This window comes from Kocuria sp. ZOR0020 (assembly GCF_000800955.1).
Taxonomy (GTDB): domain Bacteria; phylum Actinomycetota; class Actinomycetes; order Actinomycetales; family Micrococcaceae; genus Kocuria; species Kocuria subflava.
In genome coordinates this window covers 1-48,177 of record NZ_JROX01000132.1, presented here as the reverse complement: position 1 = coordinate 48,177, position 48,177 = coordinate 1, and the positions used below count along the sequence as shown (strand labels likewise).

General features: G+C 65.1%; 37 protein-coding genes, 1 tRNA gene and 1 other RNA gene. 30 read left to right on the top strand and 9 right to left on the bottom strand.

All coding sequences use genetic code 11. The features are described 5' to 3' along the window. The 3 genes from L979_RS08460 to L979_RS08450 form a co-directional block, all read left to right on the top strand. Positions 1-2,636 (top strand): FAD-binding and (Fe-S)-binding domain-containing protein (locus L979_RS08460; protein WP_047691539.1); only part of this gene is annotated, 2,636 nt, incomplete at its 5' end. Positions 2,637-2,759: 123 nt separating this feature from the next. Beyond that, positions 2,760-3,554 carry a DUF4232 domain-containing protein gene (locus L979_RS14635; RefSeq protein ID WP_081994101.1) on the top strand — a complete coding sequence of 265 codons (795 nt, stop codon included), beginning with the start codon at positions 2,760-2,762 and terminating at the stop codon, positions 3,552-3,554. Then, positions 3,547-8,319, top strand: a complete 4,773-nt coding sequence (locus L979_RS08450; RefSeq protein ID WP_081994098.1) for an ATP-dependent helicase — start codon at positions 3,547-3,549, stop codon at positions 8,317-8,319. Before L979_RS14635 ends, L979_RS08450 begins: the two co-directional genes overlap by 8 nt. 45 nt (positions 8,320-8,364) lie before the next feature. On the opposite strand, the gene L979_RS08445 is transcribed toward L979_RS08450, so the two are convergent. Continuing rightward, the gene (locus L979_RS08445) at positions 8,365-8,841 is read right to left on the bottom strand and encodes a hypothetical protein (protein WP_047691537.1); all 477 of its coding nucleotides are present in this window, start codon (positions 8,839-8,841) and stop codon (positions 8,365-8,367) included. A 96-nt stretch (positions 8,842-8,937) separates the two neighbouring features. Further along, on the bottom strand, positions 8,938-9,504 hold the full coding sequence (gene idi / locus L979_RS08440) for an isopentenyl-diphosphate Delta-isomerase (protein ID WP_047691534.1): 567 nt from the start codon (positions 9,502-9,504) through the stop codon (positions 8,938-8,940). A 93-nt stretch (positions 9,505-9,597) separates the two neighbouring features. On the opposite strand from idi, the gene L979_RS08435 reads away from it, so the two are divergent. The 7 genes from L979_RS08435 (at position 9,598) to L979_RS08405 (ending at position 16,007) form a co-directional block, all read left to right on the top strand. Beyond that, positions 9,598-10,554 (top strand): pseudouridine synthase, encoded by a 957-nt coding sequence (locus L979_RS08435; RefSeq protein ID WP_047691532.1) that lies wholly within the window; start codon positions 9,598-9,600, stop codon positions 10,552-10,554. 27 nt (positions 10,555-10,581) lie between these two features. Next, complete coding sequence (locus L979_RS08430) at positions 10,582-11,790, top strand: glycoside hydrolase family 76 protein (protein ID WP_052209688.1); 1,209 nt, start codon at positions 10,582-10,584, stop codon at positions 11,788-11,790. A gap of 128 nt (positions 11,791-11,918) precedes the next feature. Then, positions 11,919-12,461 (top strand): NUDIX hydrolase family protein, encoded by a 543-nt coding sequence (locus tag L979_RS08425; protein ID WP_047691529.1) that lies wholly within the window; start codon positions 11,919-11,921, stop codon positions 12,459-12,461. Beyond that, positions 12,458-13,732 carry a tRNA guanosine(34) transglycosylase Tgt gene (gene tgt, locus L979_RS08420; RefSeq protein ID WP_047691527.1) on the top strand — a complete coding sequence of 425 codons (1,275 nt, stop codon included), beginning with the start codon at positions 12,458-12,460 and terminating at the stop codon, positions 13,730-13,732. The genes L979_RS08425 and tgt overlap by 4 nt, the downstream gene beginning before the upstream one ends. 24 nt (positions 13,733-13,756) lie before the next feature. Beyond that, positions 13,757-14,257: an SRPBCC domain-containing protein gene (locus tag L979_RS08415; protein ID WP_047691524.1), complete on the top strand. Its 501-nt coding sequence runs from the start codon at positions 13,757-13,759 to the stop codon at positions 14,255-14,257. Next, on the top strand, positions 14,254-15,060 hold the full coding sequence (locus L979_RS08410; RefSeq protein ID WP_047691521.1) for an MBL fold metallo-hydrolase: 807 nt from the start codon (positions 14,254-14,256) through the stop codon (positions 15,058-15,060). Before L979_RS08415 ends, L979_RS08410 begins: the two co-directional genes overlap by 4 nt. A 23-nt stretch (positions 15,061-15,083) precedes the next feature. Further along, a complete protein-coding gene (locus L979_RS08405; RefSeq protein ID WP_197052112.1) occupies positions 15,084-16,007 on the top strand; it encodes an alpha/beta fold hydrolase in 924 nt (307 codons plus the stop codon). Positions 16,008-16,010: 3 nt separating this feature from the next. Here L979_RS08405 and L979_RS08400 read toward each other — a convergent pair whose 3' ends face one another. Both L979_RS08400 and L979_RS08395 read right to left on the bottom strand, forming a co-directional pair. Further along, positions 16,011-16,625 carry a DUF4126 domain-containing protein gene (locus L979_RS08400; protein ID WP_047691518.1) on the bottom strand — a complete coding sequence of 205 codons (615 nt, stop codon included), beginning with the start codon at positions 16,623-16,625 and terminating at the stop codon, positions 16,011-16,013. Positions 16,626-16,684: 59 nt separating this feature from the next. After that, complete coding sequence (locus tag L979_RS08395; protein ID WP_081994092.1) at positions 16,685-17,452, bottom strand: queuosine precursor transporter; 768 nt, start codon at positions 17,450-17,452, stop codon at positions 16,685-16,687. Between the two features lie 134 nt (positions 17,453-17,586). On the opposite strand from L979_RS08395, the gene L979_RS08390 reads away from it, so the two are divergent. Then, positions 17,587-18,417, top strand: coding sequence for a hydroxymethylpyrimidine/phosphomethylpyrimidine kinase (locus tag L979_RS08390; protein WP_052209687.1), 831 nt, complete (start codon positions 17,587-17,589; stop codon positions 18,415-18,417). Between the two features lie 52 nt (positions 18,418-18,469). Continuing rightward, positions 18,470-19,138, top strand: coding sequence for a TetR/AcrR family transcriptional regulator (locus L979_RS08385; protein WP_047691516.1), 669 nt, complete (start codon positions 18,470-18,472; stop codon positions 19,136-19,138). A gap of 88 nt (positions 19,139-19,226) precedes the next feature. Here the strand turns inward: L979_RS08385 and L979_RS08380 are convergent, their stop codons facing one another. Then, a complete protein-coding gene (locus tag L979_RS08380; protein ID WP_156125504.1) occupies positions 19,227-21,146 on the bottom strand; it encodes an LTA synthase family protein in 1,920 nt (639 codons plus the stop codon). A gap of 249 nt (positions 21,147-21,395) precedes the next feature. Next, positions 21,396-24,212 (bottom strand): hypothetical protein, encoded by a 2,817-nt coding sequence (locus tag L979_RS08375; protein WP_047691510.1) that lies wholly within the window; start codon positions 24,210-24,212, stop codon positions 21,396-21,398. Between the two features lie 328 nt (positions 24,213-24,540). Here L979_RS08375 and L979_RS08370 point away from each other — a divergent pair, with 328 nt between their 5' ends. Next, on the top strand, positions 24,541-25,038 hold the full coding sequence (locus L979_RS08370; RefSeq protein WP_052209686.1) for a flavodoxin domain-containing protein: 498 nt from the start codon (positions 24,541-24,543) through the stop codon (positions 25,036-25,038). Between the two features lie 302 nt (positions 25,039-25,340). Here the strand turns inward: L979_RS08370 and L979_RS08365 are convergent. Then, positions 25,341-25,425: transfer RNA gene (locus L979_RS08365), tRNA-Ser, on the bottom strand. 192 nt (positions 25,426-25,617) lie between these two features. On the opposite strand from L979_RS08365, the gene ffs reads away from it, so the two are divergent. The 5 genes from ffs (at position 25,618) to L979_RS08345 (ending at position 32,057) form a co-directional block, all read left to right on the top strand. Beyond that, positions 25,618-25,714: signal recognition particle sRNA small type (gene ffs, locus L979_RS15075), an RNA gene on the top strand. A 96-nt stretch (positions 25,715-25,810) separates the two neighbouring features. Further along, complete coding sequence (locus L979_RS08360) at positions 25,811-28,996, top strand: DNA polymerase III subunit gamma and tau (RefSeq protein WP_081994089.1); 3,186 nt, start codon at positions 25,811-25,813, stop codon at positions 28,994-28,996. A gap of 62 nt (positions 28,997-29,058) precedes the next feature. Further along, positions 29,059-29,655, top strand: a complete 597-nt coding sequence (gene recR / locus L979_RS08355) for a recombination mediator RecR (protein WP_047691507.1) — start codon at positions 29,059-29,061, stop codon at positions 29,653-29,655. Between the two features lie 135 nt (positions 29,656-29,790). Further along, positions 29,791-31,083, top strand: coding sequence for an aspartate kinase (locus L979_RS08350; protein WP_047691505.1), 1,293 nt, complete (start codon positions 29,791-29,793; stop codon positions 31,081-31,083). 8 nt (positions 31,084-31,091) lie between these two features. After that, complete coding sequence (locus L979_RS08345; RefSeq protein WP_231559467.1) at positions 31,092-32,057, top strand: 3-methyladenine DNA glycosylase; 966 nt, start codon at positions 31,092-31,094, stop codon at positions 32,055-32,057. On the opposite strand, the gene L979_RS14630 is transcribed toward L979_RS08345, so the two are convergent. Next, positions 32,047-33,132: an aminoglycoside phosphotransferase family protein gene (locus L979_RS14630; RefSeq protein WP_052209685.1), complete on the bottom strand. Its 1,086-nt coding sequence runs from the start codon at positions 33,130-33,132 to the stop codon at positions 32,047-32,049. The two genes, L979_RS08345 and L979_RS14630, sit on opposite strands and share 11 nt — an antisense overlap. A gap of 127 nt (positions 33,133-33,259) precedes the next feature. On the opposite strand from L979_RS14630, the gene L979_RS08330 reads away from it, so the two are divergent. The 7 genes from L979_RS08330 to L979_RS08300 all read left to right on the top strand — a co-directional run bounded on the left by L979_RS08330 (position 33,260) and on the right by L979_RS08300 (position 41,136). Beyond that, entirely contained in the window at positions 33,260-33,529 is a 270-nt protein-coding gene (locus L979_RS08330; RefSeq protein WP_047691496.1) for a phosphoribosylformylglycinamidine synthase subunit PurS, read from the top strand. 31 nt (positions 33,530-33,560) lie between these two features. Then, on the top strand, positions 33,561-34,334 hold the full coding sequence (gene purQ / locus L979_RS08325) for a phosphoribosylformylglycinamidine synthase subunit PurQ (protein ID WP_231559468.1): 774 nt from the start codon (positions 33,561-33,563) through the stop codon (positions 34,332-34,334). Then, positions 34,331-36,703, top strand: coding sequence for a phosphoribosylformylglycinamidine synthase subunit PurL (gene purL / locus L979_RS08320; RefSeq protein WP_081994083.1), 2,373 nt, complete (start codon positions 34,331-34,333; stop codon positions 36,701-36,703). Before purQ ends, purL begins: the two co-directional genes overlap by 4 nt. A gap of 47 nt (positions 36,704-36,750) precedes the next feature. Then, positions 36,751-37,266 carry a GNAT family N-acetyltransferase gene (locus L979_RS14625; RefSeq protein ID WP_052209684.1) on the top strand — a complete coding sequence of 172 codons (516 nt, stop codon included), beginning with the start codon at positions 36,751-36,753 and terminating at the stop codon, positions 37,264-37,266. A 176-nt stretch (positions 37,267-37,442) separates the two neighbouring features. Beyond that, complete coding sequence (locus L979_RS08310) at positions 37,443-38,186, top strand: succinate dehydrogenase cytochrome b subunit (protein WP_047691490.1); 744 nt, start codon at positions 37,443-37,445, stop codon at positions 38,184-38,186. Positions 38,187-38,440: 254 nt separating this feature from the next. After that, the gene (locus L979_RS08305; RefSeq protein WP_369792985.1) at positions 38,441-40,351 is read left to right on the top strand and encodes a fumarate reductase/succinate dehydrogenase flavoprotein subunit; all 1,911 of its coding nucleotides are present in this window, start codon (positions 38,441-38,443) and stop codon (positions 40,349-40,351) included. A gap of 32 nt (positions 40,352-40,383) precedes the next feature. After that, entirely contained in the window at positions 40,384-41,136 is a 753-nt protein-coding gene (locus L979_RS08300; protein WP_047691487.1) for a succinate dehydrogenase/fumarate reductase iron-sulfur subunit, read from the top strand. A 49-nt stretch (positions 41,137-41,185) separates the two neighbouring features. Here L979_RS08300 and L979_RS08295 read toward each other — a convergent pair whose 3' ends face one another. After that, entirely contained in the window at positions 41,186-42,661 is a 1,476-nt protein-coding gene (locus tag L979_RS08295; protein ID WP_047691544.1) for an anion permease, read from the bottom strand. 257 nt (positions 42,662-42,918) lie between these two features. Between L979_RS08295 and L979_RS08290 the strand changes: the two genes are divergently transcribed. The 5 genes from L979_RS08290 (at position 42,919) to L979_RS08270 (ending at position 48,069) form a co-directional block, all read left to right on the top strand. After that, positions 42,919-43,317 carry a hypothetical protein gene (locus tag L979_RS08290; RefSeq protein WP_047691485.1) on the top strand — a complete coding sequence of 133 codons (399 nt, stop codon included), beginning with the start codon at positions 42,919-42,921 and terminating at the stop codon, positions 43,315-43,317. Positions 43,318-43,396: 79 nt separating this feature from the next. Further along, a complete protein-coding gene (locus L979_RS08285) occupies positions 43,397-45,037 on the top strand; it encodes a hypothetical protein (protein WP_156125503.1) in 1,641 nt (546 codons plus the stop codon). A 31-nt stretch (positions 45,038-45,068) separates the two neighbouring features. Beyond that, a complete protein-coding gene (locus L979_RS08280; protein WP_081994080.1) occupies positions 45,069-45,827 on the top strand; it encodes a succinate dehydrogenase cytochrome b subunit in 759 nt (252 codons plus the stop codon). 41 nt (positions 45,828-45,868) lie between these two features. Further along, positions 45,869-46,576: a 2Fe-2S iron-sulfur cluster-binding protein gene (locus L979_RS08275; RefSeq protein WP_047691480.1), complete on the top strand. Its 708-nt coding sequence runs from the start codon at positions 45,869-45,871 to the stop codon at positions 46,574-46,576. Positions 46,577-46,605: 29 nt separating this feature from the next. Next, a complete protein-coding gene (locus tag L979_RS08270; protein WP_047691477.1) occupies positions 46,606-48,069 on the top strand; it encodes a deoxyribodipyrimidine photo-lyase in 1,464 nt (487 codons plus the stop codon). Positions 48,070-48,177 lie beyond the last annotated feature (108 nt).

Below are 48,177 nucleotides of genomic sequence, written 5' to 3'. Positions count from 1 at the left end.
CCATTGACCCGAAGGCCCAGACCGCCGTGATTGAACCTGGCGTGATCTGCGATCAGCTGCGTGATGCTGCATCCACGCATGGGTTGACCTACGGCCCGGACCCGTCCACCCACAGCCGCTGCACGATCGGCGGGATGGTGGCCAACAACGCCTGTGGTTCGCACTCGGTGGCCTGGGGAACCTCCGCTGAGAACCTGGTGGCCGTGACCGTGATGCTGGCCGACGGCCGGGAGGTGGAACTGTCCGCCGGGGACACCAGCGAACCCGCGCTGACACAGACCCTGACCGGAATCAGGGACAACCACCGTGCCATGTTGCGCACCGAGTTGGGTCAGTTCCCCCGCCAGGTCTCCGGCTACGGACTCCACTACCTGCTGGAGGAGAACGGCTTTGATGCCGCCAAGGCATTCGCCGGCACGGAGGGCACCTGCGGGATCATCACGCGCATGACCGTCAAGTTGGTGCGCAAGCCCGCCCACACGGCCCTGGCAGTGCTCAGCTTTGACGACTCCTTTGACGCCGCAACGGCCGCACCGGCTCTGCGCGTCAAGGACGTGGCCACCATTGAAGGCATGGGTGGGGACCTGCTGGATGCGTTGCGCACGCGCCCCGGCCAGGAGAACGCTGGAGAGCAGCTGCCGGAAGGCAACGGCTGGCTCTACTGCGAGGTCGGCGGCGCCACGCTTGAGGCTGCCCAGGCACGCGCGCATGAGCTGCGGGGACTGGTGGATGCAGCAGGATCGGTGAGCGTGCGCAACGCCGTCGTGGTCACCGATCCCCAAGAGGTACGCAATCTGTGGCGGATCCGGGAGGCCAGCGCCGGGATTGTCACGCGGCTTCCCGACGGCGGTGAGGCGTGGCCCGGTTGGGAGGACTCCGCCGTCCCCCCGCAGCACCTGGGCGACTATCTGCGGGACCTGTACGCGCTGTTGGCCGAGTTCGACCTGCGCGGCATCCCGTTCGGGCACTTCGGTGAGGGGTGTGTGCACGTCCGCATCTCCTTTGATTTCAACACCGAGGACGGGGTCCAGGTCTACCGGACGTTCATTGACCGCGCCGCCAAACTGGTGCACCGCTACGGCGGCTCGGTCTCCGGTGAGCACGGTGACGGCCGTGCCCGTTCCGCGCTGCTGTCCACCATCTACTCGCCTGAGGCACTGCAGGCCTTCCGCGAGTTCAAGCGTGCGTTCGACCCGGACGGGCTGTTCAATCCGGGTGTGCTGGCGGATCCGGAGCCGATTGATCAAGGCATCCGCCCTGGCCCCGGTGCCCGGAAATTCGACCTCACCCCGGTGCACGCATTCAGTCACGACGGCGGGTCGGTTGCCGGTGCGCTGAACCGCTGTGTGGGGGTGGGTGCGTGCAGGTCCGACGTCGGCGCCATGTGTCCGTCATTCGTGGCCACCAAGGACGAGGTCCACTCCACCCGTGGGCGTATGCGTTCCCTGGCGGAGATGCTGCGCGGGGAGAACTTGAAGGACGGGTGGAAGTCCAAGGAGACCCTGGAGGCCTTGGACCTGTGTCTGTCCTGCAAGGCTTGTGCCACCGAGTGCCCGGTCAACGTGGACATGGCCACCTACAAGTCCGAATTCCTGCACCACCACTACGGTGAGGGCCTGCGCAGCTTTGTGGGCCGCAACCGCCGCCCCATGGCTCACGCTGTGATGGGTTGGCTGCCGGTCCTTGCCCGGTTGATGAACGTGGTTCCCGGCATCCCGGCCGTGGCCAATGCCGCCATGGACGTGAAGCCGTTGCAGAAAACCGTGATGAAGCTCGGCGGGGTGGAAACCCAGCGGGAGATGATCACTTTTGCCAATAGGCCACTGGCCTCCTGGTTCAAGAACCGTGCCAAGGCAGCCGGTCAGGACCTGCAACCCGGTGAGGACCCTGAGGGCCGCCCCTCCGTGGTGTTGTGGCCGGATTCCTGGACCAACTTCATGAGCGATGGCCCCGGCAAGGCCGCCGTTGAGGTCCTGGAGGCCATGGGTTACAGGGTGCTCATGCCCATGGGGGACGTGTGCTGCGGCATGACCTGGCATTCCACCGGTCAGCTGGACGCCCTCAAACGCGAGGTTGCCCGCACCCTGGGTGTCATGGAGCCACTGTTGGAGGCCGGTTACCCGGTGATTGGCCTGGAGCCCTCCTGCACGGTGATGCTGCAGGATGAAATCACCGAGCTGCTGCCTGGGGATCCGCGGGCCAAGACGCTGTCTGAACGCACCGTGACGTTGGGCAAGTTCGTGGCTGATCACGTGGATGCCGGCGGGGACTGGCCGTTCCAGAAGCTCACGGTCAAGGGAAAATCCGCCCAGGCCGTGTGCCAGGTGCACTGCCATCAGAAATCCATGTTGGGTTATGACCCCGAACTCGCCGTCTTGGATCGGCTGGGAGTGGACGTGGACATGGTGGGCGGTGGCTGCTGTGGGCTGGCGGGCAACTTCGGCTTTGAGCCCGGCCACCTGGAGGTCTCCCAGACCCTGGGCGAGCGGGAGCTCTTCCCCAAGATCCGTGCCGCAGCTGACGGCACCATGGTGTTGGCCGATGGGTTCTCCTGCCGTACCCAGATCTCCCAGGGCACGGATGCCGAGGGGTTGACGCTGGCGGAGGTGCTGCGGGCGGCCCTGCCGCCCCGGTGAGTTCGGTGCTGGCGCGGCCACTGTGTTGTCCGAGCCCAACCCTAGGATGAGAGCAAGCACACACACCGTGCGCTGCCAACCGTTCCGGGTAGCTCCGGACCTGTCCCCCCACAGGAGCCCGCCATGTCTGTTCGTCAGCACCGCCTAATGTTCTCTGCCGTTGCGCTGACTGCATTCTTGGCCTTAACCGGCTGCGGCACGGGTTCGGAGGATGCCAGCGCTCCTGCCACCACCGCGCAAACCCCTACGGGGACCACTGAAGGTTCCTCACCAACTCAGTCCGGTTCCACGGCTTCCCCGGAAGCCTCAGCCACTGGGAGCACCCCCGCCCAGGAACCTGCTGAAGCGACCTCCACGCCGGATGCCCCGGCTTCCGCCGCACCGGAATCGACTCCGGCCCCGTCCGCCACTGCTGAACAGCATTCGGAGTCCGATTCCGGTGGTGCAACTTCACGGCCCACCACCACTGCACCGCCTGGTGCCGCTGAGGGAGGTGCTGTGGCCTCGGTGGAGAACTGCACCACCCAGCACCTCAGCGCCACGGTGTCCCCGCAGGAAGGTGCAACCGGCTCCACCATCCTGGCGCTGAGCCTGACAAATGAGTCCGATCAGGCCTGCAAGCTCTCCGGTTTCCCCGGCGTCTCCTTTGCCGATGGAAACGGCGCCATGATCGGTGTACCGGCAGAACGGGCCGGTGGCAGCGGGGCAACCGTGACGGTCCTGCCCGGTGGATCTGCCTCCGCCGCTCTCAAGCAAGGCAACGCCAACAACTACGGTCAGGTGTGCAACGCGCACACCTCTGATCACTTGGTGATATACCCGCCGGAGAACACGGAAGCTCTGACCGTCCCGTACCAGACCCAGGCGTGCGGCAATCCCAAGATCATGCAACTGGAGATCAAGGCTTTTGGTGCCTGAGCAGCCCAAGCAACCTGAGCAACCCACCCACGCCACCGCCCTGGATCGGTTCTCCGAACCCACCAGACGGTGGTTCACCGGAGCGTTCAATGCCCCCACATCAGCCCAGGACGGCGCCTGGAACGCCATTGCTGATGGCCGGCACACTCTGGTGGTGGCCCCCACCGGGTCGGGCAAAACCCTCTCCGCTTTTCTGTGGGGGATTGATCGCCTGATGAGCAGTGGTGAACCCGGGCAAGGCACACCGGCCGGGCAGGGCACCAAAGTTCTCTACATCTCCCCGCTGAAGGCCCTGGGCGTGGACGTGGAGCGTAACCTGCGCTCCCCGTTGATCGGCATCACCCAGACCGCGCGTGGCATGGGCCTGGAACCGCCGGAGGTCTCCACCGGGGTGCGCTCCGGTGACACCCCGCAGGCCATTCGTCGCGCCCTGGTGGCGTCCCCGCCGGACATCCTGATCACCACCCCGGAATCCCTCTACCTGATGCTGACTTCCAAGGCCCGCTCCGCCCTGGAGCAGGTGGAGACCGTGGTGATTGACGAGATCCACGCGGTGGCCGGGACCAAACGTGGCGCGCACCTGGCGGTGTCCCTGGAGCGCCTGGATCACCTGCTTGAAAAGCCGGCCCAACGCATCGGGTTGTCCGCAACCGTGGAACCGGTGGAGACCGTCACCCGGTTCCTGGGTGGGCGTGAACCCGTGGCTGTGGTGCGCCCACAGTCCCAGAAGCAGTGGGATCTCACGGTCAGCGTCCCGGTTCCGGACATGACGGTGTTGGGCGGACCGAGTGCGTCGTCGTCGTTGGGGGGAACACCGTTCGGGGACGCCGCGGTGGAGGATGAACCCGCCAACGTGGCCTCCATCTGGCCGCACGTGGAGGAGCGGGTGGTGGATCTGGTGGAGGCCCACCGATCCACCATCGTGTTTGCCAACTCCCGGGGTCTGGCGGAGAAACTCACGGCCCGGCTCAATGAAATCCACGCCTTCCGGGTGGAACACTCGCAGGATCCAGGGGCTGCCGAACCGTCCCGCCAGCACGGGCGCTACGACGGCGCCGCACCGGTGCTTGCCCGGGCCCACCACGGCTCCGTGTCCAAGGACCAACGCACACTGATCGAGGAGGACCTCAAGAGCGGGCAGCTGCGGTGTGTGGTGGCCACCAGCTCGTTGGAGTTGGGGATCGACATGGGCCTGGTGGATCTGGTGGTTCAGATCGAGTCCCCGCCCTCAGCGGCCTCTGGGCTGCAGCGAGTGGGGCGAGCCGGTCACCAGGTGGGTGAGGTGTCGATCGGGCGGCTGTTCCCCAAGCATCGCGGGGACCTGCTGGATGCCACGGTGACCGTGGAGCAAATGTTGGCCGGGCGGGTGGAGTCCCTGCACATTCCCGCCAACCCCCTGGACGTACTGGCGCAGCAGACCGTGGCGGCGTGCGCGCTGGAGAGCATTGGCGTGGAGGACTGGTGGGACACGGTGCGCCGCAGTGCACCGTTCCTGGGCTTGCCGCGCAGCGCGTTCGAGGCCGTGCTGGACCTGGTGTCCGGGCGCTACCCCTCGGATGAATTCGCCCAACTCAAACCGCGCGTGGTGTGGGACCGGGATGAGGGCACGCTCACGGCCCGGCCCGGGGCCCAACGTCTTGCAGTGACCTCCGGTGGCACCATCCCGGACCGGGGCCTGTTCCCGGTCCACATTGCCGGAAGCCCGGAGGACAAAGCCCCCAAACGGGTGGGTGAGCTGGACGAGGAAATGGTCTACGAATCCCGCACCGGGGATGTGATCGCGCTGGGCGCCTCCTCCTGGCGGATCGAGGAGATCACCCATGACCGGGTGACCGTGACCCCTGCTCCGGGGCAGGCGGGAAAACTCCCCTTCTGGCACGGTGACGGATTGGGCCGGCCTGTGGAGCTGGGACGCGCCCAGGGTGCGTTCCTGCGGGAGATCTCCGGTGCCGCCGAGTCCACCTCCACGGACCGGCTCACGGCAGCAGGTCTGGATCAGTGGGCCCGGGAGAACCTTCAGGCTTACGTGGCAGAGATGAAGGAGAACGTGGGCCACGTGCCCTCGGACCGTACGCTGCTGATCGAACGCTTCCCGGATGAGCTCGGGGACTGGCGGGTGATCCTCCATTCCCCGTACGGACTGCAGGTTCATGCCCCGTGGGCACTGGCCGTGGGTGCCCGGATCGAGGAACGCTGGGGTCTGGACGGTGCCGCTCAGGCCTCCGACGACGGCATTGTGCTGCGGATTCCCTTGACGGACGAGGATCCCCCGGGGGCAGAGATCTTTCTGTTCGACCCAGATGAACTGGATCAGATCGTCACCGAGCAGGTGGGTTCCTCCGCGTTGTTCGCCTCTCGGTTCAGGGAGTGCGCCGCCCGCGCCCTGTTGTTGCCCCGCCGCGATCCCGGCAGACGTACCCCCCTGTGGCAGCAGCGTCAGCGTTCCGCGCAGCTCTTGGACGTGGCCCGCCGCTACCCGCAGTTTCCCATCGTGTTGGAAACCGTGCGTGAATGTCTGCAGGACGTCTACGACCTCCCCGCGCTGCAGGAGATCCACAGGGAGATCAACCGGCGCACCATCCGGGTGGTGGAGACCACCACGGAGTCACCGTCGGCATTCGCCAAGACCCTGCTGTTCGGCTATCTGGGGCAGTTCATCTATGAGGGCGACTCCCCACTGGCTGAGCGCAAGGCAGCCATCCTGTCCCTGGACACGGACCTCTTGGCTGAATTGCTGGGGCGTGCCCAGTTGCGGGAGCTGTTGGATGCCGCCGTCATCACCCGCACGGAGGCCGAACTCCAGTACACGGCCCCCAACCGCCGGTTGAAGGGTGCTGAGGGTCTGGCTGATCTGCTGCGCCTGCTGGGCCCGTTGACCGTGGAACAGGCAACGGAGCGGTTGAACCACCCCCAACACCACGACGACGACCCCCACCCGGCCTCCCGTGAGGACGTTCAGCAGTGGGCCCAGGAACTATCCCGGGAGAACCGCGCGTTCACGGTCAGGCTGGCCGGGGTGGAGAAACTGGCGGCGGTGGAGGATGCCGCCCGGTTACGTGATGCCCTGGGCGCCCCCATCCCGCACGGCGTCCCGGTGACGTTCTTGGAACCGGTGGCAGACCCTGTGGGAGATCTTGTGGGCCGCCATGCCCGAACCCACGGACCGTTCACGGCCCAGGAGGCAGCAGCGGCCACGGGCCTGGGGGTGGCAGTGGTCAATTCCACCTTGGAGAAGCTGGCCGCCCAGCGCCGTGTGGTGGAGGGCGAGTTCCGTCCGCTGGAGATGCTCCCGGCCGGAACACACACCCGGGACACGGAGTGGTGTGACAAAGAGGTGTTGCACCGAATCCGGCGTCGTTCCCTGGCTGCACTGCGGGAGCAGGTGGAGCCCGTGGCGCCGGAGGTCTACGCCCGGTTCCTGCCGCCCTGGCAGTACGTGGGTTCCGATGCCCGGTTGCGTGGGGCGGACGGTCTGCTGACCGTGGTGGACCAGCTGGGTGGGCTGGCCCTGCCTGCCTCCGCGCTGGAGCCTCTGGTGTTGCGCGCCAGGATCAGCGATTACTCCCCCGATCTTCTGGATGAGCAACTGGCGGCCGGGGAGATCCTGTGGTCCGGTGCCGGTTCCCTGAGCGGGGATGACGGTTGGCTGGCGTTGCATCTGGCCGAGTCCCAGGAGCTGACGCTGCCGCCACGGGCCGAGCTGAAAGCCACCGCTGCGGGGATCACGGACGTGCTCCAGGCCACTGTGTTGGAGGTTCTGGCCGATGGTGCCGCGCGTTTCAGTCACCAGTTGGTTCCGGCCCTTGCTGACCGGGGGCATCAGGTCACCATGCCGCACCTGACCACGGCCTTGTGGGAGTTGGTGTGGGCAGGGCTGATCACCAATGACACCTTTGCCCCTGTGCGTTCCCTGGTGGCCGGTGGCGGCGGGGCACACAAACAGAAGGCACGCACACCCGTGGCGCGCTCGGCCGGACGCCGGGGTGCCGCACGGTTGCGGCCTCGCCAGCAAGGTGCTCGGGCCAGTGGGCCGCGTTCGGCGGCGGAGCTGCAGTCATCGGGCCGGTGGTCTCTGGTGGCGCCGGAGCCGCTGGAGGCCACGGTGCGGGCCAGTGCCGGGGCTGAGTTGTTGTTGGACCGCTACGGAGTGCTGACCCGCGGTGCCGTGGAAGCGGAGGACCTGCCCGGTGGGTTCTCCGGGATCTACCGTGTTCTCACGGCACTGGAGGACGCCGGGCAGACGCGGCGTGGGTACTTCATCGAGGGTCTGGGGGCCGCCCAGTTCGCCCAGTCCTCCACGGTGGATCGGTTGCGCACCTCTGCCGATGACGAGCAAGCACGCACCACACCCCGCGAGCCCTCCGTGTTGGCTCTGGCCGCCACCGACCCCGCCAACCCGTGGGGCGCAACGCTTCCCTGGCCGCAGGTCTTGGCTTCCCCGGACGACGACGCTGCCACACGCCACCGACCGGGCCGTAAAGCTGGTGCCGTGGTGGTCTCCGTGGACGGCACCCCCGTGCTCTATTTCGAGCGCGGCGGCAGGACCGTCCTGGTGTTCCAGGACGATCCCGCCTTGATCCGGCTGTGTGCACCCGCCGTGGTTGATCTGGTGCACGCCGGAGCTGCGGAGAAGTTGTCCGTGGAGAAGATCAACGGCCGTCATGTGCTGGGTGCAGGAGACCTGGAGACCGCCGTGCGGGACGCGCTGGTGCACGCAGGGTTCTCCACCACACCCAAGGGTCTGCGATTGCGCCGAGGGGTGTGAGGTCCTCCCTCTCCCCCGGTGCGCAGCCCCGGGGGTGGGCAGTTCTCAGGCCTGGGCCAGCTTGTGGGCCTGCTTCAGCCGCAGACGTTCAAGCTCCTCCTGTTGGTTCTCGGCCCGGTTGTGGAGATCTTCCAGCTGGGTTTGGTCCAGACGGGAGTCCGGGACCTCCATGAGCAGGCGCCAGCCCAGGGACTTGGTGTGAACAGCGGCGCTGAGCACCTCGAGTTCCAGGACATCGGAGAGCGGAGAACGCTTAGTGATGCGCTCATTGAGCTTCAGGCGCGCCACCTTCTCCCCCACCTTGGCCGGGAGGTTCTTGAGGTGGTCGGCCTTGACACCAAAGGCGGCCATGATGGCCTCCAGGGCTTCCTGGTCCTGCTCGATCTCACCTGCCATGCGTTCCACGGCGGAGCGCACCTCCGGGTCTCCGTGCCCGTCGGCCACGCGGCGGAAGGCATCTGTTCCCGCGGTGGAGCCGGCGTAGTGGTCCTGCAAGTAGGTTTCGATGGTCTTGGCCGTCATTGGTAAGCACCCTTTCCGTTGGTGCTTCAACGCTACTGAATGCCCGCCTCTGATGCCACGAATCATCTAGGAGCGAAGACTCTTACTTCCCCGCTTTCAGGCCTCGGAGCTACCCACCGCCAAAGCATCTTGCAATGGTGGCTCGGCGATCTCCTCCACCAGCCACGGACTGAACACCCGCGCCAAACCGCGGGAGGCCACCAGCAGGTCAGCGGGATCCACCCATGTGAACTCGGCGATCTCAGAGGCTTGAGGACGCGGCTGACTGGCGGCTTGGGCCACCCAGACCGGGCAGAACTCGTTCTCCACCACACCGGAGGCATCCACGGCTCGGTAGGCGAAGTCTGGGAGCACTTCCTGCAGGTTGGTGATCTCCATTCCCAACTCCTGAGCAGCCCTCCGCGTGATGGCATCTTGGAAGTCCTCACCGGGACCGGGGTGGCCACAGAACGAATTGGTCCAGACCCCCGGCCAGGTCTTTTTGCTCAGGGCACGGCGAGTGAGCAGCACTTGACCGTCGTCGTTGACCACCCAGCAGGAGAAGGCCAGGTGCAACGGGGTGTCAGTGGTGTGGACGTTTGCTTTGGGCGCGGTACCGATGGGCTGGTGGTGGGGATCCAGCAGCACCACCTGCTCGGCTGCGGGTTCGGCTGGTGTAGGCACGGTTCCTCCATTGCCCGGTGACGTCTGCCGTTGGGCCTGCCCCCTCACCCTAGAGGGTGCGGAGTTCATGCGCAGCCATGACAGGATCGTCACGTGTCCCGCCTTCGTCGTCCCACCTCCCCGCTGCCGCAGCGTGCGGGAGTGGATGCCGTGCGGGTCTTGCTGCCGGGCACCACCGAGTCCGTGGAGGCGCACCTGCTGTCCCGATTCCCGCGCTCCGCACAGGACTTGGCACGGTTGTTCGCCACGAACGCCATGGTGGATGACTCAGGAGTTCCCGTCCGCGCAGCAGACCCCTGTGCCGGTCGGGCCGTCTGGTATCACCGCCCAGCCCTTCCGGAACCTGATGTGCCACGGGAGTTGCCCGTCATCTTTGAGGACGCCCATCTTCTGGTGGTGGACAAACCCCACGGGCTGCCCACCACGCCGCGAGGCTCCTACGTGCGCAACACCGCCCTGAGCCTGCTGCGGCACATCCGGCAGGAACCCGATCTGGCACCAGCCCACCGCTTGGACCGGCTCACCGCGGGCGTCCTGCTGTTCACCCGGGACCGGGCCGTCCGCGGTCGCATGCAACGACAGTTCCAGGACCGCCACACCCGCAAGAGCTACGAGGCCGTGGTCCATCTACCCCCGGACCGCAGCCTCGCGGACCTGCCCGCCATCCGGGAGAGCAGGATCGAAAAACCCGCCGGTAGCCTGCAAGCAATAGAGGTGGACGGCCCGGCCAATGCGGTCACGCGGATGCAGCCGCTTCTCCCCCAGCCCTGGACGGATCACGACGGCGCCTGGGCCGCCCTGAGTCTTCACCCCAGCACCGGGCAGACCCACCAACTGCGGGTGCATCTCAACGCAGCGGGTACCCCCATCCGCTGGGATCCCCTCTATCCGGAGATCATCGCCCCCGAGGAGCAGGACACTGCCCAGCCCCTGCAACTGCTGGCGCGCAGCCTGAGCATCCGCCACCCCGTCACCGGGGATGAGATGACCTTCATCAGCAACCGCACGCTGACTACGCTTGATCCACACCCACTGCCGTCCAACGCTTGACCGGCGTTGATCCGCCCGAGGAGCCCCATGAGTCACGACCCCGCCCATTCTCTGATCACCGGCGCCAACGCAGACCGCCGCGAACGTGCAGGCCTGGCCGCACGGTCCGTGCAGTCCCTGTTTGGCGAACGACTGTTCGGGATTCCGGGGACGTGGATCGGTGCGGTGGGGTTCCCGCACCCCACGCAGTTCTCCACCAAGTGGCACTACTGGTGGCAGGCACACCTGTTGGACGCCCTGGTGGATGCCGCCCAGCGGGAGGCCACATCAGGCCAGGACGCTGGACCCACACGTGAACGTGCCCACCGTCTGCTGCGCTCCATCGCCCTGCGCAGCGGCGGCCAGGTGGTGTTCAACAACTACTACGACGACATGTCCTGGCTCATGCTGGCCCTGGGCCGTTTCCGCCACCTGGAGGAGGACGCCGGCGGCAAGACCCGCCACCTGACCAAGGCCGGATCCGACCTGCTCAAGGCCATCCGCGATGCCCACACGGGTGACTTGGACGGCGGCGTGTTCTGGACCCGCGAGCGCACCTACAAGAACACCGCCACCACGGGTCCCGCCGCGCTGATTGCGGTGCGCACCCACGCCGCCCAGGAGTGCGCCAGCCTGCTGAGCTGGCTGGAAAGCCACCTGTGGGATGCCTCCAAGGGAGTGTTCAAGGACGGCATCAACATCGTCACCGACGACGACGGCTCCACCGGGACCAAGCTGGAAGAAGCCGTCTACACCTACAACTCCGGTCCGGCCCTGGCGGCAGCCGTTGAGTTGGCGCAGACCTCCACGGGAGCTGAGGCCAAGCGGTGGGCCACATTTGCGGCACAGATCATTGCCGGCGCTGACAAGGAGTTCGGTCGGGACATGGGCAACCGCCGGGTGCTCAAGACCCACGGCTCCGGGGACGCCGGGTTGTTCACCGGCATCCTGGTGCGCTACCTGGCAGAAGCCGCTGAGTCCAAGGCCTTGGACCCGGAGGATCGCGCCACGGCTTGCCGCCTGGTTCTGGACACCGCGGATGCCTTTTGGGCCGGACGCCGGGAGTTTGATCCGGACCTGGACTTCAACGATCCCCAGGCTCAACCGGATCCCGCCCGGGTGGTGGCCATCTTCTCCCCCAACCCGTTGGATCACGCGGACACCGCCCAGCCGGTGGGTCGCACCGTGGAACTGGGCACCCAGGTCCAAGCATGGACCGCCCTGGAAGCAGCAGCGCGCCTGGAGGCCACGGTGTGAAACGGCCAGCGCGGTTGTCCACGGGAAGATTCCTTGGGAAGCCGAGGTGGGCGGCGTCGTCGTGCGCTGATCGCTGAACGGCCCGGGAGTGCTGTTGACGCCCCGGATGGATGAGGTAGAAAACAACCATGAGTTCCGTACGCACACCGGACCCCAACCCAGGCTGGCTCAACCAGGATGACCTCCGTGAGGCGCGGCGTCGTCTGCCCATGGTCTACGTCCAGGCCGTGCCCGTGCAGCTGGACCCGCTGGGGTGTGTGACGGACGTGGGGTTGTTGCTGCAGCCAAACGCCACCGGTGAGTTGGAGCGGGCGTTGGTCTCCGGGCGGGTGTTGTACCGGGAGACCATCCGGGCAGCGCTGCTGCGTCACCTGGAAAAGGACCTGGGGCCGTTGGCCATGCCGCAGCTTCCGCCTTCCACCGTGCCGTTCTCCGTCACGGAGTACTTTCCGCATCCTTCGGAGACTGGTTTCACGGATGAGCGGCAGCACGCCGTGGCCCTGAACTACGTGGTGGCCCTGCGCGGTGAGTGCTCCCCGCGCGCGGACGCCCTGCAGCTGTCCTGGCTGACCCCGGAGGAGGCGCTCAGCACGGATGTTCAGGCTGAGTTTGCAGGGGGTCGTGGCCGGTTGATCGAGCAGGCTCTGGCCCACGTGGGATGGGGCCGATGAGCTGGGAGATCGCACGCTCCACGTTCGGGTTCGCCATCCAGAACCGCCTGGAGGAGACCACACCGCGCCCGGACGGTCGTAACGGCCCCTGGTTGGGCCGCACCGGCACCATCGCCACGCCACACGGTGAGATCCGGACCCCGGCATTCATCCCCGTGGCCACGGCCGCCACGGTCAAGGCCGTGCTCCCGGAGTCCATGAAGGAGCTGGGCGCGCAAGCCCTGTTGGCCAACGCCTACCACCTGTACCTGCGTCCCGGTCATGACCTCCTGGATGAGGCCGGTGGCCTGGGGCAGTTCATGAATTGGGACGGCCCCACCTTCACGGATTCCGGGGGCTTTCAAGTCATGAGCCTGGGTTCCGGGTTCAAGAAGGTCATCAACATGTCCACCGCTGCGGCAGCGGGGACGGTGGGGGACGACGACGTCGCCGCCGGCAAAGAACGCCTGGCCGCCGTGGACAACGACGGCGTCACGTTCATCTCCCATCTCAACGGGGACAAGCACCGGTTCACCCCAGAGATCTCCATGAAGGTGCAGCACGGGATCGGTGCGGACGTCATGTTCGCTTTTGACGAGCTGACCACCTTGCACAACTCGCGCGGCTACCAGGAAGAAGCCCTGGAACGCACGCGCCTGTGGGCCATGCGCTGCATCGCCGAGCACAAGGTGCTCACGGAAGCTCGCTCCCACCGCCCCTACCAAGCGTTGTTCGGCGTGATTCAGGGGGCCCAGTACCAAGACCTGCGGCGTAAGGCCTGCCAGGATCTGGGTGCCATGGACTTCGACGGCTTCGGCATCGGCGGGGCCCTGGAAAAGGAGAACCTGGGCACCATTGTGGGGTGGTGTGCGGAGGAACTGCCGGAGAACAAGCCCCGTCACCTGCTGGGGATCTCCGAGCCCAATGACATTTTTGTGGCCCTTGAAGCCGGTGCTGACACCTTTGACTGCGTCTCCCCCACCCGGGTTGCCCGCACCGGGGCCGTGTATCACCCTGAAGGTCGGTTCAACATCACGGGCGCCCGGTTCAAACGGGACTTCACCCCCGTGGACGCGGACTGCGACTGCTACACGTGCGCCCATTACACCCGCGCCTACATCCACCACTTGTTCAAGGCCAAGGAACGCCTGGCCGCCACGCTGGCCTCCATCCACAATGAACGCTTCACCGTTCGCCTGGTGGACCGCGCCCGGGAGGCCATGAACAACGGAACCTATGTGGACTACCGGGACCAGACCCTGGGCCGGTACTACGGCGGCAACCACCCCTGAGGCACCACCCCGTAAGCTCGATCCATGTCCGCACTTGATCCCGTACCTGCCAACCAGACCTGGACCCTGACCCGGGAGCTGCCGCACTCAGCACAGCAGGTCTTCGCTGCCCTAACGGATCCGGATGCCCTGCCGCGCTGGTACGGGCCGGAGGGTTGGACGGTGGATCCCGCCTCCGTTGACCTGGACCCCACCGAAGGTGGCACCCGATCCTTCCACATGGTCCTGGACCAGGACCCCGCTCAGCGCGCGCCCATTCACGGACGGCATGGCGCTGTGGTTGCAGATCGCCTGCTGGAGATTCACGAGTTCATTCCGGATCACTTGGGCCAGCCCAGTCAGCACGTGGTGGTGCTGCGCTGCCAGTTGGACCCAGTGGCTTCCACCTCCGACGACGACGCCCCCCACACCACCCGTTTGACCCTCACCCAGGGGCCGTTACCCGCCGAGGTGCACGAACACGCTCGTCAGGCATGGGCCAGCACCTTGGACCGTCTGGCCGCACACCTGGCGGAGCAACCGTGAGCAGGCGTTTTGTCACGGACACCGTTTCCGTGATTCTGGCGGAGAACCCCAGTCCCATGACGCTGGAGGGCACCAACACGTGGATTCTGCAGGCCCCCGGTGATTCCGGGGCCGGTGGCGCCGTCGTGGTGGATCCGGGACCCGATCTGGCCGAGCACGTGGACCGTCTGGTGTCCGTGGGCGGCATTGAGCTGGTGCTGGTGACGCACCGGCACCGGGACCACACTGGCGCCATCGACTCCTTGCATCAGCGCACCGGCGCCCCTGTGCGGGCCGCCCTGGCCGAACACTGCCGGGATGCCGAGCCACTGACCGGCGGGGAGATCTTGCACGCCGGGGGTCTGCAGGTTCAGGTGATGCGCACCCCGGGGCACACCTCGGACTCGTTGAGTTTTGTAGTTACACAAATTTCCGAGGACGGCACCCCGCTAACCCATGTGTTCACCGGTGACACTGTCCTTGGCCGCGGCACCACCATGATTGATCACCCGGACGGCACACTGGCCGACTACCTGGCCACGCTGGGCCGGTTGGAGGCACTGGCCTCCGGCCCCGCAGAGGTGTTGGGATTGCCGGGTCACGGCGAGGTCCTGCGAGATCTGGCAGGTAGCTGCGCTGCCCTGCGGGAACATCGCGTTGCGCGTCTTGAAGAAGTCCGGGCAGCAGCAGACCAGCTGGGACGGGATGCGGAACTGCTCACGGACCGCATCTACCCGGATGTCCCAGAGGGTGCGCGCCGCGCGGCAGTGCGCTCCATCGAGGCCCAGCTGGAGTATCTGGCCCAGCAGGCACCGTCTGCTTGACTGCCCACAGGTGAGGAGAGGCCGTGTTCAGGAAAACTCCGGTACACCTGGCGGATTACACAGCGTTCCTGCCCGCCCACCGCCGTGCAGACATGGTTGAACCTGACCACGGCTGGTGGCCCTGGCGCAGTTCAGCGATTCATCTGCTCCGCAGTGGCGCACCGCAGGCACCGGTCCGGCTGGTGGTGGTCCACGGCGCCGGAGCACATGCCGAGGCGTTGTGGCCCCTGGCGTCCCTGGTGGCACATGAGGAGGTGGAGATCACCGCACTTGACCTTCCGCTCTACGGGCAGACCCGGGTCAGCCGGCCAAGGGCTGTCCGTTACGACCATTGGGTGGAGTTGCTGTGTGACTACCTGCTGGCCACCGACGACGGCCGTCCCGTGGTTGTGCTCGGCGGGAGCATCGGCGGCTTGCTTGCCGTGGAAGCTTCCGCCCGGGCCGGCAACGTCACCGTGGTGGTGGCGACGTGTCTGCTGGATCCGCTGACCAGCCCAGCACGCGCTTGCATGACTCGGTTCGGTAGAGCCGCCCTGCCGTTCATGAAGCTGCTGCCACTGGTTCGAGGACCCGTAGCACGCGTGCCGGTGAAGATCTCTTGGACTGCCAACCTGGCAGCCATGGGGCGCGATCCTGCCCTGGGCCGGCTGTGCGCGCGGGACACTCGCGGTGGTGGCGCATGGGTGCCCTTGGGATTTCTGGCCTCGTACCTGCAGTTCAACCACTGGGCGGCCAAGACCCAGGGCGTCCCCGTCCACCTGGCACATCCACAAAATGATGACTGGACCCCCATGGAGCTGAGTCAGCGCACGCTCAAGGATCTGCCCGGCAAGGCCACGTTGACCGTGCTCCAGAACTGCGGGCACTTCCCGCTGGAGGAACCGGGTCTCAGCGACCTTGTTGAGCTTCTCAGAGACACTGTCACCCAAGCACGCATGGCCCGCTGAGGGTCACACCGAATAAACCGGCGGGCCCGTGCGGCGTCGTAAGAGCCACCAGGCGCCGATGGTCAAGCCCACCAACCCCAGCAGCACCAGGACCGGCAGGAAAACAGCAACCACTGACAGGAGCACGGCCGCACCGTCCTCCGCCGTGGAGAGGACCGGAGCGGCGGTGCCGGCGGAGACCGTGTTGGCCACAGGCCGGGTCAGGGCTTTGACGCCGTGGACCAGCAGGGCAAGCAGAACACCGATCACAATCGGCACCCAGGTTCCGGAGCTCACGAACTGTTCCGGGTCCGTGACCGTTGCGGTCTGTCCACCCAGCGTGAGCCCGGCGATGTCCGAGGTCATGGAGGACCCGAACACAATGCCACCGGAGGTGGGGCGGACAACGGTCTGGATGACGTCGTTGACGGAATCGATGGCCGGGACCTTGTCCGCAACCACTTCCAGGGCCAACAGCACGGCAAAAATGATGAGCACCCACCCGTTGGAGAGCCACGCAAAATTGGGGCCAAGGTCAACAAACTGGGTGTAGCGGTCCAGAAGTCCCAGGACCAGAAGGGGGATCCAGGCGTTGAGGCCGGCAGAAGATGCCAGGCCAAGGCCGGTCAGGGCGTCCATGGTGCTGATACTAGCCGCACCCGGATCCCCCGCTGTCAGCAAGTGGTCGAATCCACTGATCAGGCAGTGACTTCAGGCCGCTCGCCGTCCCAGTAGGGCTCGGTTTTCTTCAACCGGGCCACGACGGCGTAGGTCACCGGGATCACCAGAACCTCCACCAAGCATTTCCACACGTAGCCAACAATCACGTAGTTCAGGAACTGGCCAAAGGTCTGAATGCCGATGATGGGTGCGGCCACGGCACAGAAGATCAGGGTGTCCACGAACTGGCCAACCAGGGTGGAGGAGATCAAGCGTGCCCACAGGTGCTTTTCACGGGTCTTCTCCTTGACCTTGACCAGGACCCAGGCGTTGAGCAGCTGGCCCACCAAGAAGCCCAGGAGGGAGCCGGCCACAATCAGCGGGACGGGGCCCAGCACCTGGACAAACGCCTCCTGGCCTTCGTAGAAGGAGGCGGAGGGCAAGGCAATGATGATCCAGAAACAGATGCTGGCAAACAGTGCTGCGGCAAAGGAGGTGATGATCGCGCGGCGTGCCGCGCGGAAGCCCCAGACCTCGGAAACAACATCGCCCAGGACGTAGGCGATGGGGAAAAGGAAAAAGCCGCCGTCGGTCACGATCGGACCGATCTCAATGCCCTTGGTGGCGCCGATGTTGGACAGAATCAGCACCACGGCATAGGCAGCCACAAACTGATCAAAGGCGGTTCGGGTGCGCGGGGCGAACCGGGCAGCTGCGGTGTTGCTGGAGGTGTGCGCGGGTGCCGCAACGGCGCCCGCGTGCCCAGAGGCAGGCTCGGACACGGATTCGGAAGGAACTTGGGACATCGTGGTTCCGCTTTCTTCAGTGAGGGGTCGGTGACGGTGCCTGCAAGAGCGCCGGGGACGGGTTCGTACAGCTGGTGACGAAACTGGTCGACTGGTCTTGGTCAGAAAAACACCCGCAGAGCACAATAAGGCCCATGACTACTTCTACGAACCCGCCGTTTGCTCTGACCGTTGCCGGAAACGAGGCGACCGGTGGAGCCGGCGCCCAGGCTGATCTCAAGACCTTCCAGGAACTGGGAGTGTTCGGGTCCCTGGCTCTGACCTGCATCGTGTCCTTTGACCCCAACAACGACTGGGGTCACCGCTTTGTCCCCGTTGACCCCCAGGTCATTGCTGACCAGCTGGAAGCCACCACGTCTGCCTACAACCTGGACGCCGTGAAGTTGGGCATGTTGGGCACCCCGGCCACCATCGACGTCGTGGCCAAGGCCATGGAGGAGCTCAAGCCCAAGCACCTGGTGCTGGACCCCGTGCTGATCTGCAAGGGTCAGGAACCCGGCGCGGCCCTGGACACGGATGAAGCCCTGAAGTCCAAGATCCTGCCGTTGGCCACGTTTGTGACCCCCAACCACTTCGAGTCCCTCTCCCTGTCCGGGATGGATTCGATCACCACTGTGGAGGACCTGGAGGAGGCCGCCAAGCGCATCCACGAACGCTCCGGTGCCGTGGTGCTGGCCAAGGGCGGCGTCCGCTTGGACGGCCCGGAGGCCGTGGACGTTTACCACGACGGCGAAACCACGGAAATCCTCTCCGCACCCAAGGTGGAAGATGTGGCCGTGGCCGGTGCCGGATGCACCATGGCTGCTGCCGTCACGGCAGAACTGGCCAAGGGCTTGAGCCCCCTTGAAGCTGCACGGGCGGCCAAGGAGTTCGTCTCCGCCGGGATCCGTCAGCGCATCACCTCCAACGCCCCGTTCGATGCTCTGTGGCAGGGCGGGCTGGCGGCTGAACGCGCTATCGGGTGACGTTCACCCCACTCCCAGGGTTTTTGGTGACAACTCTGTCTAAGATGTCGTCATGCCAAAAATCCAGGCGGCAAGCAATGCCGAACAGCGCGAGCACACCAAGCGAGCGATCCTCGAAGCCTTTGGGCAGCTTCTGTACTCGCAGGGCCTGACCGGGCTGACCATGACCCACGTGGCCAAAACGGCCGGGGTGGGTCGCACCGCGGTCTACAACTACTTTGCGGACATGGGTGAGCTGCTGGTGGCTTACACCCTGGATGAAACCGAACGGTTCATGACTGACCTCCAAGGTGATCTGGAAGGCGTGGAGAACCCGGTGGACAAGCTGGGAATCTACGTCCGGGCGCAGATCGATGACCTCTCCCGGCGTCATCTACCCCCGGGGCCGGCCATGCGCACGGTCCTTTCCCCGGATGATTTCCAGAAGCTGGGCGAACACGTGGGTGCGCTGCGCGGCATGCTGACCGCCATCCTCCAGGAGGCCGTCGAGGACGGATGGTTGCCCAACGGTGACCTGCAGGAGATGGGTCGTCTGGTGCACAGCTCCCTCACCGCCACCGCAGACCGTGAGGCGCAGTCAGAGGAAGCTCGGGCAGCCCATGAGCGGCATGTCCAGGCCACCGTGCTGTTCGCGCTACGCGGCCTGGGCGCCCAGTTCGACGCCCAGGGTTCGCCCGTTCGCCTGGAGGTTCCCCACCCCGCACTGAGCGTGGCGGTCTGAGGAATCGCGCTACCCTGGACGTGAAGTGCAACAAGGCCCGCACCGGAATCCGGTGCGGGCCTTGTTGCACATGGCGCAGCCATCAGACTCAGTCGTCAGCACCTGGCCACATGGTGTCCACCGAATACCGCTGCCCCGTGGAGAAGTCGTACTGCACCATGGTCAAGTCATCCAAGGCCCGCATGGATGCCTCATCCAGGTTTTCCCTGTCAATGGCCTCACCCCGGAAGTTCAGGGTCCGCACGTGCTGCGGCACCGGAACGGTGTGCCGGACATCGTCCAGCAGGGCGATGTAGGGCGGCACCTTGGCATCCGCCACCTCATAGATCATGGGCAGGAACATGGCGGGGGTGACGGCAGGGGCCCTCTGTGCCTCATTGGTCTTGTTGTTCCACACGAAGAACGGGGTGCGGACCTGCGCCTCAGGCACGTTCTGGCCCAGAATGTCATCGTTGTAGACACCCGGGTGGTGATCGCCGTAGAAGACCACCACGGTTTCTTCCTCGCGGTTGCGCAGCTCCTGCAGGAACTCCTGGGTGGCAGTGTCAGTGTGGGACAACCCCCGGGCGTACTGCCCGTACTGAGCGGCGGTGTCCGGATCCTGGATGTCTGAAGCAATGGGGTTTGTGTAGAAGTCGCCGTATGGACCGTGGTTCTGCATGGTCACCACATTCATGAACAACGGTTCTTCCGTGTTGTCCATCTGGTACAGAACCTCGTTGTAGGCCGACTGGTCACTCACGTACGGGTTGCCCTGAATGCGCATGTTCTCCTGCATCGCGGCGTCGTCAATCACCTCGTCAAAGCCCAAGGTTTCGTAGACGTCAGAACGCTTGTACATGTGCAGGTTGTAGGCGTGCGCGGCCACCGTGTGGTGCCCCGTTGCGTTGAAGGCGCCCACCGCGGAGGGGTAGGTGTCGTGCTCGCTGACAAACATCTGGAACGGGGAGGTCACCTGCGGTTGGAACAAGCCCACAGGCTGCCCCGTCAGGGACTCGAACTCCATGGTGGAAGTTCCCCCACCAAAGGAATTGGCGTACACCGTGCCCGCCAGGGTTTCAGACATGGTCTGCTGGGTGTTGGGAACCGGGTTGGTATCCAGCTCAAAGCCCTCCATCCAGGACGGGTCAGTGAAGGACTCGGAGAGCACCACCACCACGTTGACGTCATCCATGGTGTTGGGACGCTGCGCATTGATCTCATCTGCCCGCTGCTCATACCGCTGGGTGATGTCATCCATGGTCTGCGCACTGTAGCCATCGGGCTGCAGCATGGGATCAATCGGCATGTTGTAGAGGAAACCGCCCATGAACCCGTTGGCTCGGTAGTTCCACAGCTGGCTGGAGGTGGTCCAGCCCGGGCCCTTGGCCTCATACATGGAACGCCACATGTTGGGCGGATTGTTGAAGTTGACGGCATGGACCAGCAGCGCGCCGGTCACCACCAGGATGCCGATGCGGGTGGCCAGGAACCCCTTGTTGATCCCACCGCCTTCGCGACGTAACCGGGGACGCGGGAACCAGCGGTCAGCCAGTGACCCCAGTCCCACGATCACTGCAACCCCCGCCACCACGGCCACAATCAGCAGGACCACGGCACTGGTTTCCACCATGGAGAGCACAAAACCTGCCTCCGTGACAAAGTCCAGGTCACTGGGGAAAAACGGTTCGCGGCGCAGCTCAACCTTGTTGCGGTTGATCTCCCCCACAATCAGCACCAGGGTGATCACGATCCCCACGGTCCACCAGAGGCGCCCGAGCACAGCCCACACGAATGCCAGCACCACAAAGAGCACCAACATGTCCAGGTACCTGGCAGCTTCCATGGCCTGGCTGAAAGTGTCCTCCGGTGCGCTCACCGTGTACTGCAGCCACACGGCGCTGAACATGGCGGCAGCAATCAGAACCAACGTGCCCAGCACTGCGCCGCGCCAGGTGGCGCGGCGACGACGTTTGGTGATCCTCGGCTCGGCCTGCGTGGGCTGCTCAGGCGAGGAGGTGGTGTTCACGGTCAATACAGATACCCGTCAGAGAGAATTCACATGGTTTTGCGGCAGGTCAGGTTACCAGCCGCGGTGCCCCACGCCACGGGTTTGTGCTCAACGGCACCTGGCACTCAGCCCGACCACGATGACGACGTCCCATCCGGACGCCTGACCCTCAGATGCGAAACAGACGCCCGGCGCATGGCGCCAGCTCCCACTGTTGGGTTGATGCTGGCACCGCGCGCCGGGCGCCGTCGTGTTTTCCGGTCACGCTCAGCCGGTGATGATGCCCGTCTGAGCCGGGATGGTCACGCCGTCGATCACCACAGCCTCCTGCCGGTAGTTCACCCAGACCTGACGACCGTCAGAGAGGTCCCGGCGCCACACCGAGTACTCGTACCAGGTGTCCTTCTCCCCCACGGCCACCACGTCAGGGTTGCTCAGGGCATCACGCAGAACGGCCACGGACGGATCCGATTCATCCAAGGACACATCCGTGACTGACTCGTAGGCGGAAGATCCGTTGGCAGCAGTTTCCTGGCAGTCAGGCTGTGCCTGCATGATGGCCATGTCCAGGTTGGTGCCGGTCTCCTTGCCCGTCAGCACGGTGGCCAGGCTCAAGGTCATGTCCTGGACGCGGCGCTGGTCCACCTGCCACATGAGGCTGGCGGTATTCGGCGTGGAATCCACCAGGCACTGCCCACCGATCGAGCCGGTCAGGCTGGGGGAGGTGGTGGCATCCACCGCGAACTGGTGCATGACCACGGGGGTGGAACGGGACAGCTGTGCCAGCACGTCCGCGTTCTGCTCCACCGCGTAGAAGGCACCGAACTGGCTTCCCGTGGGGCTGCCGATCACGAATTCCCGCATCATCCAGTCCAGGTTGCCGCTGTCAGCAAGCTCCTGGGCCAGTGCCACCTGGTTCTGCTTGTCCGAATAGATGCCCAGGTTCCCTGCCAACACCTTGTCCGGACCGGCTGCCTCCATGGCATCCGCAATTATGTCCACGGTGCGCAGGATGGCGCGGCCGTAGGCGTCGTCGGAGCCCCACGGGCCCCATGTGCCGATCTCTGCCATGTCCTGCCCGTGGGCCGGGGACATGGCCATGTCATCCATGAAGATCCCGTCGAACCGCACCGGAGCGGCCCCGGTGGTCCCCACCACGGAGTCCGTGGTGACCATGGCGACGGCGTGCTCACCGCAAGCCCTTGCGTAGGACTCCGACTGGTCCGCGATGGTGATGAAGTCAAAGGCCGGGTACACGGCATAGCCCTTGGAGTTGGTGGCCACGTTGCCGTTGTTGGGGGTCACGGCGTACTGATCGCCGTAGGCGGGATCCACGCAACTGGGGTAGAACGGTGCCTTGTCCCATCCGGAGATGGCCGGCATGCCACCAATGTTCAAGTACGCCAGGAACTCGGTGCCCGGGTTGGCGGCCTTCATGTCCGCCAACGTGCAGTCACCGTCAGCCAGCACACCTGATGCCACCAGTGGAGCCACAATCGCCGTGTCCACCAGGCCCACCATGGAACCGCCCGGGCACATGGCCTGGGCCTGCTGGTAACCGTGCAGATAGGCCACGCGTCCGGCAGGGGTGTTGCTGCCCGTGTTCGTGGTGTTCGTAGTGGTCGACTCCGTGGGAGCGGGTGCCCCCGTGGGTACGGGCGACTCAGTGGGTGCCGGGGCCTCTGTCGCCTCGGGGACTGCCGGTTCCGGTGCCACCGTTTCAGGTCCCTGCACCGGACTGGCGGTTTCCGGGGTCTGTGCAGGTGCCGGGGTCTCCGGGGTCGACACCGGGGTGGTGTCCGTGTTGCTCACCGGCACAACGGGGGTCTGCATTTGGGGCACGGTGGTCCCGGATCCGGCATTGGTGTTCGTTCCGGAAGTGCTCCCAGTCGGCTGTGCGGGCTGCGACGTCGGTGTGGGCTGAGGTGCTGGCGTGGGATCAACTTCCGGCGCCGGGGAGACCACCGGCTGTGATACCGGAGCCGGTGTGGGCTGAACTTCAGGCTCGGGCTGCACCGTGGGTTCAGGCTGTGCCACAGGAGCGGGCTGGGCCTCAGGCGCGGTGACCGGTTCCTGAATCGGGTCAGTCTCTGGCTGTGCCACGGGCACCTGGGGTTCCGGTGTTGGCGCCGGCGGTGCTGTTTCCCCCGCCGGTTCGTCGACCGTCGGGACCTCTGAGACGGGTACCCCATCCGCCGGTACAGCATCAGTGGGCTGCTCCCCAACACTCGGCTCCACAACACTGGGCTCCGACTCAGTGGGTGCTGCGTCAATCGGCGCCGTATCAAGTGGATCCGCGACGGTAGGGGTTTCAGTCACAGGGGACTCGGTGACGGGAGCCTCAGGTGCCTGCCCGTCAGTGTTCGGTGCTTCAGGAGTCGGAACCTCAGCCGGGGCTTCAGCCGCAGGACTCTCCTGCACGGGGCTTTCCGGTTGTTCAGCGGGCACGGGATCCACGGCAGTTTCCGGTTGAATCTCCGGCTGTTGGGCCGCCGGAACGTCCACCACAGGTGTCGGGGCCTCTGGTGCCGGCTCGGCGGGCACCTCCACCACTGGCGTTTCCACGGGTGGGGTCGAAACTGATGGCGAGTCCACGATCGGTGTCTCAACCGCCGGGGGCTCCTCTGCCGGAACCGGAGTGTCAACAACCTCCGGCGCAGTCTCGGTGGCAGGTGCCTCACCGGTCGTCGTCGGTGTCACCGGGGCTGGAGAAGGTGCCGGAGCCGGGGGTGGAGTTGGATCAACCGTCCCTCGGTTGATCTGCCACCGGTCACGGGCCACGTGGTGGGCTGACGTGCTGGTCCAGTCCACGCGAGGGCGCTCCAAAGCGGCACGCAGATTGCGCGCCAGGGCGCGTCGATCCACGCGCTCACCAGAGGTGTCCACCTCCGCAGCTGCTGCGGGCGCCGTGGTTGCTTCCGGCGGGGTGGTGGGCTGAGGGCTGGCGGTGGAGTCGTTGGAGGAAGGCTGAGCTTCCCCGGACACCACGCCGAGTGGCCCCATGGGAACCGTGCATGCAACCAGGGCAGAACTGGTGAGCACAGCGGTTCCGGTCAGACGGGCCATCCGTGTGGAGGGCTTCATAGGAGGGTCCCCGTTCTCTTGGAAATGAAGGCGGAACGATCGTTGTCGGATCGTTACCTCGGAGGACCCTACTCAAGTTGACCTGCACCGTCACCGAAAAACTGTCGATAAACGGAACCGTCCACACTTGTGTGCGCAGGCATACGACTCCACATGTATTTGCGCCTGTCACGCGGCACGGGCCATGCGACCCGCTGTCACGCGCGGCCACCCATCTACAACCTCGCACCCTGCCCGCGGCAACTTGCTGCGCGCAGGGAAGGTGCCCGGATCGGCGTCGATAGGCTTGGTGTAGCAGCAGGTCATCTCCCCCGGAAAGACGCATCCCATGAGCACCTTGATCCTCTCCGCGAGCAAGCACGGCTCCACCACGGACATCGCCGCACGAATTGCGGAGACGTTGTCCACACAAGGCGTTCAGGTGACTGTTGGAGCCCTGGATGATGCCAACCTGGCTTGTGCCGATTGTGTGGTGATCGGCCTGCCTGTTTACACGCAGAAACTGCTGGCCTCAGGGGTGGATTTTCTGGCCGAGCATCAAGATGAACTGGATTCCAGAGAGGTGTTCATCTTTGTCTCCGGTGGATCGCCGCATCTGGACGCCAAACTGCGAGCGCAGCTGCAGCAGTACACCGCTCACCAGGTCCAGTACTTCCGCGGAGCCGTGGACTCCAGCAAGCTCAACCTGGCGGAGAAGGCTGTCCTCAAGGTGGTCAAGTCTCCCCTGGATGCCGACTGGAGGGACTGGGATGCCATTGATCAGTGGGTTGTGAGCATCGCAGCATCTGAACCCGGTGAAGCTGGCACCGGGAACATTGACTCCTGACGGTGACGAGCGTCCCCACCCGTACCGAGTCCCCACCGCACGGTTGGTCCCCCACAAAACCTGCGGATGCCCACGCTGTGGGCGGTGATCTGGAAACGCGATCGGGAGTCGACAACCGAGTGGGGTTTGCACAGCTGGCTGGACAGTCAACAACCGAGTGGGGGAGCCGACCGTCGTCGTGAACCCGGCCAGCCCATGCCACTCACCCTGATTCGGGGGTTGGCCCCGGACAAGAAAGCGAACAGAAAGCAAAGAACGGCGCCCCCGCTCAAAGAGCGAGGGCGCCGTTCTTGATCAATCTGCGGAGGATGGGGGATTTGAACCCCCGAGGGCGTGAACCCAACACGCGTTCCAGGCGTGCGCCATAGGCCGCTAGGCGAATCCTCCAGGCCACATGAACACTGCGGGGCGAACCGCCGCGTGGACATGCACAGGACAGCCTAGACCAAGAACGCAGGTGAGGTAAAACCGGCGCCGTACACCGTGGGTCCATCGCCAACCAAGGCCCCGAAAGCAGCGCTGCGAGCAGGACCCGCTCGGTCAGTTTTCCACCCGGCCACGGGGTCGGCTAAGGTATTGGCCAGCCCCTCGTGTGGCGTCATCCTGCGGAACTCCCCCAGGGCCGGAAGGCAGCAAGGGTACGTGGGCTCTGGCGGGTGCACGAGGGGTCTTCACTTTCTGTGCATCACACCAGACGTGACCGCATCCTCCCCCGGTCCACAGGTTCCAAGAACCCCACTGTGATGTCGTCCTCCCTGATTAAGGTGTCTGTGTGACCACCGCCTTGTATCGCCGCTACCGGCCGGAAACCTTCCAGGACGTGATCGGACAGTCTCACGTGACTGATCCGCTGATGACCGCGCTGCGCAAGAACAAGGTCAACCACGCCTACCTCTTCTCCGGGCCGCGTGGCTGCGGCAAGACCACGTCCGCCCGCATCTTGGCGCGCTGCCTCAACTGTGTGGAGGGCCCCACCCCCACCCCGTGCGGTCGCTGCGGATCCTGCGTGGATCTCTCCCGTGACGGCGCGGGATCCCTGGATGTCATTGAGATGGATGCGGCCTCCCACGGTGGCGTGGATGATGCCCGCCAGCTGCGCGAACGCGCCACGTTCGCCCCGGTGCGGGACCGCTACAAGATCTTCATCATCGATGAGGCCCACATGGTCACCCGGGACGGTTTCAACGCCCTGTTGAAGATCGTGGAGGAGCCTCCGGAGCACATCAAGTTCATCTTTGCCACCACGGAGCCGAACAAGGTGCTGCCCACCATTCGCTCCCGCACCCACCATTACCCGTTCCGCCTGGTCCCGCCCGAACCGTTGATGGGCTACCTGCAGCAGCTCAGTGACCAGGAGTCCGTGGGCGTTGAACCCGGTGTGATGGCCATGGTGGTGCGCGCCGGCGGTGGATCGGTTCGCGATTCGCTTTCCGTCCTGGATCAACTGATGGCCGGCACGGACACGGATTCCGTGACCTACAACCTGGCCGTTTCCCTGCTGGGGTACACGCACGGAGCGCTGCTTGACGACGTCGTTGACGCATTTGCCTCTGGGGATTCGGCCACCGTGTTCCGCGCCGTGGACCGCGTGATCCAAACCGGTCAGGACCCACGGCGGTTTGTGGAGGATCTGCTGGAGCGATTCCGTGATCTTGTGATTGTGGACGCCGTTCCGGAGTCAGCCGCCAACATCCTGCACGGCATGCCGGAGGACCAGGTGGCCCGGTTGCGCAATCAGGCTCAGCTGATGGGGGCTGCGGAACTTTCCCGCGCCGCGGACATCACCAATGAGGCCCTCACGGAAATGACCGGGGCAACCTCTCCGCAGCTGCATCTGGAACTGCTGTGCGCCCGCCTCTTGCTGCCTTCCGCAGAGAATTCCACCCGGGGCGCGGGCGCCCGCATCGACCGCTTGGAACGCCGGTTGAACATGGGCCGAACCGGCGCGCCCACGGGGCCATTGGTGGGCGTTGACACAGCCTCGCCCTCCCCCAACGACGACGCCCCCGCGGCCACTGAGCGCGCACACTCACCACAGACCAGCGCGCCGTCCCCGAGCGCAACGGCTGATGCGGCCTCCCGGTCGGCGCAGGAACAGAGCGCCAACGATTTGAGGGCGACGGAGCGCGCGCTGCCGGCAGAACGCAAATCAGGAACCTCCCCAGGCGCGCAGTCTGGTGCCGAGGAACCTGAGCTCCAAGAGTCGGCAGCCAGCAGCACGCCCACACCTGATGCAGTATCTGAATCGGTGCCTCCCCGGGGCGAAGCGGCCCAGCAGGAAGCGCCAGCACCCCATGCGGATCCAGCCACCGCTCAGGGGCCATCCAGCGGTGGCGGGATCGACATGATTCGCGGTTCCTGGACGGAGATTGTGAACACCCTGGCGGACATCCACCGGGTCTCATGGATGACCGTCATGCGGGCCACACCCGTGGCCTTTGACGGCTCCGTGCTGCAGGTGGTTTTTGACGCTGCGGGAGATCGGAAGAACTTCCCCCGCTTTGAGCCCAACCTGGTGGCAGCCATCCAACAGGTCCTGGGAGTCTCCTGCCGTGTGGAGGCAGTGGGCCCCGGAGAGGGTGGCAGTCACCGGCCCGCTGGGGGTGCCCCCGGACCCGCCGGCGGAGGATCCGGACCTGCGACTGGAGGCTCGGGGCCTGGCGGAGGATCCAGGCCTGCTGGCGGCGTACCCGGGCCTACCGCTGGAGGCTCTGGACCCGCCAGCTCTGGATCTGGGCCTGCTGCTGGACACCCTGGCACTGCTGGCACGCCCCAGGGCAGCGCGGAGCCCACCAGCTCAAACGACCGCACCAGGCGCACCGGAACAAGCAGCCACGCGGGTGACCAAACGCCCTCGGCGGACACGGATTCTGCCCCTGTGAACACTTGGGCCGTCGCCCAGATCCCAACCGGTGACGAGCATCAGGAAGATGCCCCGAGCTCACCGGACCAGGGGGATGCACCGGAGGAGTCGCCCGCCAACGCAGGGCCCTCGGTTGGGGCTGACGGCTCCGCATCATCCCCGCAGACCGTGGAGAAGCAGCCCACTCCCCCGTCGGAGCACACGGACGCTGCCCCCCGTACACGCACCCACGCCAACACATCAGGCAACTACACCGACTCAGCAAACAGTGGCCCTGTCTCTTCGGGAGTCGGCACAGGCTCATCGCGCCCTGACCCCACAGCATCAGGATCTGAGCCCACCGCATCAACGTCTGCGCCGACCGCATCGGGCCCGGACTCCACGGCCGCCAACGAAGTCACAGATCGTGGCCAACCCCGGCAGTCCTCACCACGACATCCGTCCGCAACCTCCACCTGGGAGCGGACGGATTCTTCCACCCCTCCGGACTCTCCGGAACCGCCGGCCAGCCCGTATGACGACATCCCCTGGCCTGATGAACCTCCGCCAGAGGATGAACCGCCCTTCGCGGACACCTACGGTCAGGGGCGCCCGTCGCGGGCAGCCGCACATTCAGCACCAACCACCCGGCACGAATTGCCCACGGCCCCGCCACCTCTCGGCACGCCGCGGTCAACCGGCACCCCTTCCTCAGTCAATGCAACGGCCACCATCACGAGTGAGGCGGATGCCCCCGCCCAGCCCACTGCCACTGCCACTGCCACTGAGGATGAGCTGCCACCGGAGCAGTGGCGGCCGTCGTCGTCAAGCAACGGCAACGGGTCAGCACCTGCCACGGCTGCGAAACCAGCACCGTCCGCTCCCCCACGCAAGCCCAGTTTCCGGGAACGGCACGCCGCTCAAATCGCAGCGGCCCGTGCCGATTCGGCCACCAAGCCACCCGCCCGGGGGGCTGAGGCAAGCCCGGATGAAGACTTTGTGCCCAGTGATGACGACGTCGCAGTGGAGAACTCAGGGCTTCAAGGCCGTGCCATGATCGAGAAGATCCTGGGCGGGCGCTTGGTGGAAGAACGCCCCCACCAGTCATTGCTGTGAACAAGGCCGCCCCACCTGTCAGCGTGCGTGTGGGCCCATCAATCGTGAAGTGAGTATGTGACGTGTACGAAGGTGCAGTTCAAGACCTGATCGATGAACTCGGTCGCCTGCCCGGTGTGGGTCCCAAGTCGGCTCAGCGCATTGTTTTTTTCCTGCTAGACGCTGACCGCCAGGACGTTCAGCGTTTGTCTGATGCCATGAGCGCGGTCAAGGAACGGGTCAAGCACTGTCAGATCTGCGGCAATGTGGCCGAGCAGGACGAATGCGCCATCTGCCGGGACGCCCGCCGGGATCAGACCGTGATCTGTGTGGTGGAAGAGCCCAGGGACGTCATGGCCATTGAACGCACAAAGTCGTTCCGTGGCCTCTACCACGTACTGGGAGGCTCCATCAATCCCATTGCGGGCATCGGGCCTGATCAGCTGCGGGTCCGTGAGCTGATGACTCGACTCTCGGACGAGTCGATCGAGGAAATCGTGTTGGCCACGGACCCCAATCTGGAAGGTGAAGCCACCGCCACCTACCTGGCTCGCATGCTGAAAACACTGGGCATCAAGGTCACCCGCCTGGCCTCCGGGCTGCCGGTGGGTGGGGACCTGGAATACGCGGACGAGGTCACCCTGGGACGCGCGTTCGAGGGCCGCACCACCGTGAACTGAGCCCAGTCCCCGATACCGGCGGGGCAAACCCCGTCAGAACCACCAAACCTCCGCCGGTACCATGGTTTGAGCCCTGCGCAGCAACACGGCAGCGGGGAAGCAGAACACAGCGCAAAACCTGGGGAGCCAGAGCAGATGAGCTTGATCGTGCAGAAGTTCGGTGGATCATCGGTCGCGGATGCGGCCAGCATCCGCCGCGTCGCACGCCGGATCGTGGAGACCAAGGAGGCCGGAAACGACGTCGTTGTGGTGGTTTCGGCCATGGGTGACACCACGGACGAACTGATTGACCTGGCCAACGAGGTCTCCTCCCACCCGCCGGCTCGTGAAATGGACATGCTGCTGACCGCCGGTGAGCGCATTTCCATGTCCCTGCTGGCCATGGCCATCAATGACTTGGGCGCACCGGCGCAGTCCTTCACCGGGTCTCAGGCGGGCATGATCACGGACGGGGACCACGGTGCGGCCTCTCTGGTGGAGGTCACCCCGTTCCGCATTCAGGAATCAGTGGAGGCGGGCAACATCGCGATCATTGCGGGCTTCCAGGGTGTGCACCGCAAGACCAAGGACATCACCACGTTGGGCCGCGGCGGTTCGGACACCACCGCGGTGGCGCTGGCTGCTGCCATGAAGGCCGATGTCTGTGAGATCTACTCGGACGTGGACGGCGTGTTCACCGCTGATCCCCGCATTGCACCCAAGGCCCACAAGCTGGATGAGATCTCCAGTGAAGAGATGCTGGAAATGGCTGCCAACGGCGCCAAGATCCTGCACCTGCGCTGCGTGGAGTACGCGCGCCGTTTTGGCGTGAAACTCCACGTCCGCTCCTCCTTCTCCCGCGCTGAAGGCACCTGGGTGATCCCCAGCGAAGACGACACCACTTTCTCCACCTCCACAAAGGAGATCCCCTTGGAACAGCCCCTGATCGCCGGAATCGCTCATGACCGCAGCCAGGTCAAGGTCACTGTGGTGGGCGTCCCGGACCGCCCTGGCATTGCCTCCACCATCTTCCGCCTGCTGGCTGACGCCAAGGTCAACGTGGACATGATTGTGCAAAACGTCTCCGTGGCTGATGACCCCACCACGGACCTGTCCGTGACCATGCCGGAGTCCCAGGGCGAGCTGGCCATGAATCTGTTGCGTGCCGCCGAGGAGAAGATCGGCTACGCAGGCCTGGAGTTCGACGACAAGGTGGGCAAGCTGTCCCTGGTGGGCGCCGGCATGAAGTCCAACCCGGGCGTCTCCTTCACGTTCTTTGACGCACTGGCGGCCAACAACATCAACATCGACATGATCTCCACTTCTGAGGTCCGGATTTCCGTGATCACCGCAGCGGACCGCCTGGATGACGCCGTGCGCGCCGTGCACACCGCGTTCAACCTGGATTCGGAGCAGGACGCCACCGTGTACGCGGGGACGGGCCGCTGAGCCCCACGGTGACCGACTCTGCCCCCAGCACGAACGCCACTGCCCTGGTCTTGGAGCCGGGGCAGTGGCGTTCTGCGCAGTCCGCTCACGTGCAGCGGGTCCGCGAGTGGACCGAGCCTTTCCGCCAGCGTCGTCACCGCGGCCTGAAACACCCGGTCAACGACTTCCTGTTCACCTATTACTCCTTCTCCCCTGGCAAGTTCGAACGCTGGAGCCCGGGGTCCGGCGTCGTACTGTTGGGCGCTGCCCAGGAATTCGCGGGCCAGAAATTTTGGCGCGCCGTGGAGGGCCCGGAAGCCGCTGCCGTGGGGATTCACGACGACGACCGCGCTGTCACCTTTGATCTGCAGGCCTTCCTGGCCGCTCGGGGCAGTGCTGTGGAGTTCGTGGACATGTTGGTGCGCCGCACCGCGGCACGGCCGGGGTTGTTCGGGTGCTTCGGGATGCACGAATGGGCCATGGCCTACCGTTCAGCGGTCAACGGGGTGCGCCATGAACAACTGCCGCTGCGGCTGGGTGCGGATGGCACGGATGCGGTGGTGGAGGCGAACAACCTCAAGTGCACGCACATTGACGCCTTCCGGTTCTTCGCCCCGGAGGCCGCACCCATGAATCAACTTCAGCCAACGCGAGAAACCCAGCGCGACCTGGAGCAGCCCGGGTGTCTGCACGCCAACATGGATCTGTTCAAGTGGGCGTACAAGCTGTACCCGGTCGTCCCCTCCGAGTTGATGGCTGATGCCTTCGAGCTGGCCCTGGAGGTCCGCGCCACGGACATGGAAGCTTCCCCGTATGACCTCACGGAGTGGGGTTACTGCGTCGTTGCCGTGGAAACCCCGGAAGGCAAAGCCGAGTACGTGAGGCGGCAAAAGGACTTTGCACGCCGTGCGCAACCCATCCGCGAGCGCCTGCTGGACGTGACGGGCGCCTTGCTCTGTGCCGAACCCTCACGGGACTCGGCCATCAGGGCGTGATGGGCGAGTCCCGTGAGGGTTCGGCGCGGTGGAGGTTGGATCCACCGGAGAGATGTTCGCTCACCCGGTGCCGCATGAGTTCCGAGCGTCGGGCATAGAGCTCTGCTTCTTCCCCGCCCGCCTGGGCCACACGCCAGAAATGCGCGGAGGTGAAGAGCACCTCGTGCATCAAGTACCCGCACCGGCGCGCCAGGAGTTCCTCCAGGTCAACAGGCACACCCAGGGTCTGCCGTTCGCGTGCGTAAGCCTGAGCTTGGGCCCGAATCTGCGTCTGGGACATGGGTGCATAGAACGGCTCCAAGTAGACGGGGCCGCCGGAGTAGGCCAGGTCCTTGGCGGGATCCCCCTGCCCGGACCACTCCCAATCAACCAAGCGCGGGCATCCGCTGGAATCCAGCAGGACGTTGGACAGGGAGACATCCCCGTGGATGAAGCACCTCTCGGCCTGCGGGGAAAGAGCGGCCGCCTCCTGCTGATGGCGCACAAGGCCCGGCATCAACGGGGAGATGGTGGCGGCGGCCTCCGGTTCATGGGAACACCACCAGTCGTAGGCTGCCTCAGCATCAGCCACCGGGGTATAGGCGACGGCGTGAATTCCGGACTCGCCGGCCGCGTGGACGTGCAGGCGAGCCAGCTGTTCGGCCAAGCGGCCAAAGTCGGCAGAACGCCAGTCCTCCGTGGCACGGACCACGCCGGGGACCCGGGTGGTGACCCGATACGCCCGGGGGTCATGGGGCGTGGGGGAATGCATGTCCACCGGTTGCGCCGTGAGGCCCTGGGGCGCGCGTGCAAGTGCTGCGAACTCGGTGTCCATGGCCTGGGACAGTTCCGCCACGGGGCGCCGGGGGACTCGCACCACCACTTCTGCGCCATCGAGCCCTCCCGGCCCGTCGGCGGCGCGCAACAACCATGCTGTGAAGGATTCCCCACGCCCCAGTTTCTCACAGCTCAACGCCACCTCACAGCTCAGCCGCTGTGAGGAACTGGTGAACCAGTGCGGGTTTTCGGCTCCCAATGCGAGCACCCCGGCCCGATCCAACTGGGGTGGCGTGCTGGTCAGCTCGGGAGAAGTCATGGACCTCAGTCTTGCACCCACGGGGCTAGACTCAACCTGTCCGTCCGTTGCTGTGTCACCAGCCCGCTGTGATCCGGGCCTGACCTCAGCTGCTGACTCGTCCGCACCATCCTGCACAGGAGCGCCCGTGGCCCGCATTGTTGTTGACGTCATGCCCAAACCGGAGATTCTGGATCCGCAGGGGAAGGCCATTGTGCGAGCTTTCCCCCATCAGGGGATCACCGCTTTCTCCGGTGTCCGCCAGGGCAAGCGCTTTGAACTGGAAGTTGACGGTGAGGTCACGGAGGATGTGCTGGCCACAGCCCGCCACGCCGCTGAGACCATGCTCTCCAACCCGGTGATTGAGGACGTGGTCAACGTCAGCGTGATCGACGACTCCGACTCTGCCGAGGCCTGAGCCCGTGAGTGCCAACACCTTTGAAGCCCCCTTGGTGGCTGACCTCTCCTCCCCCGCCCCGGATGCCGCCCTCAAGGACGTTCGTGTGGGCATCGTGACCTTCCCCGGCACCCTGGACGACCGCGACGCCGCACGCGCCGTGGACATTGCCGGTGGCACCTCCGTACCACTGTGGCATGCGGATGCGGATCTGCAGGGCGTGGACGCCGTGATCTTGCCCGGCGGATTCTCCTACGGGGACTACCTGCGCGCCGGTGCCATCTCCCGTTTTGCCCCCTTGATGAGTCGGATCATCGACGCCGCGAACAGCGACGACGCCCTGCCGGTGTTGGGTATCTGCAACGGGTTCCAGATCTTGACGGAGTCCCATCTGTTGCCGGGCTCCATGATCCGCAACAACCACTTGAAGTTCATCTGCCGGGATCAGCGGCTGCGGGTGGAGAACGCCGGTACCACCTGGACGGCTGATTTCACCTCGGGCCAGGAGATCGTGGTTCCGCTGAAGAACAACGATGGCCAGTACGTCTGCGATCAGACCACCCTTGACACGCTGGAGTTTGAGGGCCGCGTGGCTTTCCGCTACGTAGGCCACAACCCCAACGGGTCCCTGAATGACATTGCCGGTGTGACCAATGCCCGCGGCAACGTGGTGGGTCTGATGCCCCACCCGGAGCACGCCGTGGAAGCCGGTTTCGGCCCTGATTCCACCGCCCAGGGGCAGGTTGCCATGGGAGAAGGTACGGACGGGCTGGGCCTGTTCACCTCAGTTCTGAACACCTTGATCAACGGAGGCTCCCGCGCATGATCGAGCAGCACGAATCCCAGCAGACCGATTCCCCCCAGCAGTCCGGCTCCGCCACGCAGGAGGCACAGGGTGAGCAACAGTTCCACCTGGACACCGTGGAGCACGCCGCGCAGACCCCGGACACGGAGTTGCCCTGGGCGGAGCTGGGCCTGAAGGAGGACGAGTACCAGAAGGTCGTGGAGATCCTGGGCCGCCGCCCCACTGCCGCGGAACTGGCCATGTACTCGGTCATGTGGTCCGAGCACTGCTCCTACAAGTCCTCCAAGGTCCACCTGCGTCAGTTCGGGGAGAAGGTCTCCGATGAGATGAAGAAGGACCTGATGGTGGGCATGGGCGAGAACGCCGGTGTCACAGACATCGGGGACGGCTGGGCCGTGACTTTCAAGATCGAGTCCCACAACCACCCCTCCTACGTGGAGCCCTACCAGGGTGCTGCCACCGGCGTGGGTGGGATCGTGCGGGACATCATTTCCATGGGTGCCCGCCCGGTGGCGGTCATGGACCCCCTGCGTTTTGGCGCCATCGACCATCCGGACACCCAGCGCGTGGTCCACGGGATCGTGGCCGGTGTGGGTGGTTACGGCAACTGCCTGGGCCTGCCCAACATCGGCGGTGAAGTCGAGTTCGATCCCTGCTACCAGGCCAACCCGCTGGTCAACGCGTTGGCGGTGGGCGTGCTGCGCCATGAGGACCTCCGCCTGGCCAACGCCTCTGGCACCGGCAACAAGGTGGTGCTCTTTGGCGCCCGCACCGGCGGCGACGGCATCGGCGGTGCCTCCGTGCTGGCCTCCGAGTCCTTTGACGATTCCAAACCCTCCAAGCGCCCCGCCGTCCAGGTGGGGGATCCGTTTGCGGAGAAGGTGCTGATCGAGTGCTGTTTGGAGCTTTTCCAGGCCGGCCTGGTGGAAGGCATCCAGGACCTGGGAGCGGCCGGTATCTCCTGCGCCACCTCCGAGTTGGCCTCCAACGGTGACGGCGGCATGCACGTGGACCTCCCCTCCGTGTTGCTGCGTGATCCTTCCCTGACGCCTGGCGAGATCCTGATGTCCGAATCCCAGGAACGCATGATGGCTGTGGTCACCCCGGAGAAGGTCCAGGACTTTGAGGCCGTCCTGGACAAGTGGGAAGTCGAGTACTCGTGGATCGGTGAGGTCACGGACACCGGCCGGCTGATCATCGACTGGCAGGGTGAGGTGATCGTGGACGTGGATCCGCGCACCGTGGCCCACGACGGACCCGTGTACGAACGCCCCTATCACCGGCCCGAACGTCAGGACGCAATCCAGGTCGACCACTTCACCGGGTCCGCCGCTGATGCTGACCGCCCGTCAGGGGCTGCCGTCAAGGACGCCGTCCTGGAGTTGATGGCCTCCCCCAACCTGTGTTCCAAGGACTGGGTGACCAACCAGTACGACCGTTACGTCCAGGGCAACACGGCCATGGCCATGCCCGACGACGCCGGTGTGATCCGCGTGGATGAGCGAACAGGACTGGGGGTTGCCCTCTCCACCGACTGCAACGGCCGTTACGCCTATCTGGACCCGTACAACGGCGCCAAGCTGGCTCTGGCCGAGGCCTACCGCAACGTCGCCACCGCAGGGGCACGGCCTGCGGCCGTCTCCGACTGCCTGAACTTCGGTTCCCCGGAGGACCCGGAGGTCATGTGGCAATTCGCCGAGGCCGTCCGTGGCCTGGCAGACGGCTGCCTGGAAATCGGTGTGCCGGTCACCGGCGGCAACGTCTCCCTCTACAACCAGACGGGTACTGAGGCCATTCATCCCACCCCGGTGGTGGCTTTGATGGGCGTGCTGGACGATGTTCGTCGTCGTACCCCTTCCGGCTGGGACGCCACTGCCGATGGCCAGGCGGTCTACCTGCTGGGCACCACCGCGGATGAGCTGGACGGGTCCGAATGGGCGCGGCTGCGCGGGCACCTGGGCGGATTGCCGCCCCAGGTGGACCTGACTCAGGAGAAGTTGCTGGGCGAGTTGCTGATCAACATGTCCCGGGACGGCATGATCGATGCCGCTCACGACGTCTCTGAAGGTGGGCTGGCTGCCACCCTGGCGGAGATGTGCCTGCGGTTCGGAACCGGTGCCAGGATCGGGCTGGGTGAAGTGGCTGAGCGTGACGGCGTGGATGAATTCACCATGCTGTTCTCCGAATCCCAGGGCCGGGCGGTGGTTTCCGTGCCGCGCTCGGAGGAGGTCCGGTTCAAGGACATGTGCACCATGCGCAATTATCCTTTTGCGCGTATCGGCGTGGTTGACGCGGTCAATGACGCCCTCGATCTGATGGGCACTGCTTCCATTCCGTTGCCGGAGCTGAAGCAGGCCCACGAATCCACGCTCCCTCAGTACTTCGGTTGAGTCCGCAGGACCGGCCCGGTGAATGCCTCGGAAGGTGGTAGAACATCGTGAACCAGGAGATCCATCCGGGGGCCCCAGATGCCCAAGAGGTGCGCACCACGCGGCTTCTCATGCGACCGTTCACGGAAGAGGAGATCGAGGCGGTGATCGACGGCGTGAGCCTGGATCACTTTGCCACCGGTTTCCCCATCCCTGAATCCGTGGATCAGCTCAAGGACATCGCCCAGGCGGGAGGTTTCTTTTTCACAGAAACCATGTACTCCCCGCTGGCGTGTGTTGAGTTGGCCTCTGGTCAGGTCATCGGCTCCACGGGCTTTGCCGCCGCGCCCATTGACGGCGCACTGGAGGTGGTGGGCTTCCTGGCCCCGGCCAGCCGCCGCCACGGTTACGGCGCGGAAGGCCTGGCTGCCCTGACCACTCTGGCTTTTGAGGACCCGGAGGTTTCCACCATCCGGGCCTCGGTTCCGGAGGACAACGAGCACATTGAAGAGCTGTTGGAGAAGGCGGGCTTCTCCAAGGTGGACAGTGTGGGGCCGGAGGCCGAGTACCGGATCAACCGCTGATCCGGTACAGCGGATGACCGGTGACGCACATCCGTTGCCTCACCTGGCTGGGGCGTGCTGGCAACTGGGCAACTGGCTTCGCCCTGTGAAACCGGGTCCATAGGGTGGAATCAGGTGCCGGGATTACCGGACCGCCCGGCTGGAACCGGCGCCTGCAGATGCTGCCAGGAGCCGCCATGTCCACGTCACTGACTTCTCGGTCACCTCAGTCCACCACGCCCAGAGCCGGGCGCAGCGGCGGTTTGCCGTCGGTTTACGCCAAGTTGATCATGGCCGCCACCGGTGCCACTTTTGCCATTTTTGTGCTGGTGCACATGATCGGCAATCTGAAGATCTACCAAGGTGCTGAGGCTTTCAACAGTTACGCGCATTGGCTGCGTGTGGCCTTTTACCCGGTGCTGCCCTATGAGGGTCTGTTGTGGATCATGCGCGTGGTTCTGTTGGCGTGCCTGATCGCCCACGTCTACTGCGCACTGTTGCTACGGCGTCGTGGTGCCACTGCCCGGGGCCGCTGGAAGCGCCGGGGCTTGGGGCTGGACGTGTTTGCAGCCCGCACCATGATGGTCTCCGGTGTTGTGCTGCTGTTGTTCATCATTTTCCACATCCTGGATCTGACCCTGGGTGTCCCCCCGGCCGGCCCGGAGGCCTTTGAGCACGCAACCCATGAGACCTCCTACGCCTACTCCAATCTGGTGGCTTCCTTCAGCCGCTGGCCGGTGGCCGCCTTCTACATCATCGCCATGCTCTGCCTGGCCTTGCACCTGGCGCACGGTGTGGTCAGCGCCGTCGTCGACTTCGGAGTGGGTGTGCGCCCGCGGGTGTTCTCCGCGTTGGCCGGGCTGGGGCTGCTGTTCGGCCTGGCGGTGGCAATCGGCAACATCACCATTCCCGTGGCTGTCCTGACAGGAGTGCTCCAGTGAACTCTTTCCGTGATTTCGGTTCCAAACGTCGTTCCACCTTCGGTTCGGCCTCCCCCGGCAACAACGCCCCGAATGATGCCGTGGCCAAACCGCAGCAGGACTCCCCCGATCTGCAGGCCCCGCAGGAGCGGCCGTCTGCGGAGGCATCCGGTCAGGACACCGGTGCCAAGTCCCGTGCGGAATCCGTGCGCAACCAGAGGCCCGCCAGCACCAAGGGATTTGTCACCTACAGCTCCGAGCCCCTGAACGGCAATGTGCCTGACGGGGACCCCCTCACCGCGTGGTCCCGCCGCAAACTGGACTACAAGCTGGTCAGCCCGCTGAACCGGCGCAAGTTCAAGGTGATTGTGGTGGGCACTGGCCTGGCCGGCGCTGGATGTGCGGCGGCACTGGGCGAGCTCGGGTACAACGTGGTCTCCTACACCTTTCACGACGCCGCCCGCCGCGCCCACTCGGTGGCAGCCCAGGGTGGCATCAACTCGGCCCGGGCCAAGAAGGTGGACAACGATTCCCTGGAACGCTTTGTCAAGGACACCGTCAAGGGTGGTGACTTCCGTGCCCGGGAGGCGGACTGCTTCCGGCTGGGTGAGGAATCGGTGCGGGTAATCGACCACATGGACGCGATCGGCGCACCGTTTGCCCGCGAGTACGGTGGCGAGCTGCGGACCCGTTCCTTCGGCGGCGTGCAGGTCTCCCGCACGTATTACACGCGCGGTCAGACCGGTCAGCAGCTTCAGGTGGCCGCGGCCCGCGCCTTGCAGCGCCAAGTGGGCCTGGGCACCGTGGATCTGCGCACCCACCGTGAGGTTCTGGACCTGATTGTGGACGACGGCCGCGCCAAGGGTGTGGTGGTCCGTGACCTGTACTCGGGTGAGATCGAGGCCGAGACGGCTCACGCCGTGGTGCTGTGCACGGGTGGGTACGGCAACGTGTACTTCCGCTCCACGTTGGCCCACAACTCCAACGTGACGGCGGCATGGAGGGCTCACCGGCGGGGAGCGTACTTTGCCTCGCCGTCCTACATCCAGTTCCACCCCACGGCCTTGCCGGTGAGTTCGCACTGGCAGTCCAAGACCACCTTGATGAGTGAGTCGCTGCGCAACGACGGCCGGATCTGGGTGCCCAAGAATCCTGGCGATGACCGCCCGGCCAACCAGATCCCGGAGGATGAGCGCGACTACTACCTGGAGCGCAAGTACCCCTCCTACGGCAACCTGTCCCCGCGTGACATCTCCTCCCGGGCCGCCCGCGAGCAGATCGAGGCCGGGCATGGTGTGGGGCCGCTGCGCAACAGCGTGTACCTGGACTTCCGCGACGCCATTGACCGGCTGGGCAAGAAAACCATCGAGGAACGCTACGGCAACCTGTTCGAGATGTACTTTGATGCCACCGGCGAGGACCCGTACACCGAGCCCATGCGCATTGCTCCGGGCGCCCACTTCGCCATGGGTGGCCTGTGGAGTGATTACGACATGATGACCTCCGTGGACGGCCTGTTCGTGGGAGGTGAGGCCGGATGGGGTTACCACGGGGCCAACCGGTTGGGAGCCAACTCCCTGCTCTCGGCCTGCGTGGACGGCTGGTTCACCTTGCCGTACTCCATCCCCAACTTCCTGGCCAACCACCTGGGTGAGGCCCCCTTGGACTTGGATGCACCGGCCGTTCAACGCACCGTTGAGGACGTCCGTGCCCGCACGGAAAAGCTGCTGTCCATCGGCGGGACCAAGGGTGCAGATCATTTCCACCGGGCGCTGGGGGACATCCTGTATTCGGACTGCGGCGTTGCCCGCACCGAATCCGGCTTGAAGAACGCGCTCAAGGAGATTCGGGCCCTGAGGGAGGCCTTCTGGACGGATCTGCGGATCCCGGGCACCGGTCGGCAACTGAACCAGGAGTTGGAGCGCGCCGGGCGCATTGCCGACTACCTGGAGATGGCTGAGCTGATGTGCCTGGACGCCCTGGACCGGGACGAATCCTGCGGAGCCCACTTCCGGGAGGAACACCAGACACCTGACGGTGAGGCCATGCGTGACGACGACCAGTGGTGCTTTGTCTCCGCCTGGGAACACACCGACGGGGACGGGCTGCACCCGGGCCAACCGGTGCGCCACGCAGAACCCCTGGAGTTCCGCGCCGTTCCCCTGCAGACCAGAAATTACGCCTGACCGGCCACGACTTGTGAATTGAGGAGAGACACATGCAACTGACCATCGAAGTCTGGCGGCAGGAGAACGCGGAAGCTGAAGGGCGGTTTGTGACCTACCAGGTGGATGACGCCACCCCTGAGATGTCCCTGCCGGAGCTCCTGGACCGACTCAACGATCAACTGGTGGAAGCCGGGGACGAGCCGATCGCCTTTGACACGGACTGCCGGGAAGGCATCTGCGGCACCTGCGGGATCACGGTCAACGACGTCCCCCACGGCAAGGTCCCCAACACCCCCACCTGCCGTCAACACCTGCGCAGCTACGACGACGGCGACCACCTGAAGCTCGAACCCTTCCGTGCGGCGTCGTTCCCGGTGGTTCGGGACCTGGTGGTGGATCGCACGGCTCTGGACAAGGTGATTGCCTCCGGTGGCTATGTGTCCGTGGATGCCGGAACCGCCCCGGATGCGGACACCCGGCAGATCCCGTTCAAGGTGGCAGAAACCGCGTTGGACTTCTCCGCGTGCATCGGCTGCGGTGCCTGCATTGCGGCCTGTCCCAACGGTGCGGCCCACCTGTTCTCCGGTGCGTTGCTGTCCCACATGTCCACGCTGCCGCAGGGCAAACCAGAGCGCGCCAAGCGGGCTCGTTCCGTGGTGGCCACCACGGAGGAGGAGTTCGGCCCGTGCTCGGTCTACGCCGAATGCGTGGAGGTCTGCCCCGCGGGCATCCCCATCTCCGCGATCAGCGCCGTGAACCGTGAGGCTGCTCGCGCAGCGATCAGGCGCACCAAGGACGATTGAGCCCCTGCGCCGCCACGGTTCAGCATTCGTGGCCCGGAAGTGAGTTGTTTCAGAGCATCCCGATCAGGCTCATCCAGCCAAAGCCCACCAGACCGAAGACCACCAGGGTCACCACGGACATCATGAAGCCCACGCGGAACCACTCCGGAGTCTTGACGTAGCCGGAGCCGAAGATCACGCCGCAGGGACCGGAGGAGTAGTGGGTCAGACCACCGAACAGGTTGCCGATGAAGCCCAGCATCAAAGCCGCCAGCAGAGGGGGTGTGCCCACCGCAATGGCTGCAGCCAGGAACACGGCGTACATGGCCACGATCTGTGCGGTGTTGGAGGCAAAGAAGTAGTGGACGTAGAAGTAGACCAGGCACAGCACCACAAAGGCCAGACCCCACGGCAGGTGGCCCACGGAGGCTGAAACGGAGTCACCGATCCAGGTGATCACGCCCAGGGTGTTGAGGTGACCGGCCATGCCCACCAGCACACCGAAGAAGATCAGCGTGGACCAGGCACCACTGTTGGCCGCCATGATCTTCCAGGTCAGAACCTTGGTGCACAGCAGGATGGCGATGCCCACAAAGGCGGTTGCCGTGGCGTTGATGCCAAAGGAGCCACCCACGGACCACATGATCAGCAACAGCACAAAGGTGAGGGCCATGATGAGTTCCGGCCGGGTGAGCTTGCCCAGCTTGGCCAGTTCTTCCTTGGCCTGCCCCGGAGCTTCCGGGGTCTTCTTCAGCGTGGGTGCATAGATCTTGGACAGCGCCCACGGTGCCACGATCAAAGCGGCCAGGCCCGGTACCACGGCAGCCAGAGCCCAGTTGCCCCAGGTGATCTCCACACCTTGTTCGGCGGCGAACTGTTGGACCAGGGGGTTACCGGCCATGGCGGTCAGGAACATGGCCGAGGTGATGGTGTTGACCTGCACCGTGGACATGGACAGGAAGGCACCCAAACGGCGTCGTGATTCATCCGTCTCCGGGGTAGAGCCCTGCACCACGGCCAAGGACTTCACAATGGGGAACACCACGCCGCCGGCGCGAGCCGTGTTGGACGGAGTCGCCGGGGCCATGAGCAGATCCGTAGCCGCCATGCCGTAGGCAAGGCCCAGGGACGAACGGCCCAGCTTGGTCACAAACCACAGGGCGATCCGGCGCCCCAGCCCGGTCAACAGGAAGCCGTCTGCAATGAAGAAGGCAGCAACAATCAGCCACACGGCGCTTGATGCAAAACCCGTCAGGGCTTCGTCGTCGCCGACGTTCATGGTGCCCGTGATCATGGCCGCCGCCAGACCGATGATGGACACCGCCGCCGTTGGCAGGGGCTGTAGCACCAGGCCAAGAATGGTGCCCACAAAGATGGCGGCCATGTGCATGCCGCGCGGGTCCACGCCTTCTGGCGAAGGAATGAACCAGATGATCAGCACAGTGGCCAGGATGACGGCCAGCTTGATGATCATGTTGCGATCGAGTGGGTTTGCCGTTGGTTGGGCCGGCGCCTCGGGATTGGTCGGTGGTGCCGAGGGTGTCATGACGTGTGCTCTCTGTTTCTGTCTGAGTGCCAGCGCCGTCACGGTCATCTCTGTGGCCTGACCACGGCGCACAGCTCACGCTACTCGCGTTGTTTTCAGGCTTCATCCGGTTGCCGCAAATCCCCACACAACGCCACATCGTGACCGTCAGCCGCACCCCAACCCTCATGGAGTGCTTCACGGTGCGGACGCAACATTGGGCTGACAGGTGTCTGGCCGTGTGGCGAACTGAGCCGCGGCAGTCCATGATGAGACCTATGACACCTTTGTCGAGGGATCTGCACCCATCGAATGGCCACCGTGGTCCGTCGATCTCCGACGACGTCGTGGTGCCCATCTTGGCCGCCTACAACACGGCCGGCCACGCTCGCCGCCACCCCTCCGTGCAACCCGAGGGTCATGAGAACGCTGAACCCCTGTTTCTGGAAACCTCTGACGGCCGTCAGGCGGATGACGCCGAGGAGATCTTGCCCACAGAAATTCACTGGGAAGTCCTGGAGATGCTGAGCAGCGGGTGCGCTGACGACATCATTGCGCACCGGCTGAACCTGGACATGCACACTTTTCGCGGCCTGATCAGCGAGATGTCCAACTGCTTGGGTGCCTGCAACCGGTTCCAGTTGGCGCTCAAGGCGCGCGAGCACGGGTGGATCTGAACCACAGCGCAGCCTGAGCGGTTCCCCCAGGGAGGGGTGCGGCGTCGTACTGTATGTTCCGACCTTCTCTAGGAGTGCAATGAACAACAGTTCCCCCAGGGCGATGGCCGAGACCAGTCAGGACAAGGCACCTGCCGTCACCGGTGGCACCACATCCGGTGCCACCAGCACGCTGCCGCGCATCCCGTGGTGGCCGTCGCTGGTAGCTGCCGTCCTGGCCGGCATTGTGGCTTTCTGGGGGATGACCCAGCCTCAGTTCTGGTTTGACGAGACGGCCACCATCTCCGCCGTCGAGCGTCCTTTGAGCTCCATGGTGGGCATGCTCTCCACCATTGATGCCGTCCATGGCCTCTACTACCTGGTCATGTATCCCTGGGCAGCGGTTTTCGGTACCTCTGAACTGGCCATGCGCACCCCGTCAGCGCTTGCGTTGATGGTCACGGCTGCCGTGATCACCAGGATCGGGATGACCTACGCCCGGAGGTACATGCCACAGCGCATGGTGTTCGTGGGTTTGCTGATCGCGGTGATCGGCGCGGTGCTGCCGGGACTGACCTGGACCGGGCAGGAGGCGCGTGGATACGCCATGGCGGCCATGAGCGTGAGCCTGGCGTGGTGGTGCTTTGAACGGTTCATCGTCACCCGCAACGGTTTGCTCATGGTGGGCTTTGGCCTTGCGCTGGCTGCTGCCACAGGCTTCTCCCTGTACTGCATTTTCTTGTTGCCGGTGTTCTTCATTCGTGTGCTGGCCCTGGGATGGAAGGCTGCCCTGAATTACGCGATCGCCGGTGTGCTGGTGGTGGTGGCCTGCGCCCCGCTGGCTTACATCGGGAGTCTGCAGAGTGCCCAGGTCTCCTGGATCCACTACACGCTGCGGGAGGTCCTGTACTACATGGCCTACCACGTGTTCTTCATCAGCCCACGCAACTACCGGGGGGACTTCTCCGACCAGATCATGGCCATTGCCCCGTTCCTGGCGCTCTTTGCAGTGCTGATCACGGTGGCCGGTCTGATCTTGAGCAGGGCACGCGGAATCATGCTCTGGCTGTTGGCGCTGATCTTCTTCCCGTTCGCCGTGGTGGTGGTCGCACAGCTGACCGGTGGGCAGTATTTCCAGGAGCGCTACCTGGCCTTCACCTCTCCCGCCGTTGTGGTGCTGCTGGCCCTGGGCCTGGCGGCCATTCCGTGGCGTGTGGCCGGGGCTGTCCTGGCCGTGGTGTTTGCCGGTCTCTCCTTCCCGTCCCTGTTGGGGCAGAACGGAGAGTTCGCCAAGGACGACGCCTACGGGACTGCCGCCCAGGAGGCCGAACAGGCGGACACCGTGATCTTCATGAATGAACAGCACCGCGGGATCTTCATTGCCTACCCGCCGGAGCATGAGGTGGCAGACCCCATGCTGGTCGTGGACGCTGCGGATTCGGAAACCCTGTGGGGCATCAACCAGCCCTATGAGCTTGCCTGGGAACTGGAGGAGACGGGCAGCGTTGCCGTGGTCTCTTACCACGACGACGCCAACTTCCCCCTGGTGGAGGGCAATTTGCTGGAGAACCAGTGCACCCTGGAGGATGACAACTGGGATTCACGGTTCCGGGTGACCACCTTCGAGTGCCCGGACACCATCCCGAATGCGCAGGAGCCGGATGCTGCCGGCCCGACGCCCCAGGAGCCCGGGACCCAGGATCAGGCCGGTGAGGCCGAGCCTGTTACGCCCGGTGCCTGAACTTCCCACTCCAACGCTTAGGCTTCGGTGCATGACCTCATCGGATATTGCAGGTGACTCGCTGAGCGCGGTGCTGCGCCTGGCCGAGCAGGCCGTGAGCCGGATGCCCGCCACCCCGGAGCTCAAGTTGGCCATGGCTTCCAGCGGCACCATCTTCTCCGCTTTCACGGTGGCCCACATGATGGGCAACCTGCAGGTTTACATGGGTCAGCAGAAGTTCGATGACTACGCCCACTTCCTGCGCACCGTGGGCTCGCCGGTTCTGCCACGCGGCACCGTTCTGTGGTTCTTCCGCCTGGGTCTTCTGGCCAGCACCGTGGCGCATCTGAGCTGTGCTGCCGCCTTGACGGTCCGCGCCCAGCAGTCGGCTTCACGTCCGCGAGCGCAGAAGCGGACCCGGCCACGGGGGCGTCGTCGTGGGGTGTGGGAGGTGGCCAAGCGCTCCATGCGTTCCACGGGAACGGTCTTGGGGCTCTTTGCCGCCCACCACCTGGCGGATCTGACCTTGGGCATACGGCCCGCTGCTGCCGAACACACGCCTGGGGCGGCCTACCAGAACCTGGTGACCTCCCTGCAGCGTCCGCCGGTGGCCGCCCTGTACCTGGCTGCCATGGTGGCCCTGGCCGCGCACACCGCCCAGGGCATCACCCAGGTGGGCAATGACACCGGCCTGGCCGCTGACCGCCGTACCCGCCAAAGACTGGCACTGGCAGGGCGGGTGATCGGAACGGGCGTGGCACTGGGCAATGCGAGCATCCCGGTGGCCGTTCAACTGCGTCTGGTGCGCTGAGCCCGCACCGTCCCCGAATGCAATCAGCAGGAGATTTCAGCGTGAAGATCACCAACACCCTGACCGTGGACGTGTGGCGGCAGTCCGCCGCTCAGGCCCAGGGGCGCTTTGTCACCTACGACGTCACCGGGGTGAGCCCGGAAACCACTGTTCTGGAACTGTTGGACCTGCTCAACGCCCAGCTGCCGGAGGGGGAGGCCCCCGTCAAGTTTGACGACGGTTGCCGGGAGGGCAACTGCGGCAAATGCGGTGTGATGGTGGACGGTGTGGCCCACGGACCCGAATACAACAAGGCCAGCTGCCAGCAGCACGTACGCGCCTTCCGCAACGGTGACCGCGTGCAACTGGAACCGCTACGGGCCCAATCCTTCCCCGTTCTGGCCGATCTGACCGTGGACAAGAAGAAGGCACTGCGCACCGTGGTCAAGGCCGCCCGCGGCCCGGCCGGCATGAAAGCACTGACCAATGCCGGGTGCATCAGTTGCGGGGCCTGCGTAGCCGCCTGTCCCAACGGTTCAGGCCAGTTGTTCGTGGGCTCGCTGCTCACGGAACTCCCGCCGCTGATGAAGGACGACGACGAACGCCGCGAGCGCACGGCACAGGTGATCTCCACCGCGGATGAGACCTTTGGCCCGTGTTCCACCCTGGGTGACTGCACGGAGGTGTGCCCGGCAGGTCTGCCGTTGGAGAATCTTTCCGCGGTGGCCAGGGAACATTTGCGCAATCAAGGCAAGACCCGCCACACGTGAGGTTGCCTGTCCACCGATAGGGTTTCTGCATGACCATCTTGGCCGTGATCGGCATGAACCTGAGGGTGGATGACAACCCGGCCCTGTTCCACGCGGCTGTTCAAGCTGCCGAATCCGATGACCGGGTGGTGGCTGTGGTCTGCCAGGACACCAATCTGCGCGCACCTGGGGCCGCATTCGCGTGGTGGACAGCCAAGTCTCTGCCCGTGTTCCGCCAGGATCTTGAAGACCTGGGCATCCCGCTGGTGGCTGTCAGCGTTGATCTGGGCCAACTGATCCCCCGTCTGGTGGAGCAACTGGGGGTCACGCAGATCCATGCCAACCGGCGCTGGGGGGAAAATGCGCTGGAGGTTGACCGTCAGTGGTCGGAGGCCGTCAAAGGAAGTGGCGTGACGGTTCACGGTCACACCGCTCACACTTTGCATGACCCCTGGGCTCTGACTACAGGCCAAGGCGGCCCGTATCGCGTATTCACGCCGTTCTCCAAGCGTTTTGGGGATTCCGACGAGGCTTTTTTCAACGGCGCCCCCGTGGATGTACCCGAGCCGCTGGAAACCGATACGGAGCTTTTTGATGCCGTGACGGATCTGGACTGCGGAACCGCTCTGGAATCTGTTGAGGAACCTCACTGGGCCGCCAAGTTCACGTGGGAGCCCGGGGAGCGCGCCGGCGTCGAACGTCTGGAGGACTTCCTGGATGGTGCAGTGGAGGACTACGCCACGGCCCGGGACCTTCCTGGACGCCCCGGCACCTCCGGGGTCTCGCCCTATCTGGCCCACGGTGAGATCAGCCCCCGCAGAGCATGGGAGATGGCACAGCAGCACGCCCTGGCAGCGCCATCAGAGTCTGCCGAGACCTTCAAGACCGAGCTGTTGTGGCGGGAGTTCAACCACCACTTGCTCTACCACTACCCGGATCTGCACCAGCGCAATCTCAACGCCCGCTTTGACGCCTTCCCCTGGAAGTCTGCGCAAGAAGGCACAGTGGCCGATCAAGTGGCCCTGTGGCGCTCCGGGCACACCGGGCATCCGCTGGTTGATGCCGGGATGCGTGAACTGTGGGAGACCGGGTGGATGCACAATCGCGTGCGCATGGTGGTGGCCTCTGTGCTGACCAAGAACCTTGGAGTGCATTGGAGCGTGGGCGAGCAGTGGTTCTGGGACACCTTGGTGGATGCCGACCCCGCCTCCAACCCCGGCAACTGGCAGTGGGCCTCAGGTACCGGCGCGGATGCTGCACCCTACTTCCGGATCTTCAACCCCCGGCGGCAGGCGGAGCGTTTTGACGACGACGCCGCCTACGTCCGCCGGTGGGTTCCAGAACTGGCGGAGGTTCCAGCCGGATCCATCATGAAGCTCTACGACGCCCCAGCTTCCCTTCCCGCAGACACGAACCTGTCCCCGGCGCAGACTCTTGAGCTTTACCCGGCGCCGATCGTGGACCTCAAGTCCTCACGAGCCGAGGCGTTGGATGCCTACCAGAGCATCAAGTAGTTCACGTCCACCGCTGGGCCCTCTGGGCATTGTGGTCGACCTATTCGTGGCGCTGCAGCCGGGCTCCCCAGTACGACGACGCCGGCCGCTCACATGATGAGGTGAGCG

What these genes read in the sequence shown, in the direction of transcription:
- L979_RS08445 (WP_047691537.1), bottom strand. Translation starts at nt 8,841, where the DNA reads ATGACGGCCAAGACCATCGAAACCTACTTGCAGGACCACTACGCCGGC.
- L979_RS08415 (WP_047691524.1), top strand. Translation starts at nt 13,757, where the DNA reads ATGTCCGCACTTGATCCCGTACCTGCCAACCAGACCTGGACCCTGACC.
- L979_RS08370 (WP_052209686.1), top strand. Translation starts at nt 24,541, where the DNA reads ATGAGCACCTTGATCCTCTCCGCGAGCAAGCACGGCTCCACCACGGAC.
- L979_RS14635 (WP_081994101.1), top strand. Translation starts at nt 2,760, where the DNA reads ATGTCTGTTCGTCAGCACCGCCTAATGTTCTCTGCCGTTGCGCTGACT.
- L979_RS08395 (WP_081994092.1), bottom strand. Translation starts at nt 17,452, where the DNA reads ATGTCCCAAGTTCCTTCCGAATCCGTGTCCGAGCCTGCCTCTGGGCAC.
- L979_RS08390 (WP_052209687.1), top strand. Translation starts at nt 17,587, where the DNA reads ATGACTACTTCTACGAACCCGCCGTTTGCTCTGACCGTTGCCGGAAAC.
- L979_RS08400 (WP_047691518.1), bottom strand. Translation starts at nt 16,625, where the DNA reads ATGGACGCCCTGACCGGCCTTGGCCTGGCATCTTCTGCCGGCCTCAAC.
- L979_RS08270 (WP_047691477.1), top strand. Translation starts at nt 46,606, where the DNA reads ATGACCATCTTGGCCGTGATCGGCATGAACCTGAGGGTGGATGACAAC.
- L979_RS08350 (WP_047691505.1), top strand. Translation starts at nt 29,791, where the DNA reads ATGAGCTTGATCGTGCAGAAGTTCGGTGGATCATCGGTCGCGGATGCG.
- L979_RS14630 (WP_052209685.1), bottom strand. Translation starts at nt 33,132, where the DNA reads ATGACTTCTCCCGAGCTGACCAGCACGCCACCCCAGTTGGATCGGGCC.
- L979_RS08285 (WP_156125503.1), top strand. Translation starts at nt 43,397, where the DNA reads ATGAACAACAGTTCCCCCAGGGCGATGGCCGAGACCAGTCAGGACAAG.
- L979_RS08375 (WP_047691510.1), bottom strand. Translation starts at nt 24,212, where the DNA reads ATGAAGCCCTCCACACGGATGGCCCGTCTGACCGGAACCGCTGTGCTC.
- L979_RS08430 (WP_052209688.1), top strand. Translation starts at nt 10,582, where the DNA reads ATGAGTCACGACCCCGCCCATTCTCTGATCACCGGCGCCAACGCAGAC.
- tgt (WP_047691527.1), top strand. Translation starts at nt 12,458, where the DNA reads ATGAGCTGGGAGATCGCACGCTCCACGTTCGGGTTCGCCATCCAGAAC.
- L979_RS08280 (WP_081994080.1), top strand. Translation starts at nt 45,069, where the DNA reads ATGACCTCATCGGATATTGCAGGTGACTCGCTGAGCGCGGTGCTGCGC.
- purL (WP_081994083.1), top strand. Translation starts at nt 34,331, where the DNA reads ATGATCGAGCAGCACGAATCCCAGCAGACCGATTCCCCCCAGCAGTCC.
- L979_RS08385 (WP_047691516.1), top strand. Translation starts at nt 18,470, where the DNA reads ATGCCAAAAATCCAGGCGGCAAGCAATGCCGAACAGCGCGAGCACACC.
- L979_RS08425 (WP_047691529.1), top strand. Translation starts at nt 11,919, where the DNA reads ATGAGTTCCGTACGCACACCGGACCCCAACCCAGGCTGGCTCAACCAG.
- L979_RS08310 (WP_047691490.1), top strand. Translation starts at nt 37,443, where the DNA reads ATGTCCACGTCACTGACTTCTCGGTCACCTCAGTCCACCACGCCCAGA.
- L979_RS08295 (WP_047691544.1), bottom strand. Translation starts at nt 42,661, where the DNA reads ATGACACCCTCGGCACCACCGACCAATCCCGAGGCGCCGGCCCAACCA.
- L979_RS08290 (WP_047691485.1), top strand. Translation starts at nt 42,919, where the DNA reads ATGACACCTTTGTCGAGGGATCTGCACCCATCGAATGGCCACCGTGGT.
- L979_RS08300 (WP_047691487.1), top strand. Translation starts at nt 40,384, where the DNA reads ATGCAACTGACCATCGAAGTCTGGCGGCAGGAGAACGCGGAAGCTGAA.